Origin of the sequence: Streptococcus infantis, assembly GCF_000963255.1 — a bacterium.
Lineage (GTDB): Bacteria > Bacillota > Bacilli > Lactobacillales > Streptococcaceae > Streptococcus > Streptococcus nidrosiense.
In genome coordinates this window covers 57,672-115,342 of record NZ_JYOV01000005.1, presented here as the reverse complement: position 1 = coordinate 115,342, position 57,671 = coordinate 57,672, and the positions used below count along the sequence as shown (strand labels likewise).

Below are 57,671 nucleotides of genomic sequence, written 5' to 3'. Positions count from 1 at the left end.
GTTATTATACTGCTATGAAAATAAGTCGTCAAGAAAAAATGAATGATTTCAAAATATTTTTTCCTATAAGAATGAGACTAGTTTTTTGGTATAATAGAAGGTAGAAAAAACGAGGGAATATACATGATTTTTGATACACATACCCACTTGAATGTGGAAGAATTTTCAGGAAGAGAAGCAGAAGAAATAGCCTTAGCAGCTGAAATGGGTGTAACTCGGATGAATATTGTTGGATTTGATAAACCGACCATTGAGCGAGCCTTGGAATTGGTGGAAGAATATGACCAACTTTATGCGACGATTGGTTGGCATCCGACAGAAGCAGGGACCTATACAAGGGAAGTTGAGAATTACTTGCTGGAAAAACTAAAACATCCTAAAGTTGTTGCCCTGGGTGAGATTGGTTTGGACTATCACTGGATGACAGCCCCTAAAGAAGTGCAGGAGCAAGTTTTCCGTCGTCAGATTCAGCTATCTAAGGAATTGGACTTACCTTTTGTAGTTCACACCCGTGATGCGCTCGAATATACCTATGAGATTATCAAAAGTGAGGGAGTCGGTCCCCGTGGCGGCATCATGCACTCCTTCTCAGGTTCTCTGGAATGGGCTGAAAAGTTTGTGGAGTTAGGTATGACCATTTCCTTTTCTGGAGTGGTTACCTTTAAAAAAGCGACAGACATTCAGGAGGCTGCCAAAGAGTTACCTTTGGATAAGATTTTGGTGGAGACAGATGCGCCTTACTTGGCACCCGTTCCCAAGCGTGGTCGTGAAAACAAGACAGCTTACACGCGCTATGTAGTGGACTTTATTGCAGATTTGCGTGGCGTATCGACAGAAGAATTAGCTGCTGCGACAAGTGCAAATGCGGAACGAATTTTTGGACTGGAAAGTAAATTATGAAAAAGAAAATTTCCCAAGTCGTCGTAGTCGAAGGGCGTGATGATACGGCCAATCTCAAACGTTATTTTGATGTGGAGACCTATGAGACTCGTGGCTCTGCTATCAATGAGCAAGATCTTGAACGAATCCAACGTCTACATCAACGTCATGGGGTGATTGTCTTTACAGATCCTGACTTTAATGGGGAACGCATTCGCCGGATGATTATGACGGCTGTTCCAACAGTTCAACACGCTTTTCTCAAACGTGATGAGGCAGTGCCAAAGTCCAAGACCAAAGGACGTTCCCTAGGAATCGAACATGCCAGTTATGAAGACTTGAAAACAGCGCTGGAACAAGTCACAGAGCAATTTGAAGCAGAAAGCGACTTTGACATTAGCCGTAGTGACTTGATTCGTCTTGGTTTTCTAGCAGGCGCAGATAGCCGAAAACGCAGAGAATATCTAGGAGAAAGCCTTCGTATTGGTTATTCCAATGGGAAGCAACTTCTCAAGCGTTTGGAATTATTCGGCATCAGTTTAGCTGAAGTTGAAGATGCCATGAAGTCGTATGAGAATTGAGAAACCGTCCCAAAATGTAGGGGGAATATGATACAATAGAAGTAATCATATACGGTTTAATCAGGCTTGATAGCAAGCATTAGAAAAGTGCTCCACAGGATTAGCCTTGTATGGAGTTAGTGAGGAAAAGTTATGGGAATCTTTGATTTTTTAAAAAAGACAGAAACTGCAGAGGCAACTGAAATAAGTGAAGCACAGAAAGAAAGAGAAGAATCTAAAAACAATGCATGTATTGGTGTTCTAGATTTGTTCCCGATGAAGGAAACGAATCAATTATTGATTGTTGGAAGTCTAGAAGGTAGTATCAAGGTTGGGGATCAGTTGCAGTTTTGCAATCCTGACCAAGGAATGGATACTCTTGGTACTGTAGAGGTTAAAAAGCTTAGCAGTCAAAACAAAGATGCAGATAGTCTTACTGATGAAGTTCTCGCGCATCTAGTGGTTGATAGGCTTCCTTCTTTGGATAAATTGAAAAAAGGAAGTGTGCTCTTTAGTTCAGGTGTTGAGGAAGAGCAAAAATTATCAAGCTATTCAGATGCTCTGTATCGTGCTTTTGTAGCCATTCAAGAGGGTCAATTGACTAATGAAGACTATTTGGCAGCTAGCCTTGATGACAGTGTAGAGATTTTACGTCTCTTTTTATGGAAATGCCGTCAAAATCAGGAAACTGAAAGCGAAGAAAGCTATCAAGCCAACACTCGCAAGTTGGAACGTCTAGCGGAAATCGTCAAAGACAAGTTGTTAGCAGTAGATTCAGTTTATGCAGTTTATTCGGAAAAAACAGGCGAACCTTACCTTTTCTCAACGACCTATGACAGAGGTGAGGAAGGTTATCTGTGTACTGATCCCATGATTATGCTTTTGACCCCATCTTGGTATCGCCAATTTCAGGAAACCATTGATGGTCGACCAAACTCAGTGGTAAAACTGATTGAAAATACGGAAGATAAAAAAGGGATTGAGAATTTCCTTGGGACAGCCTTTTACTTAAATGGTGCCTTGGGAGCAATCTTTAATTCTAAGGAAGTCAGCATCAGCGCTCCTGCCTTGGTTCAAAAACCAGATTTTTCTGATTTACCAGAAATACAAGTTCCTGTAATGAATCCTGACCTAGTAAGATGGATGTTGTTGATGGGACAATTGGATAGCCCGACGACAGAAGATGAAGAAGTAATTTATAAGCTCTATTATAAGTTCTTTTCAGAAGCTATGCCGAAAGCTAAATTCCTAATTCCTCTAGATGCGGCTTCGGAATTTAAGGGCGATAGTCAGGAAGGAAATTCCTTCGTTTTAGAAAAAGATTCTAGTTTCAACATTCCAGTCAAAGAAGGAAAAGATGGCAGAAATTCTGTGCCGGTATTTACCGATTGGAAACGTCTGCGAATGGTCTTTGACGAAAAATGGAATGGCATGATTGAAGAAGCGGGAGGCATGATTGAAGTTTTTGACTATGCCATTAATCCAACGGAATACTATGAAGCGGGTGCCTATGTTAGTCTAACCGCTTTTAAAGAGATGCAAGAGCTCAGTGAGGAACTAGAAGGTAGAGCTAAAGATTAGAGAGTTTCTTTACATTGGGAAACTATATAGTTTTATCTACATCCTACTTGAACCACTAACCTTTTTCAAAGATTGTGAAAGAAAATGATATGGCAAATAGAACTTATATTTACTTAAAAAACGAAGATGAAGCCCGTATTCTAACAGAGGGAATTTACACAATACCCTATTTTTGGCAATTGTTTTGGGATGAAGAAGATTTAAAAGCTCCTATTGCTCTCTGGGAAACAGCAGAAAAACTGGAAGAAGATGAAGAGCAAGCAGAAAGATTTTACCAAGAGCAGAATGTAGATATCTTGCTTTCTATTGAAAAATTCCAGCAGAATGCCCTCAAAAACCGATCTTTTTTAGAAGAGAATGCCCCGCAATCCGTGCAACTATATGATGACTTTGTCCGTTATATTCTTGCAAATGTCAAAGACGGTGATGTACTCGGATTTGATCTTTTAGATGTTGTTTTTATGGACCAAGTGTCTGTTGTTTCTGATAAACTGTTAAAAAATATCCGGGCTATTCGGGAAAATCAACCCAAAGATTTAGATTTTTCTTTGACAGAAGAGAACTTAATTGGTCTTGCTATGGGCTTTCCTGATTATTATGCTTCAGAATTATTGCCAGAAGACAATATTCTAGATTCGGTTGCCTATCAGGATGAACTGAAGAAAATGAACCCCCAAGAAGATAAGAAAGTGCTTGATATGACTGGATCTGATTCAAAAGGGAACAAGCCTCGTGTTCTTTTAGTGTTTTGGATTTTGTTGGCACTAGGAATTATGTGGGTTTTATATATTATTTTTAGCTAATAAATAGAAAAGAGAATAAATGAGAATTGCAGATTATAGCGTGACCAAGGCAGTGCTGGAGCGTCACGGCTTTACTTTTAAAAAGTCCTTCGGACAAAATTTCTTGACCGATACCAATATCCTTCAAAAAATTGTTGATACGGCTGAAATTGATGGCCAGGTCAATGTCATTGAGATCGGGCCAGGGATTGGTGCCTTGACGGAATTTTTGGCTGAGCGTGCAGCTGAAGTTATGGCCTTTGAGATTGACCATCGCTTGGTACCAATTTTAGCTGATACCTTGCGTGATTTTGACAATGTAACCGTAGTTAACGAAGACATTCTCAAGGTTGATTTGGCGCAGCATATCCAGAATTTCAAAAATCCTGACTTACCCATCAAGGTAGTGGCAAACTTGCCTTATTACATCACGACCCCTATTCTCATGCACTTGATCGAAAGTGGGATTCCTTTTAGTGAGTTTGTGGTCATGATGCAAAGAGAGGTGGCGGATCGTATCTCTGCTCAACCAAATACCAAGGCTTACGGTAGCTTGTCGATTGCCGTTCAATATTACATGACAGCCAAGGTTGCCTTTATTGTACCTCGTACAGTATTTGTGCCAGCTCCGAATGTTGACTCAGCCATCTTGAAAATGGTGCGTCGTCCAGAACCGGCTGTAGCAGTAAAAGATGAGAACTTCTTCTTTAAGGTTTCCAAGGCTAGTTTTACCCATCGTCGCAAGACCTTGTGGAACAACTTGACAGGTTACTTTGGCAAGACTGAAGAAGTCAAGGATAAGTTGACTAGGGCTTTGGACCAGACCGGACTATCCCCAAGTGTACGCGGTGAAGCTCTTGGCTTAGAAGAATTTGCCAGTCTAGCAGATGCGCTTAAAGGACAAGGACTCTAAGATGCAGGGACAAATTATTAAAGCCTTGGCCGGCTTCTACTATGTGGAAAATGAGGGTCAGGTCTATCAGACACGCGCGCGTGGGAATTTCCGTAAAAAAGGTCACACGCCCTACGTTGGAGATTGGGTAGATTTTTCTGCGGAGGAAAATTCCGAAGGTTATATTCTCAAGATTCATGAACGGAAAAACAGTCTGGTTCGTCCACCAATTGTCAATATTGACCAAGCTGTGGTTATCATGTCGGTCAAAGAACCTGACTTTAATAGCAACTTGCTGGATCGCTTCTTGGTTCTTTTAGAGCACAAGGACATTCATCCTATCGTCTATATTTCCAAAATGGACTTACTGGAAGATGGGGGAGAACTGGATTTTTACCAGCAGACCTATCGTGCTATTGGTTACGATTTTGTGACGAGTAAAGAGGAACTCTTGCCCTTGTTGACAGATAAAGTTACGGTCTTTATGGGGCAGACGGGTGTTGGGAAGTCAACCCTCCTCAATAAAATCGCACCAGATCTCAATCTCGAAACAGGAGAAATCTCTGATAGTCTGGGTCGCGGTCGTCATACTACTCGAGCAGTTAGTTTTTACAATCTCAATGGTGGTAAGATTGCAGACACACCAGGTTTTTCATCGCTGGATTACGAAGTAACAACAGCAGAAGACCTTAATCTAGCCTTTCCAGAAATTGCTAGTGTCAGTCGAGACTGCAAGTTCCGTACATGTACTCATACCCATGAGCCATCTTGCGCAGTGAAACCAGCAGTAGAAGAGGGGATCATTGCTACCTTCCGTTTTGACAACTATTTGCAATTCCTCAGTGAGATTGAAAATCGTAGAGAAACTTATAAAAAAGTCAGCAAAAAAATTCCAAAATAAGGAGAAACCTATGTCTCAATACAAGATTGCTCCGTCAATTCTGGCAGCAGATTATGCCAACTTTGAACGTGAAATTAAACGCCTAGAAGCAACTGGGGCAGAATACGCCCATATCGATATCATGGATGGTCACTTTGTGCCACAAATCAGTTTTGGTGCAGGTGTGGTTGAAAGCCTTCGCCCTCATAGCAAGATGGTCTTTGACTGCCACTTGATGGTATCAAATCCCGAACATCATTTAGAAGATTTTGCGCGTGCGGGAGCAGATATTATCAGCATCCATGTCGAGGCAACACCTCATATCCATGGCGCTCTTCAAAAGATTCGTTCTCTCGGTGTTAAACCTTCGGTAGTCATCAATCCTGGTACGCCTGTTGAAGCTATCAAGCATGTTCTTCATTTGGTTGACCAAGTATTAGTTATGACGGTGAATCCTGGCTTTGGTGGGCAAGCATTTCTGCCAGAAACCATGGATAAGATACGTGAATTGGTTTCCCTTCGTGAGGAAAAAGATTTGAACTTTGAGATCGAAGTGGATGGTGGGATTGATGATAAAACCATTGCTCAAGCCAAAGAAGCTGGTGCAACAGTTTTTGTAGCAGGATCCTATGTCTTTAAGGGAGATGTCAATGAACGAGTGCAAGCTCTCAGAAAAGAACTGGACTAGAGTTGCAGTTTTTGCTGGTGGAGACCGTGGTCACTATCGAACAGATTTTGATTGCTATGTCGGTGTGGATCGAGGCTCACTTTGGGTATTGGAGGAAAAACTTCCTCTTGCTTTAGCCGTTGGGGATTTTGATTCTGTGACTGTAGAAGAACGTCAGTTGATTCAAAAACATGCCCAGCACTTTGTCCAAGCTCAGCCAGAAAAAGATGATACAGATCTAGAACTGGCGCTTCTAACGATTTTTGAAAAAAATCCGCAAGCTCAGGTAACCATTTTTGGTGCCCTAGGTAGTCGCATTGACCATATGTTGGCTAATGTCTTTCTGCCTAGCAATCCTAAATTGGCGCCCTATATGCGTCAAATAGAGATTGAGGATGGGCAAAATTTGATTCGTTACTGTCCAGAAGGGACCAGTCAACTTGAACCACGTTCGGACTATGATTATTTGGCCTTTATGCCTGTGAGGGATAGTCGTTTGACAATACTCGGTGCCAAGTATGAACTGATAGAGGAGAATTTTTTCTTTAAGAAAGTTTATGCTTCTAACGAATATATAGATAGGGAAGTGTCAGTGACTTGCCCAGATGGCTATGTGGTCGTCTTGCATAGCAAAGATAGGAGGTAGGATGGAAAGTTTACTTGTTGTTTTATTAGTTGCTAATCTGGTCGGCCTCTTTCTCATTTGGCAAAGGCAGGACAAGCAGGAAAAATATCTGACCAAGAGTTTGGAGGACCAAGCAGATAACCTATCAGACCAGCTAGATTATCGATTTGAACAAGCCAGACAAGCTAGTCAGCTAGATCAAAAAGACTTGGAAGTGGCTGTCAGCGACCGTTTGCAGGAGGTGCGTATTGAATTGCACCAGGGCTTAACTCAAGTTCGGCAGGAAATGAATGAGAACCTCCTTCAAACAAGAGATAAGACTGACCAACGACTACAGGCCTTGCAGGAATCAAATGAGCAACGCTTGGAACAGATGCGCCAAACGGTCGAGGAGAAATTAGAAAAGACCTTGCAGACACGCTTGCAGGCTTCATTTGAGACAGTTTCCAAACAACTGGAATCTGTCAATCGAGGCCTAGGTGAAATGCAGACGGTGGCGCGTGATGTCGGTGCGCTTAATAAAGTTCTTTCTGGAACCAAGACCCGAGGAATTCTGGGTGAATTACAACTGGGACAGATTATTGAAGATATCATGACACCTGCCCAGTATGAACGAGAATTTGCTACTGTTGAAAACTCTAGTGAACGTGTGGAATACGCCATCAAGTTACCTGGGCAAGGTGACCAGGAATATGTTTATCTACCGATTGATTCTAAGTTTCCCCTGGCGGATTATTACCGTCTGGAAGAAGCCTATGAAGCAGGTGATAAGGATGAAATCGAGCGCTGCCGTAAGTCTCTCCTAGCAAGCGTCAAGCGTTTTGCCAAGGATATCAAGAGTAAGTACCTGGCGCCACCTCGAACAACCAATTTTGGAGTCTTGTTTGTTCCGACAGAAGGTCTCTATTCAGAAATTGTTCGCAATCCAATTTTCTTTGATGATTTGAGACGGGAGGAGCAAATTATCGTTGCAGGTCCAAGTACCTTATCAGCCCTACTCAATTCTCTATCAGTTGGCTTCAAGACACTCAATATCCAAAAGAGTGCTGACCATATCAGTAAAACCCTAGCTAGTGTCAAAACAGAATTTGGCAAGTTTGGAGGTATTCTGGTCAAGGCACAAAAACATCTCCAACATGCCTCTGGCAATATTGATGATTTATTAAACCGTCGTACTACAGCTATCGAGCGAACGCTTCGTCACATTGAGTTATCAGAAGGTGAGCCTGCGCTTGATTTGCTCCAATTCCAAGAAGATGAGGAAGAATATGAAGATTAGTCACATGAAGAAAGATGAGCTTTTTGAAGGCTTTTACCTGATTAAGTCAGCTGACCTGAGACAGACACGTGCTGGGAAAAACTACCTAGCCTTCACCTTCCAAGATGATAGTGGAGAAATCGAAGGGAAGCTCTGGGATGCTCAACCCCACAATGTTGAAACCTTTACAGCAGGGAAAGTAGTTCATATGCAAGGTCGTCGTGAAGTGTACAACAATACGCCTCAGGTTAATCAAATCACCCTTCGCTTACCACAACCTGGCGAACCCAACGACCCAGCGGACTTCAAGGTTAAATCTCCAGTAGATGCCAAAGAGATTCGTGAATATATGGCGCAGATGATTTTTAAAATTGAAAATCCAATTTGGCAGCGAATTGTTCGAAATCTCTACACCAAGTATGACAAGGAATTCTACTCTTATCCAGCTGCTAAGACCAACCATCATGCTTTTGAAACAGGTCTTGCTTATCATACTGCCACTATGGTTCGTTTGGCAGAAGCAATTGCAGATATTTATCCTCAGCTCAATAAGAGCTTGCTCTATGCGGGAATTATGTTGCACGACCTTGCCAAGGTTATTGAGTTGACAGGTCCTGACCAGACAGAGTACACAGTAAGAGGAAACCTTATCGGTCATATCGCTCTGATTGATAGCGAAATTACTAAAGCGGTAATGGAACTTGGCATTGATGATACCAGAGAAGAAGTTGTACTTCTTCGCCATGTCATTCTCAGTCACCATGGTCTCCTTGAGTATGGTAGTCCAGTTCGTCCTCGAGTGATGGAAGCAGAAATTATTCATATGATTGATAATTTGGATGCCAGCATGATGATGATGACAACAGCTCTGGCCCTTGTTGATGAGGGAGAAATGACCAATAAAGTCTTTGCTATGGACAATCGTTCCTTCTACAAGCCGAAATTAGACTAGAAACTAAAAAAATGAACTTTATTTAGGCAATAAAGTTCGTTTTTTTTGCTTTAGTGTGATATAATGAGAAAAAGACTAAATAAAAAAGAATGGTAAAAATATAATGAAATTAAGAAGAAGTGATCGGATGGTTGTCATTTCCAATTACTTGATTAACAATCCATACAAATTAACCAGTCTCAACACCTTTGCGGAAAAGTATGAATCTGCCAAATCGTCTATTTCTGAAGATATCGTCATCATTAAGCGTGCTTTCGAAGAAATTGAAATCGGTCATATTCAAACGGTGACAGGTGCTGGTGGTGGTGTTATTTTTACACCATCGATCTCTACCCTTGAGTCTAAAGCGATTATCGAAGAGCTTCGTGATAAACTTTCAGAGAGTGACCGTATTCTTCCAGGTGGCTACATTTATTTATCTGACCTATTGAGCACTCCAGCTATTTTGAAAAACATCGGTCGCATTATTGCCAAGAGCTTTATGGATCAGAAGATTGATGCCGTTATGACTGTTGCGACCAAAGGGGTTCCGCTCGCAAATGCAGTGGCAAATGTCCTCAACGTACCATTTGTCATTGTCCGTCGCGACTTGAAAATCACTGAAGGTTCAACTGTTAGTGTCAACTATGTTTCAGGTTCTAGTGACCGTATCGAAAAGATGTTCCTTTCAAAACGTAGCCTTAAAGCAGGAAGTCGTGTCTTGATCGTTGATGACTTCTTGAAGGGTGGAGGAACCATTAACGGGATGATTAGCCTCTTGTCTGAGTTTGATTCAGAGTTGGCTGGTGTAGCTGTCTTTGCTGATAATGCACAGGAAGACCGTGAACAACAGTTCGACTACAAGTCACTCTTGAGAGTCACAAATATTGATGTGAAGAACCAACAAATTGCTGTTGAAGTTGGAAATATCTTCGATACAGAAAAATAAGAATTGACTTGAAATACAAAGGTTGGAACTTTCGTCCCAGCCTTTCTTTGATAATGAATATGAAGGAGTCCTATGAAAACACCATTTATTAAACGTGATGCCTTAGAAAAGATTGTTGAGGAGTTTCCAACCCCATTCCATCTTTACGATGAAAAAGGGATTCGTGAGAAAGCACGCGCAGTAAACAAGGCCTTTTCTTGGAATAAGGGCTTTAAAGAATACTTCGCAGTTAAAGCAACCCCAACTCCAGCTATCTTGAAGATTTTGCAAGAAGAAGGATGTGGAGTGGATTGTTCTAGTTATGTCGAACTCTTAATGAGTCACAAGCTTGGGTTTACAGGGGCGGATATGATGTTTTCATCTAATAACACCCCAGATAGAGAGTATGCTTATGCGCGAGAATTGGGGGCGACGATTAATTTAGATGCCTTTGAAGATATCGAGCATTTGGAACGTGCAGCAGGCATCCCAGAAATCATCTCTTGCCGTTACAATCCTGGTGGCGTATTTGAACTGGGTACGGACATTATGGATAATCCTGGTGAAGCTAAGTTCGGGATGACTAAGGAACAGCTTTTTGAAGCCTTTGCCATCTTGAAAGAAAAGGGAGCTAAAACCTTTGGGATTCATTCCTTCCTAGCGTCAAATACAGTGACCCATCTCTACTATCCAGAATTAGCACGTCAGCTTTTTGAATTGGCAGTAGAAATCAAGGAAAAGTTAGGTATTTCACTGGATTTTATCAATCTTTCAGGTGGTATCGGGGTTAACTATCGCCCAGATCAAGAGCCTAATGATATCGCTTTGATTGGTGAGGGAGTTCGTCAGGTTTATGAAGAAGTCCTCACACCAGCAGGACTTGGTCAGGTTAAGATCTTTACAGAACTAGGGCGCTTTATGTTGGCACCTCATGGAATTTTAGTCACAAAAGTAACTCATAAAAAGAAAACCTACCGTACCTATCTAGGAGTAGATGCCTCAGCTGTCAACCTGATGAGACCAGCTATGTATGGTGCCTATCACCACATCACCAATATGATGCATCCTGATGGTCAGACTGAAGTGGTTGATGTTGTTGGCTCTCTTTGTGAAAACAACGACAAGTTTGCAGTTAATCGTGAACTACCTCAAACAGAAATTGATGATTTGTTAGTCATTCATGATACAGGTGCGCATGGCTTCTCTATGGGTTACCAGTACAATGCCAAGCTTCGTTCGGCAGAAATTCTATATACAGAGGATGGTGGAGCACGCTTGATCCGCCGAGCAGAGCGACCAGAGGACTATTTTGCGACTCTCTATGGCTTTGATTTTGATAAGGATTAATAAATATTTTGAAAATCATGAAAGTTGAAAGTGAAAAACAGATTGTTTTCTAAAAAATAGGCAAAATCTGTGGTTTTTCTTTTCAGTCATGGTATAATAAAGACTATAAAACGTTTTCAAGGAAGGTAACGATATGTCTGAGGAAATAATTGACTATGGACAAGTGACAGGAATGGTGCATTCGACAGAGAGTTTTGGGGCGGTAGATGGCCCTGGGATTCGTTTTATTGTCTTTTTGCAAGGCTGTCAGATGCGTTGCCAATACTGCCATAACCCTGATACTTGGGCTATGGAAACCAATAAATCTCGTGTACGAACAGTAGATGATGTTCTAGAAGAAGCGCTTCGTTATCGTGGTTTCTGGGGAGACAAGGGAGGTATCACAGTCAGCGGAGGAGAAGCCCTCTTGCAGATTGATTTCTTGATTGCCCTTTTCACCAAGGCAAAAGAAAAGGGTATCCACTGTACCTTGGATACTTGTGCCCTTCCATTCCGTAACAAACCACGCTATCTAGAAAAGTTCAACAAGTTAATGGCCGTGACAGACTTGGTTCTCCTTGATATCAAGGAAATCAACGAAGCACAACACAAGATTGTAACCAGTCAAACCAATAAAAACATTCTGGCTTGTGCCCAGTACTTGTCAGAAATCGGTAAACCTGTTTGGATTCGTCACGTTCTTGTACCTGGATTGACAGACCGCGATGAAGATTTGATTGAACTTGGTAAGTTTGTAAAAACTCTCAAAAATGTTGATAAGTTTGAAATCTTGCCTTATCACACTATGGGTGAGTTCAAATGGCGTGAGCTTGGGATTCCATATTCCCTTGAAGGAGTTAAACCTCCAACAGCAGATCGCGTCAAGAATGCTAAGGAATTGATGGATACAGAAAGCTATCAAGATTACATGAAACGTGTACATGGATAAAATGAAAGAAGAGGTCGAGATTTTTTCTCGGCCTCTTTTTGACTATAGAAAAGGCTCAGCATTTAAGCTAAGCCTTTTATTTTTTATCTAGAATGTTGTTTTCCAGCATTGCGTTTTTTGTTTTTCTTCTTGTTAGAAGTTGTGATAGCTGTTGCTGGTTCAGGGGTTACATCTTTACGAGTACTTGAAGTTTTACTTGCTTTTGGTGGGTTCTTAGCAAATTCTTCACGTACTTTTTTACGAAGTTTTGGACGAACGATGTAGTTGATGATAAATTGTTGAAGAATCATCATGAAACCACCGACAACCCAGTAAAGTGTAACGCTGGCTGGTGAGAAGACAGAGAACACGACAATCATGAGAGGGCTCATATAGAGCATCTTCTTGATTTGTTCTCTTTGAGTTTCATCCTCAACTCCATGTAAAGAAAGGAGTGATTGAAGATAGTAAAGGATACCAGCAAAGGCAACCAAAATCATACTAGGTGAGCCTAGAGGAATTCCTAGGTAGCTTGCTTGGGCAACTCCTTCAGTATGTTGGGCAGCAAAGTAGATAGCAGAGAAGAAAGGCATTTGAATGAGGATAGGGAAACATCCCACGCCGCCAAACATGCTGATGCCGTGCTCTTTTTGAGCAGCAAAGAGAGCTTGTTGAGCTTCTAATTTTTCTTCTTGTGTCGTTGCTTCTTTCAGGCGAGTCTGATGTGGTTCAAGGACGTGCTTGAGAGCATTCATCTTCTCAGAGTGAAGGGTCGCCTTCCATGATTGGTAGATACCAAGTGGGAGGATAATCAAGCGAACGATAATGGTTACGATGATGATCCCAACACCGAAACCGAGACCTTGATCATTAGCGAAGTATTTGATAGCTTCTCCCATTGGAGCACCCAAGAAATCCCAAACGGGACCAGTTGGGAGTCCTGTTGATTTATCAACCTGGACACAACCTGTCAAGACTAATAGCATAGCCACTCCCATGACTGAGAGAGCGATTCGTTTAATTGATTTCACTGTTTTTATTCCTTCTTTAAAAATTATACCTTTCTATTCTACTGTTTTTTTGGAAAATATACAATAGTTCTAGAGACCTAATTTGCGACTTTGAAGTCTGAATAAGATGGAAAGTTACTCAATTGAACATCAAGATAGGTTACTTTAGAGAATGGGGTAGGGCCTTTTCGAATCTCTTGGATAAACTTGGCCATGATGGCTGAAGATTCTGCTTGAGCAAGAATTTCAACGGTTCCGTCATCGTTATTCCAGACACGACCCGTAATGCCACCTAGTTCTAGAGCTAGGGTATAGACACCCCAGCGAAAGCCCACTCCTTGGACGCGACCTTGGGCGATCATTTTAACCTTTTGCATACCAAACCTCCTTGATTGTGTTATAATATTTCTATGACTATTATAACCTCTAAAGCCAATTCTGTGGTAAAAAATGCCAAGAAATTACATCAAAAAAAATATCGGAAAACCTCTTATCTGATTGAGGGATGGCATCTGTTTGAAGAAGCTATTCAAGCAGGTGCAAAGATTGAGAAAATTTTTGCTCTCGCAGAGTATGGTGAAAAATTAGTAGACTATCCTCAGACTGTCCTTGTGACAGAAGAAATCTTGCTCGATTTAGCAGATTCTCAAACTCCTCAGGGTATTGTTGCCATTGTTCAAAAGGAGGATGAGCAGTTACCAGATTTGAGCCAAGGAAAGTATCTCTTTTTAGAAGATGTGCAGGATCCTGGAAATGTTGGGACCATGATTCGGACGGCAGATGCAGCAGGTTTTTCTGGAGTCATCGTTTCCAGCAAGTCAGCAGATATCTATAGCCTCAAAACGCTTCGCTCCATGCAAGGCAGTCATTTCCATTTGCCGATTTATCGTATGTCTGTCGAAGGGTTTGTGGAACAAGCTAAAAAGAGCGGTTTACCAATTCTGGCAACCACCTTATCACAAAACTCTAAAGATTATCGTGAATTGGCTCGGTTAGAAGATTTTGCCTTAGTCATGGGAAATGAGGGTCAAGGCATTAGTCCATTCATGACAGACCAGGCAGACCAATTGGTCCACATCAGCATGAAAGGGCAGGCAGAAAGCCTCAATGTCGCCATTGCTGCAGGTATACTCATGTTTTATTTGAGTTAAATGATTTAATTTTTGTTATAATCAGTAAAAAGATTTCATAAGGAGAAAAAGATATGAATCAAACAATTATTCAAGAACGTTCAGGTTTGAATCAATTTTATGCAAAAGTTTATGCTTTTGTAGGGATTGGGATCGCCTTATCTGCACTTGTTTCAGCCTTAATGCTAACAACCTTCCAAGACCTTCTTGTTCAGTTGATGTTTAACGCCCGCATATGGTTAATCGTAACAGGAGTAGTTGAAGTTGCTCTTGTAATTGCAGCAAGTAATATGGCTTATAAAAATAGCCCAGCAGCTCTTCCGATGTTTCTCATCTATTCAGTAGTGAACGGTTTTTCACTGAGTTTCATCGTATCACTCTATCTACCAGGAACGGTTCTAACGGCTTTCATTTCTAGCGCTGCCCTTTTCTTTGTCATGGCAATTGTCGGAGTTGTGATTAAAAAGGACTTGAGTGGTATCGGGCGTGCTTTGATTGCAGCCCTGATAGGTCTCATTTTAGCTATGATTGTCAATGTATTTTTAAACAGTGGCCTCTTCGACTACATTATCAGTATTGTCATGGTTCTTGTTTTTGCAGGTTTGATTGCTTGGGATAACCAAAAGATTCGCTATGTTTATGAAGAATCAAATGGTCAAGTCGCTACAGGTTGGGCAATTTCATTGGCGCTTAGCCTCTACCTCGACTTTATTAACCTCTTCCTCAGCTTCTTGCGTATCTTTGGAAGTGACGATTAATACTTTTAGAGCTCAAATGAGCTCTTTTTTTAATTTTTACTTTTATTTTTACTGGCAAAAGGGTATAATCATTTTATTATTCAAAAGGAGAGATGTATGAAGAAAAGTTTTATCCATCAACAGGAAGAAATTTCCTTTGTAAAAAATACTTTTACCCAGTATTTGAAAGATAAATTAGAAGTTGTGGAAGTGCAGGGGCCAATCTTGAGTAAGGTTGGGGACGGGATGCAGGACAACCTTTCAGGGATTGAACATCCAGTTTCTGTTAAGGTTTTGCAAATCCCAGATGAAACCTATGAAGTGGTGCATTCCCTTGCTAAGTGGAAACGCCATACCTTAGCACGTTTTGGTTTTGGTGAAGGAGAAGGTCTCTTTGTTCACATGAAGGCTCTTCGTCCAGACGAAGATTCACTAGATGCGACTCACTCAGTCTATGTAGACCAGTGGGACTGGGAAAAAGTTATTCCAAACGGACAGCGCAATCTTGCCTATCTTAAAGAAACGGTGGAAAAGATTTATAAGGCTATTCGTTTGACAGAGTTAGCAGTAGAAGCTCGCTACGATATTGAGTCAATCTTGCCTAAGCAAATTACCTTTATCCATACAGAAGAGTTGGTAGAACGCTACCCAGACTTGACACCTAAAGAACGTGAAAATGCTATCTGTAAGGAGTTCGGCGCTGTCTTCCTAATTGGTATCGGTGGAGAATTGTCAGATGGAAAACCTCATGACGGCCGTGCGCCAGACTATGATGACTGGACAACTGAGTCTGAAAATGGCTATCATGGCTTGAATGGAGACATCCTTGTTTGGAATGATAATTTGGGTGCAGCCTTTGAATTGTCTTCAATGGGCATTCGTGTCGATGAAGATACTCTTCGTCGCCAAGTAGCTATCACAGGAGACGAAGACCGCCTTTCTTTGGAGTGGCACAAAGCTCTCTTAAACGGCCTCTTCCCATTGACAATTGGTGGAGGAATTGGCCAATCTCGTATGGCTATGTTCCTGCTTCGTAAGAAGCATATCGGTGAAGTCCAAACCAGTGTTTGGCCACAAGAAGTGAGAGACACCTACGAAAATATTCTTTAATCAATCGAGCCGTAAGGTTCGATTTTCTTTTTTTGATAAGAATTTGGTATAATATACGGTATGAAAATCGTATCAGGAATCTACGGTGGACGTCCTTTAAAGACGCTGGACGGTAAAACAACTCGACCAACTTCAGATAAGGTAAGAGGAGCTATTTTTAATATGATTGGTCCCTACTTTGAAGGTGGGCGAGTGCTAGATCTTTATGCTGGCAGTGGTGGTCTATCCATCGAAGCAGTCTCAAGAGGGATGTCCAGTGCCGTTCTGGTTGAGAAGGATCGCCGAGCCCAGAATATAGTCGCAGAAAATATCCGAATGACTAAGGAAACCTCTAAGTTTCAATTGTTGAAAATGGAATCCAGTCGTGCATTAGAACAGGTTGATGGTGTCTTTGATCTTATTTTTTTAGATCCTCCCTATGCAAAAGAACAAATCGTGTCAGATATTGAAAAAATGGCAGAGAGAAATCTTTTTTCAGAGGATGTCATGGTGGTATGTGAGACCGATAAATCAGTAGAACTTCCAGAAGAAATCGCTTGTTTGGGCATCTGGAAGGAAAAAATATATGGGATTAGTAAGGTGACGGTTTATGTCAGATAAGATTGGGCTATTTACAGGTTCTTTTGATCCGATGACCAATGGACATTTGGATCTCATTGAGCGTGCAAGTAAGCTCTTTGATCAATTGTATGTGGGAATTTTTTATAATCCTCATAAAACAGGATTTTTGACGATAGAGAGCCGAAAGCAAACTGTTGAAAAAGCACTAGCACATCTCAAAAATGTCCAAGTCATAGCTTCTCACGATGAATTAGTCGTTGATGTTGCTAGAAGATTAGGTGCAGAGGTCTTGGTGCGTGGCTTGCGTAATGCAACAGATCTTCAGTATGAAGCTAGTTTTGATTTTTACAACCATCAACTAGCGGGAGAAATGGAGACAATCTATCTCCACAGTCGCCCAGAGCATGTATACATCAGCTCTTCGGCTGTGAGAGAACTATTAAAATTTGGTCAAGATATCAGTGCATATGTACCAAATGCTGTCCTAGAGGAGTTAAACAATGAAGAAAAAAACTAGATGGCCCTTATATCTCATTATTGGGCTCATTACCACTTTTATCGCTTTTACAGTGTCCCTGCCTTATTATATCGAGGTGCCAGGAACTTCTGAAGATATTCGAAAGGTTTTACAAGTTAATAACCAACCTGACCAAGAGGAAGGTTCCTACCAATTTGTGACGGTTGGAGTTAAGCACGCTAGACTGGTTGACTTAGTCTATGCCTGGCTAACACCTTTTACGGACATACATAGCGCCAAAGAAATGACTGGTGGTTCGTCAGATGCGGAATTTATGCGAATCAACCAGTTTTACATGGAAACTTCACAAAACATGGCCAAATATCAAGGCTTGAAAACGGCCGGTAAGGAAATTGAGCTTAAATACTTAGGTGTCTATGTTTTGACTGTAACAGATAACTCGACTTTCAAGGGAATTCTTAATATTGCTGACACCGTAACAGCTGTGAATGATAAAACTTTTGAGAGTTCAAAAGAGATGGTGGACTACGTTAATTCTCAAACTCTAGGTGATCAGGTTAAGGTTACTTATGAGGAGGATGGAAAAGTTAAGACTGCCGAAGGAAAGATCATTACTCTAGAAAATGGGAAGAATGGTATCGGAATCGGTTTGATTGACCGCACAGAAGTATCTAGTGATGTGCCAATCAAGTTTTCAACTGCAGGCATTGGTGGTCCTAGTGCTGGGATGATGTTTAGTTTATCCATCTACACGCAAATTGCAGATCCTACTCTTCGAAATGGACGGATTATTGCCGGTACAGGAAGTATCGATAGAGATGGTAACGTAGGTGACATTGGTGGAATTGATAAAAAGGTTGTGGCCGCAGCTAAGAAAGGAGCTACTGTATTCTTTGCTCCTAACAATCCAGTAACTGAAGAAGCTAAAAAGGCAAATCCAAATGCCAAGAGTAATTATGACACAGCTCTAGAAGCGGCTCAAATGATTAAAACAGACATGAAAATCGTTCCAGTCAAAACGCTTCAAGATGCGATTGACTATTTAAAAAACAATCCCTAAACAGTAGGCGAATCCCTAAACTAGCGTAGAAAAAAAGAAGATGGTATAATAGGCAAATGATTCAATTGTTTTTTACCCTTAGTAGTCATATGTTTTTTGTCTACCTAGTCTTTCAGCTCTTGAAAGATTTGGTTAGATGGGATCAAATTTTGAAGGTGACTAGGGATAATGCGAAGAAGGTTCGACTCTTGGTAGTATTGTGTAGTATCGGTTTAGGATATCTGATTAGTTCCTTTTTTCTGAACCTCTACCAACTTTGGCAAGAAGCAGTTAGAACGTTATTCTAAAATTGTAAGTGAAGGAAAATACTCTATGGAAAAAATTGTAGTTCAAGGTGGCGATAATCGTTTGGTTGGAAGTGTTACCATCGAGGGCGCAAAAAATGCAGTTTTGCCACTGCTTGCAGCAACTATTTTAGCAAGTGAAGGAAAAACAGTCTTAAAAAATGTTCCTATTTTATCGGATGTTTTTACCATGAATCAGGTGGTTCGTGGATTAAATGCGAAAGTAGACTTTGATCAAGAAGCACATATTGTTGAAGTTGATGCAACCGGTGACATCACCGAAGAAGCTCCCTATAAGTATGTCAGCAAGATGCGTGCTTCAATTGTAGTATTGGGGCCAATCTTGGCTCGTGTAGGACATGCTAAAGTTTCGATGCCAGGTGGTTGTACTATCGGTAGTCGCCCTATCGACCTTCACCTAAAGGGACTCGAAGCGATGGGTGCTCAAATTACTCAAACAGCAGGATATATCGAAGCTAAGGCAGAACGCTTGCACGGAGCTCACATTTACATGGACTTCCCAAGTGTAGGTGCTACTCAAAACTTGATGATGGCGGCAACTCTTGCTAACGGTGTGACAGTCATTGAAAATGCTGCGCGTGAACCTGAGATTGTCGACTTAGCTGTTCTCCTAAATAAAATGGGTGCCAAAGTCAAGGGGGCAGGAACTGAAACTGTGACCATTACTGGTGTTGAGCAACTACATGGTGCGACCCACAATGTTGTGCAAGACCGTATCGAAGCAGGGACCTTCATGGTAGCAGCTGCTATGACAGGTGGAGATGTCTTGATTCAAGATGCCATCTGGGAACACAATCGCCCCTTGATTGCTAAATTATTGGAGATGGGTGTTGAAGTCATTGATGAGGACGAAGGGATTCGTGTACGTTCTCAGAGGGATAAGCTAAAGGCAGTTCACGTTAAGACACTTCCACATCCAGGATTTCCGACAGATATGCAAGCGCAGTTCACTGCTTTAATGACCGTTGCTCAAGGTGAGTCAACTATGGTAGAGACTGTATTTGAGAATCGTTTCCAACATTTAGAAGAGATGCGTCGTATGGGCTTGCACTCTGAAATTATCCGTGATACAGCCCGTATCGTCGGAGGACAGCCTCTCCAAGGGGCAGAAGTTCTATCAACCGACTTACGTGCCAGTGCAGCCTTGATTTTGACAGGCTTGGTAGCTGAAGGCGAAACAGTTGTAGGAAAGCTTGTCCATTTAGATAGAGGTTACTACCGTTTTCATGAAAAATTAGCCCAGTTAGGAGCTAAGATTGAACGGGTAAGTGTGGAAGCTGATGAAGATGAATAAACAATCCAAAAATGTCTTACGTCGCTTTATCCTAGTAATTGTAGTATTACTACTAGGATTCTTAGCTCTTGCTATTGGTTTGATGATTGGCTATGGTATTCTAGGAAAAGGTCAAGATCCTTGGGCTATTTTAGCACCAGCAAAATGGCAAGAACTCATCGCAAAATTTACAGGAAAATAGGCTGGGAGACCAGCCTTTTTCTAGGAAGTGAATGTAATACTCAATGAAAATCAAAGAGCAAACTTGGAAGCTAGCCGCAGGTTGCTCAAAACACAGTTTTGAGGTTGTGGATAGAACTGACGAAGTCAGTAACACATATACGGCAAGGTGAAGCTGACGTGGTTTGAAGAGATTTTCGAAGAGTACAAGGAGAAAATATGAATAAAAAAACAAGACAGGCCCTAATTGGCCTCTTGCTCTTTTTGCTCTTGTCAGCAGGAAGCTACTATATTAAACAAATGCAGTCTTCCGATACTGCACCACAAACACAAGTAAAACAAAAATCACAGTCGTCTGATACTCCAAGTCAAGAACTGGCTGAAAGTGTCTTGACCGATTCAGTTAAAAAACAAATTAAGGGTACTCTAGAGTGGAATGGCGCAGGAGCCTTTATCGTCAATAACAATAAAACCAATCTGGATGCTAAGGTTTCAAGCAAACCCTATGCGGATAACAAGACAAAAACGGTAGGAGGAGAGACAGTTCCCACAGTAGCGAATGCAATCATGTCAAAAGCAACAAGACAGTACAAGGACCGTGAAGAAACTGGCAATGGTTCAACATCTTGGACGCCTGCGGGTTGGCATCAGGTTAAGAACCTAAAAGGAAGTTATAATCACGCAGTTGATAGAGGACACTTGTTAGGCTATGCCTTGATAGGTGGCTTAGATGGCTTTGATGCTTCTACCAGCAATCCTAAAAATATTGCCGTACAGACAGCTTGGGCCAACCAAGCGCGTGCAGAAGACTCCACAGGACAAAACTACTATGAAAGTCTGGTTCGAAAAGCCCTAGATCAAAACAAACGAGTTCGTTACCGCGTAACATTACTCTATGCTACTGAGCAAGATTTGGTACCGTCAGCTTCTCAGATTGAAGCTAAGTCCTCTGATGGAGAATTGGAGTTTAATGTCGTGATTCCAAATGTCCAAAAGGGAATTCAGTTAGATTACCGAACAGGTGAGGTCACAGTCACAAAAAATAACTAATTGATCAAGAGGTTGAGGGAAAATCCCAACCTCGTTTTTTATTAGTCATGAATTGTAGACACGATTGGTTGTTTTTTGCTCTTCTGATTTTAAAGAGCTTTTTTGAAAATTCACAAGGCTGGAACTAAAGCATCAAGACTAGGGGTTCAGCTCTTTGTTCCACGCCCCTTTATCATAGAAATTGAAAATTAATGTGTAGAAATTGGAAAATATGGTATAATAGTTTCAATTATACTTTTTAGGAGAAGGAAAATGGAAGACCCGAGCAGTCAGGATTTGTTACTGCAATTTGTTTTATTAGTTGTTTTGACCTTTTTAAATGCCTTTTTCTCTGCAACAGAAATGGCCATGGTTTCACTTAGTCGTTCACGTGTTGAGCAAAAAGCTGAGGAGGGGGATAAACGCTATATCCGTTTACTAAAGGTACTTGAAAACCCGAATCACTTTTTATCAACCATTCAAGTTGGTATCACCTTAATCACGATCTTGTCAGGGGCTAAACTAGCAGATTCACTAGGTGAATTAATCGCCTCTTGGATGGGAAATAGCGAGACTGCCTATGCGGTAGCTAGCTTCTTATCATTAGCTTTCTTGACCTATATTTCTATTGTTTTTGGCGAACTTTATCCTAAGCGAATTGCTCTAAATCTTAAGGATGCCTTGGCTATCAGAACAGTACCGTTTATTATTGCTCTGGGTAAGGTTGTGAGTCCCTTCGTTTGGATGCTCTCAGCATCAACTAATCTCTTGAGTCAATTGACACCGATGACATTTGACGATGCAGATGAAAAAATGACTCGTGATGAGATTGAGTACATGTTGTCTAAGAGTGAAGAAACCTTGGATGCTGATGAAATTGAAATGTTACAAGGGATTTTCTCGCTAGACGAGCTCATGGCACGTGAAGTCATGGTTCCTCGAACGGATGCCTTCATGGTTGATATTCAAGATGATACTCAAACCATTATCGAAAGCATCTTAAAACAAAACTTTTCTCGTATTCCTGTCTATGATGATGACAAGGATAACGTGATTGGTTTGATTCATACCAAGAATCTGCTAAAAGCAGGGTTTACCGATGGTTTTGACAATATCGTATTGAGAAAGATTTTGCAGGAACCGCTCTTTGTACCTGAAACTATTTTTGTGGATGATTTATTAAAAGAGTTGAGAAATTCACAAAGACAGATGGCTATTCTTCTCGATGAATATGGGGGAATGGCTGGTCTAGTTACGCTAGAGGATCTCCTTGAGGAGATTGTCGGTGAGATTGATGATGAAACTGACCGAGCTGAAGTCTATGTTCATACAATTGGCGAAGATACCTATATCGTCCAAGGGACAATGAATTTAAATGACTTTAATGACTACTTTGATGTTGAACTTGAAAGTGATGATGTAGATACGATCGCTGGTTACTATTTGACTGGCGTGGGAACTATTCCAACATCAGAAAAACTTAGCTATGAGTTAGAAAGTAGCAATAAGCATATCACTCTAACCAATGATAAGGTCAAAAATGGACGTGTAACCAAGCTTAAGGTTCAAATCCAAGAACTCGAATCAGAAGAAGAAACAGAATAAAACAAAAGCTTTATCAGAGCAGAACTGATAAAGCTTTTTAGTAGTTAAAAAGAAAAGACTCCTATAGGAGCCTTTGATAATATAGAGGCGGTAGACGGATTTGAACCGACGATCAAGCTTTTGCAGAGCCGTGCCTTACCACTTGGCTATACCGCCTTAACTTTTATTATTATACCTTTTAAATTAAATCTCGTCAATAGTTTCTTTTCTGAAAATGTAAGTTTTCCTGCTTATCAGATGGTATGCGACAAAATATTCTGAAAATTCGTTTACTTTTGAAAGGGAGTGTGGTATAATTAACAGTATCTCATTAATTTTAATAGAGGAGTTAACTAAACATGAAAAAAAGTCGGATTTTTGCGGTAGCAGGGGTTGCCCTACTTGCAACAGGCGTTCTCGCAGCTTGTGGTTCTTCAAAATCATCAAATGCTGAAGCACCAAAAGCATATGGTTATGTATACACTGCTGACCCAGAAACATTGGATTACCTTATCTCTGGGAAACAAAGTACAAAAGTTGCCACTTCAAACGGTATCGATGGACTCTTTACGAATGATAAGTATGGTAACCTTACTCCTGCAGTCGCTGAAGATTGGTCAGTATCTCAAGATGGTTTGACATACACGTATAAAATTCGTAAAGGTGTAAAATGGTTCACATCTGATGGTGAAGAATATGCAGAAGTAACTGCAAATGACTTTGTTACAGGTTTGAAACACGCAGCCGACAATAAATCAGCCGCTCTTTACCTAGCACAAAATTCTGTTAAAGGATTGGCTGACTACTTGTCAGGAAACAACACAGACTTCTCTGCCGTAGGTGTTAAAGCAGTCGATGATTACACTCTTCAATATACATTGAACCAACCAGAACCATACTGGAACTCTAAACTGTCTTACGGAATTTTCTGGCCTTTGAACGCAGAGTTTGAAAAATCAAAAGGTAAAGACTTTGGTAAGGCGACAGATCCAACATCGTTGCTTTACAATGGTCCTTTCTTGCTTAAAGGATTGACAGCTAAGTCTTCTATCGAGTTTGCGAAGAATGAACAGTATTGGGATAAAGACAATGTTCACATCGATACTGTAACGCTTGCTTATTATGATGGTTCGGATCAAGAATCAATCGAGCGTAACTTTACAAGTGGTGCATACAGCTATGCCCGTCTCTACCCTACTAGCTCAAACTATTCTAAAGTAGCAGAAACATATAAAGATAATATCTACTATACTCCACAAGGAGCCGGTATTGCTGGTTTGGGTGTCAATATTGACCGTCAAAGCTATAAGTATACTTCAAAAACAACTGACGAAGAAAAAACTTCTACTAAGAAAGCCCTTCTTAATAAAGATTTCCGTCAAGCTTTGAACTTTGCATTTGATCGCACTTCATATTCGGCTCAGATTAATGGTAAAGATGGAGCAGCACTTGCTGTTCGTAACCTTTTTGTAAAACCAGACTTCGTTTCTGCAGGTGAAAAAACATTTGGCGACTTAGTTACTGAGAAGGTCGTTTCTTATGGTGATGAATGGAAAGATGTAAACTTTGCAGATGCTCAAGATGGACTTTACAATGTAGATAAAGCGAAAGCAGAATTGGCTAAAGCTAAGAAGACATTGGAAGCAGACGGCGTGAAATTCCCAATTCATTTGGACATTCCGGTTGACCAAGCATCTAAAAACTATATTGCTCGTATCCAATCATTTAAACAATCTGTTGAGACTGCTTTGGGTACAGATAATGTAGTCATCGATATCCAACAAATCACTACAGATGAATTACAAAACGTCACATATTATGCAGCTAGTGCAGCAGCAGAAGATTGGGATCTTTCAGGTGCCGTTGGATGGAACCCAGACTATGAAGATCCGTCAACTTACCTTGATATCCTAAAATCTACTAACAGTGAAACAACTAAGACTTACATGGGCTATGATAATCCATCAAACCCAGCGGTCGCTCAAGTTGGCTTGAAAGACTATGACAAATTAGTTGATGATGCAGCTAGTGAAACAAGCGATCTTAACAAACGTTATGAGAAATATGCAGCAGCTCAAGCTTGGTTGACAGATAGCTCACTCTTCCTTCCAGCTATGTCTTCTACAGGAGCAGCACCAGTTATTTCTCGTGTAGTGCCATTCTCAGCATCTTACACTCAATCTGGTGATAAAGGCTCAGATATTTACTTCAAATATCTTCAATTGCAAGCAAACACTGTAACAACCAAAGAGTACAAAGAAGCTCGTGAAAAATGGCTCAAAGAAAAAGCTGAATCAAACGAAAAAGCTCAAAAAGAGTTAGCGAGTCATGTGAAATAAATAATGCTCATCAGAACTTTCTCTCCTAAAGGAGAAGGTTCTTTTGGGATTTAAAGGAAATAATATGAAAAAATATGTTTTTATGCGTATCTTGCGGTCGTTGGTTTCTATTTTCTTAGTAACGACCTTGATTTACACAATCATCTATACGATGGTTCCACGGAAGTTGATCTTCAAACAAGACACTAACTACAATAAAATTGCAACCACGGCTGATAAACGTGATAACTATGAAAATACCGTCTTTGAGCGTATGGGTTATATCGAATATTACGATACGAAAGAGTTGCAGGAAAAAGCTAGTAGCATTGACTCTTCTGTTACAGTAGATGCAAATGATACAAATAAAGCAATCTATGAAAAATATATCCAACAACTAGGGAATGGTTGGACTCTAGGTGAGTTTACAGAGAGTGGACAATTCTACGCTACACGTGAAATTCCTATTTTTGAGCGTGTATTCAAATTCTATGCAAACTTGCTTGATATTGACCATACAAACAAGATCCAAGACCCTGAGAATCCTAACTTAGAGCGTTATTTGCGCTTTGAGAATGACCCTGCTATCGGTTGGTCTCTTGTGGGTTCAGGTACTAAACACAAATACCTCTTGTACTTCAATAGTCAGTTCCCATTTGTTCACCAAAACTTTGTCAACTTGAACCTAGGAGATTCTTATCCAACTTATGCAAATACTCCTGTTCTTCAAGTTATTACACAAGGACAAGGACAAACGAAGACTTCTGAAGTTCAATTCCCAACTGGTAAGAAAACATCATCAGTTAACATTTACTCAAGAACTTATAAATCTCCGAGTCAAGCTGATGCTCGTGAAGTAGCCAACTACGGTAAAGATGATCCATATACAGCTACTGAAAGCAACTATCAGTACCCATCTATGATTGCAAGTTCTGCTATCACTGGTTTGATTGGTCTTGCGATTTCATATGCGATTGCAGTTCCTCTTGGTTCAGCAATGGCTCGTTTCAAGAATACTTGGATTGACAGCCTCTCTACAGGTACTTTGACCTTCTTGATGGCCCTTCCGACGATTGCTCTAGTTTATATTATTCGTTTGATTGGTTCTTCTATCGGATTCCCAGACTCATTCCCAATCTTGGGTGCTGGCGATTGGCGTTCTTATGTCCTTCCATCAGTCATTCTTGGTTTACTTGGAGCACCTGGTCTAGCTATCTGGATTCGTCGTTACATGATTGACTTACAATCTCAAGACTTTGTCCGTTTTGCTCGAGCTAAAGGTCTTTCTGAAAAAGAAATTTCTAACAAACACATCTTTAAAAACGCTATGGTACCACTCGTTTCTGGTATCCCAGGCTCAATTATTGGTGTTATTGGTGGAGCAACTCTTACTGAAACAGTCTTTGCCTTCCCAGGTATGGGTAAAATGTTGATTGACTCTGTTAAAGCGTCAAACAACAACATGGTAGTTGGTCTAGTCTTCATCTTTACATGTGTTTCAATTTTCTCTTACTTAATTGGAGATATTTGGATGACTATTATTGACCCACGTATTAAATTGACAGAGAAAGGAGGCAAATAATGTCTACGATTAGTAATGATAAATTTCAATTTGTAAAACGAGATGATTTTGCCTCTGAAGCAATTGATGCTCCTGCCTACTCATATTGGGGTTCTGTCTTTAGACAGTTTTTGAAGAAAAAATCAACAATTATCATGCTTGGTATTTTGATCTCCATCGTATTGATGAGTTTCATCTATCCAATGTTTTCTGATTTTGACTTCAATGATGTAAGTAAGGTAAATGATTTTAGCGCTCGTTACATTAAGCCAAATGCTGAACATTGGTTTGGTACAGATAGTAATGGTAAATCTCTCTTTGACGGTGTTTGGTTTGGAGCACGTAACTCTATCTTGATTTCCGTAATTGCGACCTTTATCAACGTTGTTATTGGTGTTATTGTCGGCGGAATCTGGGGTATTTCAAAATCAGTTGACCGTATCATGATGGAAGTTTATAACGTTATCAATAACATCCCTTCACTTTTGATCGTTATTGTTTTGACTTACTCTATCGGTGCAGGTTTCTGGAACTTGATTTTTGCCATGAGTGTAACTACTTGGATTGGTATTGCTTATATGATTCGTATCCAAATCATGCGTTACCGTGATTTGGAGTACAACCTTGCTTCTCGTACACTGGGAACACCAACCCATAAGATTGTTATTAAAAATATCATGCCTCAATTGGTTTCTGTTATTGTTACAACTACATCACAAATGCTTCCTGCATTTATCTCATATGAAGCCTTCCTGTCATTCTTTGGACTCGGCTTGCCAATCACAGTACCAAGTTTGGGACGTTTGATTTCGGATTATTCTCAGAACGTAACAACCAATGCTTACCTCTTCTGGATTCCATTGACAACTTTGGTCTTGGTATCCTTGTCACTGTTCGTAGTTGGTCAGAACCTAGCGGATGCTAGTGATCCACGTACACATAGATAGGAGTAGACATGATAAAAGGAAAAAATGTAATTTTGACTGCTCAAGATATTGTCGTGGAATTTGATGTTCGTGACAAGATTTTGACAGCTATTCGAGGTGTCTCCATCGATCTGATCGAGGGAGAGGTTCTCGCTTTAGTTGGAGAGTCAGGTTCAGGTAAATCAGTTTTGACAAAAACATTCACAGGAATGTTGGAAGGAAATGGTCGTATTGCACGAGGTAGTATTAATTACCGTGGCCAAGAATTGACCAGCCTTACATCTAATAAAGATTGGGAAAGTATTCGTGGTGCCAAGATTGCAACTATCTTCCAAGATCCAATGACCAGTCTAGACCCAATCAAGACAATCGGAAGTCAAATCACAGAAGTTATTGTTAAACACCAAGGCAAGACTGCTCAAGAAGCTAAAGAGATGGCTATCGACTATATGAATAAAGTTGGTATTCCAGATTCTGAGAAACGTTTTGACGAGTATCCTTTCCAATATTCTGGGGGAATGCGTCAACGTATCGTTATCGCGATTGCTCTTGCCTGTCGCCCAGACATTCTTATCTGTGATGAGCCGACAACAGCTCTTGACGTGACCATTCAGGCACAGATTATTGATTTGTTGAAGTCACTTCAACACGAATACCACTTTACAACAATCTTTATCACCCACGACCTAGGTGTCGTAGCAAGTATCGCTGATAAAGTTGCAGTTATGTATGCTGGTGAAATCGTTGAGTATGGTACTGTTGAAGAAATCTTCTACGACCCACGTCATCCATATACATGGAGCCTCTTGTCAAGCTTGCCTCAACTTGCGGATGACAAAGGTGAATTGTACTCAATCCCTGGAACACCTCCATCGCTTTATACTGAATTGAAGGGAGATGCTTTTGCTCTTCGTTCAGATTATGCTATGAAGATTGACTTCGAGGAAAAAGCACCTCAGTTTGCAGTATCTGATACTCATTGGGCTAAGACATGGTTGCTTCATGAACAAGCTCCAAAAGTTGAAAAACCATCGGTGATTGCAGATTTACACGACAAGATTCGTGAAAAGATGGGCTTTACACATCTTGAGGACTAGGAGGAAGGAAATGTCTGAAAAATTAGTAGAAATTAAAGACTTAGAAATTTCCTTCGGTGAAGGAAGCAAAAAGTTTGTCGCTGTTAAAAATGCGAACTTCTTTATCAACAAAGGAGAAACTTTCTCACTTGTTGGAGAGTCTGGTAGTGGTAAGACAACAATTGGTCGTGCTATCATCGGTCTTAATGATACCAGCAAAGGTGATATCATCTTTGAAGGTCAAAAAATTAATGGTAAAAAATCACGTGAACAAGCTTCGGAATTAATCCGTCGTATCCAAATGATTTTCCAGGACCCTGCTGCAAGTTTGAATGAACGTGCAACGGTTGACTATATCATTTCTGAAGGTCTTTATAACCACCATTTATTTAAAGATGAAGAAGAAAGAAAAGAAAAAGTTCAAAATATCATTCGTGAAGTGGGACTTTTGGCTGAACACTTGACACGTTACCCACATGAGTTTTCAGGTGGACAACGTCAACGTATCGGGATTGCCCGTGCCTTGGTTATGCAACCTGACTTCGTTATTGCGGATGAGCCGATTTCAGCCTTGGACGTTTCTGTACGTGCCCAAGTTTTGAACTTGCTCAAGAAATTCCAAAAGGAATTAGGATTGACTTATCTTTTTATCGCCCACGATTTGTCAGTAGTTCGTTTCATCTCTGATCGTATCGCGGTAATTTATAAGGGTGTCATTGTTGAAGTGGCTGAGACTGAAGAATTGTTTAACAATCCAGTTCATCCATACACGCAAGCACTTCTATCAGCTGTTCCTATTCCAGACCCAATCTTGGAACGTAAAAAAGTTTTGAAAGTCTATGATCCAGATCAACATGACTATGAAACTGATAAACCTTCTATGGTAGAAATTCGTCCAGGTCACTATGTTTGGGCAAACCAAGCAGAGTTGGAACGCTATAAAAAAGATTTGAAATAAGAAAGAGTTTTGTAATCTTGGTAGAATAATTCTATTAAGGTTATGAAACTTTTTTGTTTTTGCAAAAAAAACTAGTTTAAAGATAGACAACTATATACCCGAAAACATGCTAATACTCAATGAAAATCAAAGAGCAAACTAGGAAGCTAGCCGCAGGTTGCTGAAAGCACGGCTTTGAGGTTGCAGATAAAACTGACCTAGTTTGGATTTGAGTATAAGACTAGTCTTCAATGACTCTTGGAGGAGAGACCAAAGAAGCTGTTATTCTTTGAAAGTGTATTGAATTTATACAGAATGGAATGGATAAAACTACTTTCAGATAAGCTTTTATGAATCTTCAAAATTAAAATCACTTTCTATTTAAAATATCAGTCTTGCATTGCCTTCCTTTATGTGCTAGAGTTATGGTGACGGTTACAAAAAAAGGAGGGTTTTATGAGAAATCCAGCACTAATAGAAGAAATGAAAACTTACAGAGGGCGTGATGAAGTTCCGCAAGACTTTGACGATTTTTGGGATGGGGAAATAGAGAAGGTTTCAATCTTGCCAGATTACCAACTAGAGGAACGTGAATTTCGTATTCCAAACGTGAAGTGCTATGAACTCACCTTTAAGGGCACTCGGGAAGGCCTTGTTTATGCACGTGTGGTCTTACCAAAATCTGAACATAAAGTACCAGTTATTTTTCACTTCCATGGATATATGGGACGTTGTTGGGATTGGACAGATATGTTGGCCTTTACAGTCGCTGGTTATGGTGTCGTATCTATGGATGTCCGTGGTCAGTCTGGTTACTCACAAGATGGCTTGCGCTCGCCACTCGGAAATACAGTTAAGGGCCAAATCATTCGTGGTGCAGTAGAAGGAAAAGAGCAACTCTTCTATAAGGATGTTTATCTTGATATTTATCAATTAGTTGAGATTGTAGCTAGCTTCCCACAAGTGGATGAAGGCCAATTAGCAAGCTATGGAGCTTCTCAAGGAGGAGCGCTGGCTCTGGTGGCTGCGGGGTTGAATACACGTATCAAGCGTACAGTTGCTATTTATCCATTCTTATCAGACTTTAGACGAGTACTTGAGATTGGGAATACCAGCGAAGCCTATGATGAGCTCTTTCGTTACTTTAAGTTCCATGATCCATTCCATGAGACAGAAGAGCAGATTATGGAAACACTTAGCTATATCGATGTAAAAAATCTTGCCCATCGTATTAAGGGGGAAGTTCGGATGATTACTGGACTTGATGACGATGTCTGCTATCCAATCACTCAGTTTGCTATTTACAACCGTTTGACTTGTGAAAAGAGTTATCGTATCATGCCTGAATATGCTCATGAAGCCATGAATGTTCATGTCAATGATCAAGTTTACAATTGGTTGTGTGGTAGTGATATCCCCTTTACCTATGTAGGTCACTAAAAATTGAAAAAAGCTCTGTAGTTTCGAATGAACTACAGACTTTTCTTTATGTGCCCCAGATAATGAGAAAGTAGTTTCAGGTGGTTTGAAACTTCTAAATATCTTTGAAAGTAGAATCTATTATAGATTATAAAGTCTAAAATTTAGAATATTTATTATATAATATGGTTAAGATAAAAAATGAAAGGAGTCTAGCTGTTTGCTTATTCTTAACATAGAGTTTATAAAAGTGCAACAGCATTTCATTTACAAAGAATGGCAATTCCATTCAATAATACAGTTTCTTATTTGCAGCTAGTTTGAGTGGCTAAAAATTTTAAGCAAAAAAGAAAGCGCTTTATTTTTTTAAAAAATAACGGAAGGGAAAACATGAATCAGAGAGATTTTGATAGAAAACAGAGATATGGAATTCGGAAATTTGCAGTTGGAGCAGCTTCAGTAGTGATTGGAGCGGTTGTTTTTGGTGCTGCACCGGCTTTGGCTCAAGAGGCGCCATCAACGAATGGTGAAACAGCGGGGCAATCTTTGCCAGAATTGCCTAAGGAAGTAGAGACAGGAAATCTGACGAATCTCGATAAGGAACTCGCAGACAAATTGGCAACGGCAACGGATAAGGGAACAGAAGTGAGCCGTGAAGAATTGCAAGCAAACCCAGGGTCTGAAAAACCAACAGAAACAGTAGCATCAAACGAAACTCCAGCTACAGAGAGTGAAGACGAAGAAGTTGGAAACATTCCCCGTGACTTTTATGCCAGAGAGTTGGAAAATGCCAATACTGTTATAGAGAAAGAAGATGTTGAAACCAATCCTTCAAACGGTCAAAGAGTTGACATGAAGGAGGAGCTAGACAAGCTTAAAAAACTTCAAAATGCGACCATTCATATGGAGTTTAAGCCAGATGCATCTGCTCCACGTTTTTACAACCTCTTCTCAGTTTCTAGTGATACCAAAGTAAATGAGTATTTCACTATGGCCATCCTTGATAACACAGCTATCGTTGAAGGTCGTGATGCAAATGGAAATCAATTCTATGGTGATTATAAAACTGCTCCTTTGAAAATTAAGCCAGGTGAGTGGAACTCTGTAACCTTTACAGTTGAAAGACCAAATGCTGACCAACCAAAAGGTCAGGTTCGTGTCTATGTAAATGGTGTCTTGTCGCGCACAAGTCCTCAGTCTGGTCGCTTCATCCAAGACATGCCAGATGTCAACCATGTACAAATCGGTACAACAAAACGCACAGGCAAAAACTTCTGGGGCGCCAATCTTAAAGTCCGTAATCTAACGGTTTATGACCGTGCTCTTTCTCAAGAAGAAGTTAAAAAACGTAGCCAACTTTTTGAAAGAGGAGAGTTGGAGAAGAAACTTCCTGAAGGAGCAGAAGTTACTGATAAACTGGATGTTTTTGAAGGTGGTGAGAACCGCAAACCAAATAAAGATGGTATCGCAAGCTATCGTATTCCTGCCTTGCTGAAAACTGATAAGGGAACCTTAATTGCTGGTGCAGATGAGAGACGCTTGCATCACTCTGACTGGGGCGATATCGGTATGGTCGTTCGTCGTAGTGATGATAAGGGTAAAACATGGGGAGATAGAATTGTCATCTCAAATCCTCGGGACAATGAGAATGCAAGAAGAGCTCATGCGGGATCACCAGTTAACATCGACATGGCTTTAGTCCAAGATCCGAAAACTAAGCGAATCTTCTCTATTTTTGATATGTTCGTAGAAGGTGAAGCTGTCAGAGATTTACCAGGAAAAGCACCACAAGCCTATGAGCAAATTGGAGATAAGGTTTACCAAGTTCTGTACAAAAAAGGTGAAGCAGGACGTTATACAATCCGTGAAAATGGTGAAGTCTTTGACCCTGAAAATAGAAAGACAGAATACCGTGTTGTAGTTGATCCTAAGAAACCAGCCTATAGTGATAAGGGTGATTTGTATAAAGGTGAAGAACTGATTGGTAATGTCTACTTCGATTATAGCGACAAGAATATCTTTAGAGTTTCAAACACCAACTATCTCTGGATGTCTTATAGTGATGACGATGGTAAAACTTGGTCTGCACCAAAAGATATTACATACGGTATTCGTAAGGATTGGATGCATTTCTTAGGTACTGGACCTGGTACAGGTATTGCCTTGCACTCAGGACCTCATAAAGGGCGTCTGGTTATTCCTGCCTACACAACAAATAACGTATCCTACCTAAGTGGCTCCCAGTCTTCACGCGTCATTTACTCAGATGACCATGGTGAAACTTGGCACGCTGGTGAAGCGGTCAATGATAACCGTCCAGTAGGTAACCAAACAATTCACTCTTCAACTATGAATAATCCAGGTGCTCAAAATACTGAGTCAACAGTTGTTCAGTTGAATAATGGGGATCTCAAACTCTTCATGCGTGGATTGACAGGTGATCTTCAAGTGGCGACAAGTAAAGACGGTGGAGCAACTTGGGAAAAAGATGTAAAACGCTATTCAGATGTCAAAGATGTCTACGTTCAAATGTCTGCCATTCATACCGTACAAGATGGTAAGGAATATATCATCCTCAGTAATGCAGGTGGGCCAGGACGTTACAATGGTTTGGTACACTTAGCACGTGTGGAAGCTAATGGAGACCTAACTTGGCTAAAACATAATCCAATTCAAAGTGGTAAATTTGCTTATAACTCATTGCAAGATCTTGGAAATGGCGAATTTGGCTTGCTTTATGAGCATGCGACTGCCACTCAAAATGAATACACCTTGTCTTATAAGAAATTCAACTGGGATTTCTTAAGCAAGGATAGAATTGCTCCAACAAAAGCAACTGTAAAAAATGCTGTGGAGATGAGCAAAAATGTCATTGCTCTAGAATTTGATTCTGAAGTATTGGTGAATCAACCACCAGTTCTTAAATTGGCAAATGGGAACTTTGCGACTTTCTTGACGCAATACGATACAAAAACATTGCTTTTCGCAGTTAACAAGGAAGATATTGGTCAAGAAATTACAGAAATCATTGATGGTGCAATTGAGAGCATGCATAATTTGCCTGTAAGTCTTGAAGGTGCAGGAGTCCCTGGTGGGAAAAATGGTGCAAAAGCAGAAATCCATGAAGTTCCAGAATTTACAGGTGCAGTCAATGGTGAAGGTACAGTTCATGAGGATCCAGCCTTTGATGGTGGCGTCAACGGTGAGGAAGCAGCCGTTCATGATGTACCAGCCTTTGAAGGTGGTGTGAACGGCGAAGAAGCGGCTGTTCATGAAGTTCCAGAAATAGAGGTTGAAGAAAATCCACCAGGAACTATTCATGAAGTCCCAGAATTCGAAGGTGGCGTCAACGGTGAGGAGGCAGCCGTTCATGATGTGCCAGCCTTTGAAGGTGGTGTGAACGGCGAAGAAGCAGCGGTCCACGAAGTTCCAGAAGGTAGTTTAGTAGAAAGCTCAAAAGGGGAATCTGCCGTTCATGAAGTTCCAGTCTTCGAAGGTGGAGTCAATGGTGAGGAAGGAGTTAAGGCAGAAAGTACAGAGTTCGAAGGCGGTGTTAATGGAGTAGAATCCGCTAAGTTAGAAGTTCCAGAGTACGTAGGTAGCGTCAATGGTGTGGAAGCAGCTACATCAGAAACCCCAGAGTACACAGGCGGTGTCAATGGAGTAGAATCCGCTATATTAGAAACCCCAGAGTACACAGGTGGCGTCAATGCAGTAGAATCCGCTAAGTTAGAAGCGCCAGAATATACAGGTGGTGTCAATGCGGTAGAATCCGCTAAGTTAGAGGTTCCAGAATACACAGGTGGCGTCAATGGAGTAGAATCTGCTAAGTTAGAAGCGCCAGAATATACAGGTGGTGTCAATGCGGTAGAATCCGCTAAGTTAGAGGTTCCAGAATACACAGGTGGCGTCAATGGAGTAGAATCTGCTAAGTTAGAAGTTCCAGAGTACACAGGTGGCGTCAATGGAGTAGAATCTGCTAAGTTAGAAGTTCCAGAGTACACAGGTGGCGTCAATGGAGTAGAATCTGCTAAGTTAGAAATTCCAGAGTACACAGGTGGCGTTAATGGAGTAGAGGCCGCTAAGTTAGAGGTGCCAGAGTATACAGGTGGTGTTAATGGAGTAGAGGCCGCTAAGTTAGAGGTGCCAGAATATACAGGCGGTGTCAATGGGCTAGAAGCTGCGAGTACAGAAGTTCCAGCCTATGTAGGTGGTGTAAACAGTGCTGAAGCTGCTGTCCATGAGGTCTCAGAGTATAAGGGAGAACAGTCAATTGTGGTTCAGGCTATGGCAGAAGATAAAACTTATCAAGCCCCTGCTGCTCGTCAGCAGCTTCTTCCTGAAACAGGAAGTGAAGCTGTTGCTCCTCTCGCCTCTCTAGGACTTGTAGGCATGCTCCTAGGTATGTTTGCCATGGGCAAGAAAAAAGAAGATCAATGAAATAGTTAAAATCAACGAAATTCATAGAGAAATTTGATCTTATATTAGAAAGGGTCGTGACTAGAACTAGTTACGGCCTTTTTGATCTAGATAAATCAGGAGTCAAATAGTTAATACTCTTCGAAAATCAAATTCAAACCACGTCAGCTTCGCCTTACCGTATATGTGTTACTGACTTCGTCAGTTCTATCCACAACCTCAAAACGGTGTTTTGAGCAACCTGCGGCTAGCTTCCTAGTTTGCTCTTTGATTTTCATTGAGTATAAGTTTGAGATAAAGTTCAATAAAAAAACGATTCAACCGAATGAAGCAATTTTCTGTTTGAAAAAATCCAAAGTACCCGAAAGTAGTTTCAAATGTCTGAGTTTAGGTTTCAAAAATTGAAAGTGAAATCTGTTCTATATTCATCTATCTTAAAATAGGGAAATTTATTATATAATGAGAATAAGATGAAATTTGAAAGGAGTAGGAGACTCTAGTTAACGATGGGTCGTTAAGTGAGAGAAAATTTGAAAGAGCGAGTGTAACCATTCGTGAAAAAGTAATTTTTGTCATTTAGTCAGATGGCTAAAAATTTTAAGCAAAAAAGAAAGCGCTTTATTTTTGAAAATGAAAGGAAGAAAGATGAAGCATAATCAGTTGGAGAGAAAACAACGATACGGAATTCGCAAATTTACAGTAGGAGCCGCTTCAGTAGTGATTGGAGCAGTTGTTTTTGGTGCATCGCCAGTATTGGCACAAGAATCAACAACTACCAATAAGGAAACGACAGAACTAGGAGTAGAGAAGGATCAGGTAGAAAAAGCAGTAGATGCTGAAAAGACTGCGCCAGAGTCTAATGGGGTAGATACAGTCACACATGCATCTACAGAAGCACATACTGGAACAGAGACAACTGCAACGGCCGAAACAACTGCAACAGCAGAAACGACAGAAGCAACTAGAGAAACCGAAAAAGATCCAGCTGCGCTTCCACGTGATTACTATGCTAGAGAGTTGGAAAATGTCAATACTGTTCTTGAAAAGGAAGATGTAGAGACTAATGCTGCAAATAGCAATAGAATTGATCTGACAGAGCAATTGGGCAAACTGAAACAACTTCAAAATGCGACCGTTCATATGGAGTTCAAACCAGATGCTTCTGCGCCAGCATTTTACAACCTTTTCTCAGTCTCAAGTGATACGGTTCGAAATGAATATTTCACCATGGCTGTTTACAACAACGTTGCCTTGATTGAGGGCCGCGATCAAAACGGCGATCAATTTTATGATAGATACACAGACGCACCATTAACTGTCAAACCAGGTCAGTGGAACTCAGTAACCTTTACAGTTGAAAGACCAAGTGCAGATTCTCCAGATGGACAAGTTCGTCTCTATGTAAACGGAGTTTTGTCACGAACAAGTAAGAAATCGGGACGCTTTATCAAAGATATGCCTGATGTGAATCATATGCAAATTGGTTCCACAAATCGTGCAGGAAGTATGGTTTGGGGGGCAGGTTTACAAGTTCGTAATCTAACTGTTTACGATCGTGCCTTGAGTCCAGAAGAAGTTCAAAATCGTAGCTACCTATTTGAAAGATCCGAATTAGAGAAAAAGCTTCCAGAAGGAGCTGAGATAACAGATAAAAAGGATGTTTTTGAAGCTGGTAAAAATGGGCAGTCAAATCCAGATGGTATTAATAGCTATCGTATTCCAGCCCTCCTTAAGACTGACAAGGGAACTCTGATTGCTGGAGCTGACGAACGTCGATTGCACCACTATGACTGGGGCGATATCGGTATGGTCGTCAAACGAAGTGAGGATCAGGGTCAAACATGGGGCGATCGTATCACTCTTACGAATCTACGTGACAATCCAAAAGCTACTGATCCATCTGTTGGTTCACCAGTAAATATCGATATGGTTTTAGCCCAAGATACTGAAACCAAACGCATTTTTTCAGTCTATGATATGTTCCCAGAAGGAAAAGGTATCTTTGGGATGTCAGCTGAAAAAGAGGAAGCCTATAAAGAAATTGATGGGAAAACCTACCAAATTCTCTACCGTGAAGGAGAAAATGGGGCCTATACCATTCGTGAAAATGGTGTTGTCTACACACCAGATGGTCAGGCAACGGATTACCGTGTTGTTGTAAATCCAGTCAAGCCGGCTTATAGCGATAAAGGTGATCTTTATCAGGGTGAGCAACTGCTAGGAAATATCTATTTTACAAGCAATAAAACTTCTCCATTTAGAATTGCTAAAGACAGCTACCTATGGATGTCTTACAGTGATGATGACGGTAAGACTTGGTCTGCACCACAAGATATTACCCCAATGGTCAAAGCTGATTGGATGAAATTCTTAGGTGTGGGACCTGGAGTGGGCATTACCCTCCAGAATGGACCTCATAAAGGTCGTATTGTCGTCCCTGTCTATACGACGAATAGAACCAACCACCTCAACGGATCTCAATCATCTCGTATTATCTACTCAGATGACCATGGTAAGACTTGGCATATGGGTGGCGGTGTCAATGATAACCGTACACTTTATGATGGTACAGTAGTTGATTCAAGCAACATGAACAATTACTACGCTCAAAATACGGAATCTTCTGTTGTTCAGCTGAACAATGGTCAGTTGAAACTCTTTATGCGTGGTTTGACTGGTGATTTGCAGGTTGCGACAAGTAATGATGGTGGTATTACATGGGACAACTATGTAGCACGCTATGATGTACCAGATGTCTATGTTCAAATGGCAGCGACTCATACGGTTCAAGATGGTAAGGAATATATCCTTCTAGCAAATGCCAATGGCCCAGGTCGTAAGAATGGTTACATTCGAGTGGCTCGCGTAGAAGAAGATGGCGAGTTGACTTGGCTGCATCATCATTTGATTCAAGAAGGGGAATATGCCTATAACTCACTTCAACAGATTGGACCAAAAGAATTTGGTCTCTTGTATGAACATCATGAAACTGGTGGCAATCCTTATACTCTATCCTTCAAGAAATTCAACTGGGATTTCTTAACGAAGGAAAGAATTTCTCCTAAAGAAGCCAAAGTTAAAAATGTTATTGAAAAATGGCCAGGAATTCTTGCAGTAGAGTTTGATTCAGAAGTTTTGGTTAACAAAATCCCAACACTTCAATTGGCAAATGGTAAAAAAGTAAACTTCATGACCCAGTATGATACTAAGACTCTTCTATTTACAATAGACAAGTCAGATCTTGGTCAAGAAATAACTGGACTTGCTTCTGGAACAATCGAGAGTATGCACAATCTTCCAGTGAGTCTTGAAGGAGCAGGTATTCCTGGAGCTGCCAACGGTAGTGAAGCTGCTGTTAACGAAGTACCAGAATTCACAGGTGGTGTGAATGGTGTAGAAGCTGCGACTGCTGAAAATCCTGAATTTACTGGTGGAGTCAATGGTAGTGAAGCTGCTGTGCATGAAGTTCCAGAATTCACAGGTGGTGTGAATGGTGTAGAAGCAGCTGTGCATGAAGTCCCAGAATTCACAGGCGGAGTAAGCGCTGATAGTCCTGTAACTCCTGAAAGCCCAGGATTTGAGGGTGGTGTCAATGGTAGCGAAGCAGCTGTGCATGAAGTCCCAGCATTCACGGGCAGTGTGAAGAATGACGTCGCACCGACAGAAAACCAAGGATTTACAGCTGGCACCAAAGGTTCAGAAGGAGCAGGCCATAAAGATCCAGATCACAAAGGTCAGCAGTCTATTGTATCTCAGGCTATGGCACAAGATAAGACCTATCAAGCACCTGCAGTTCGTCAAGATGTTCTTCCTAAGACAGGAAGTGAAGATGCCTCTGCCCTTGCTTCTGTAGGGCTTGTGGGGATGCTCCTTGGTATGTTTGCTTTGGGAAAGAGAAAAGAAGATTAGTCAAATAGTTGAAAGTGATGGTTTCCTTAGTGAAACTAGATCTTAGTTAGAAAGGGTCGTAACGAAAATTTGTTACGGCCTTTTTTCTTTCATGTTTGCGAGAAAAAAGGGCTGGTTTCAAGATTTAAGAGGTGTTGGGATAGATTTTAGGTCCCTGAAACTACTTTCAGAAGAAACTGTTGCATAAAATTGTTTTGAAACTCCAATCTATTCTAGCACAAGTTATTGAAAGCGCTTTAATAATAAGCTATAATAGTCACATAAACACAAAGGAAAAGAAAAGGAGGAAAGTAGATGCCACAAATTAGTAAAGAAGCCTTGATTGAACAAATCAAAGATGGAATCATCGTTTCTTGTCAGGCACTTCCTCATGAACCGCTCTACACAGAAGCGGGAGGAGTTATCCCCTTGTTGGTAAAAGCAGCTGAACAAGGTGGTGCAGTCGGTATCCGAGCAAACAGTGTTCGAGATATCAAGGAAATTAAAGAGGTCACTAAACTTCCGATTATCGGAATTATTAAACGTGATTATCCACCACAGGAACCATTCATCACAGCGACTATGAGAGAGGTAGATGAACTAGCAGCTCTTGACATCGAAGTCATTGCTCTTGACTGTACCAAACGTGAACGTCATGATGGCTTGGAGATCCAAGAATTTATCCGTCAGATCAAAGAAAAATATCCAAATCAACTCTTGATGGCTGATACAAGTACCTTTGAGGAAGGTCTAACAGCAGTTGAAGCGGGAATTGACTTTGTCGGAACAACCTTGTCAGGTTACACTTCTTACAGTCCAAAAGTGGATGGCCCAGACTTTGAACTCATCAAGAAACTCTGTGATGCAGGGGTGGACGTCATCGCTGAAGGAAAAATTCACACACCAGAACAAGCTAAGCAAATCCTAGGTTACGGAGTGCGAGGTATCGTAGTTGGTGGCGCTATTACTAGACCAAAAGAGATTACGGAACGATTTGTTGCGGGTCTTAAATAACACAATATAAAAAACGAGGAGAGTGGTTGATTAGTAGGAAAAATGAAAACGTATACAAAGTCGACATTACTCATTATCCGATTCGGATACGCTTATCATCATTTAGGAGAATACAAATGAAATTTAAAAAACTAGCTTGTACAGTACTTGCAGGTGCTGCAGTTCTATCTCTTGCTGCTTGCGGCAAATCAGACGCTAAAAAAGATGCTGCAAGTGATTCAGGAAAAACAGAAATCACTTGGTGGGCATTCCCAGTCTTTACTCAAGAAAAAACTGGTGACGGTGTAGGAACTTATGAAAAATCTATCATCGAAGCTTTTGAAAAAGCAAATCCAGATATCAAAGTTAAACTAGAAACAATCGACTTCAAATCTGGTCCAGAAAAAATCACAACAGCAATCGAAGCAGGAACTGCGCCAGACGTTCTCTTTGACGCACCAGGACGTATCATCCAATACGGTAAAAATGGTAAATTGGCTGAGTTGAACGACCTCTTTACAGATGAATTTGTAAAAGATGTCAACAACGAAAACATCATCCAAGCAAGTAAAGCTGGTGATAAAGCTTACATGTATCCAATCAGTTCTGCACCATTCTACATGGCTATGAACAAGAAAATGTTGGAAGATGCAGGAGTTGCAAACCTTGTAAAAGAAGGTTGGACAACTGATGACTTTGAAAAAGTTTTGAAAGCGCTTAAAGATAAAGGATATACACCAGGTTCATTGTTCAGTTCAGGTCAAGGGGGAGACCAAGGAACACGTGCCTTCATCGCTAACCTTTATGGCGGTTCTGTAACTGATAAAGAAGTAACTAAATATACAACTGACGATCCTAAATTCGTTAAAGGTCTTGAAAAAGCATCTAGCTGGATCAAAGATGGTTTGTTGAACAATGGTTCACAATTTGACGGTGGAGCAGACATCCAAAACTTTGCGAACGGTCAAACTTCTTACACAATCCTTTGGGCACCAGCTCAAAATGGTATCCAAGCTAAACTTTTGGAAGCAAGTAAAGTTGAAGTGGTAGAAGTACCATTCCCATCTGATTCAGGTAAACCAGCTCTTGAATACCTTGTAAACGGATTTGCAGTATTTAACAACAAAGACGAAAAGAAAGTCGCAGCAGCTAAGAAATTCATCCAATTCATCGCAGATGACAAAGAATGGGGTCCTAAAGACGTAGTTCGTACAGGTGCATTCCCAGTTCGTACTTCATTTGGAAAACTTTATGATGACAAACGTATGGAAACAATCGGTAGCTGGACTCAATACTACTCACCATATTACAACACAATCGACGGATTTGCTGAAATGAGAACACTTTGGTTCCCAATGTTGCAAGCTGTATCAAATGGTGACGAACAACCTGCTGCAGCATTGAAAGCATTCACTGAAAAAGCGAATGAAACAATCAAAAAAGCAGCTAAATAATAAGCCCTAAATAAAAACTGAGTTCCCCCCTTTTCCCTGAGCATATCTGTGTATGAAAAGGGGGACTTTTGTTTGAAATAGAAGCAACTGACAGGTCAAAATTAAAATGAAGTTTTTACATTGACGAATCTTAGAAAAATTTCATTTTGATTTTAGATCAGGGTCAGATAACAGTCAAAAAAACAAAACTATGTGAAAGTGAGGTGCCGACTGTGAAAATCAATAAAATTCGCATGCGGGAAACTATTATTTCCTACGCATTCCTAGCACCAGTATTAATCTTCTTTACCGTCTTCGTTTTAGCTCCAATGATCATGGGCTTCATCACAAGTTTCTTCAACTATTCGATGACTAGCTTTGAGTTTGTGGGCTTGGACAACTACATCCGTATGTTTAAAGACCCTGTCTTTACAAAATCTTTGATTAATACCGTAATCTTGGTTATCGGGTCTGTACCAGTCGTTGTACTCTTCTCGCTCTTTGTAGCATCACAAACTTACCAACAAAATGCCATCGCTAGATCTTTCTACCGTTTCGTCTTCTTCCTTCCTGTTGTAACAGGTAGTGTTGCCGTAACAGTAGTATGGAAATGGATCTACGATCCACTATCAGGTATTTTGAACTTCGTGCTTAAGTCAAGCCACATCATCAGCCAAAACATTTCTTGGTTGGGAGATAAAAACTGGGCTTTGATGGCGATTATGATTATCCTTTTGACGACATCAGTTGGTCAACCAATCATTCTTTACATCGCTGCAATGGGTAATATTGATAACTCACTTGTAGAAGCAGCTCGTGTTGACGGTGCGACTGAGTTCCAAGTATTCTGGAAGATTAAATGGCCAAGCCTCCTTCCAACAACTCTCTATATTGCAATCATCACAACCATCAACTCATTCCAATGTTTCGCCTTGATTCAATTGTTGACATCTGGTGGTCCAAACTACTCAACAAGTACACTTATGTACTACCTTTACGAAAAAGCCTTCCAATTGACTGAATATGGCTATGCCAATACTATTGGTGTATTCTTGGCAGTTATGATTGCCCTTGTCAGCTTCGCTCAATTCAAGATCCTCGGAAACGATGTAGAATACTAAGGAAAGGAGACAGCTATGCAACCTACACAACAAAAGAAACCATTAACAGCCTTTACTGTTATTTCAACAATCATTTTGCTCTTGTTGACTGTACTGTTTATCTTCCCATTCTACTGGATCTTGACAGGTGCATTCAAATCACAACCAGATACCATTATGATTCCACCACAATGGTTCCCTAAAGCTCCAACCATGGAGAACTTCCAACAATTGATGGTGCAAAACCCAGCCTTGCAATGGATGTGGAACTCAGTGTTCATTTCCTTGGTAACCATGTTCTTGGTTTGTGCAACCTCTTCACTAGCAGGTTATGTATTGGCTAAGAAACGTTTCTATGGTCAACGCATTCTCTTTGCAATCTTTATCGCTGCCATGGCTCTTCCAAAACAAGTTGTCCTTGTACCATTGGTACGTATCGTCAACTTCATGGGAATCCATGACACTCTTTGGGCAGTTATCTTGCCTTTGATTGGATGGCCATTTGGGGTCTTCCTTATGAAACAGTTCAGTGAGAACATTCCGACAGAATTGCTCGAATCTGCTAAAATCGATGGATGCGGCGAGATTCGTACTTTCTGGAGCGTAGCTTTCCCTATTGTGAAACCAGGATTTGCAGCTCTTGCAATCTTTACCTTCATCAATACTTGGAATGACTACTTCATGCAATTGGTAATGTTGACTTCACGTCAAAACTTGACCATCTCACTCGGGGTTGCGACTATGCAGGCCGAGATGGCAACTAACTATGGTTTGATCATGGCAGGGGCTGCCCTTGCAGCTGTACCAATCGTAACAGTCTTTCTTGTCTTCCAAAAATCCTTCACTCAAGGGATTACTATGGGAGCAGTCAAAGGATAGTACTCTGCGAAAATTGAATATAGTACAATCTGTTTATCAGTATGCAGCAGTATAGTTGATAGACTAAGAGAATACAGGATATATAAGTGTCTACAAAATGGAGAGGAGTTGCTTACTTCATGAAGTTTTGTTAGACACTTATAAACTTACTGGCTAGACATCGTATGTCTGAAGGTAACAATCAGGTAAAGGAAATTACTATGATTTTTGATGATTTAAAAAACATTAGCTTTTACAAGGGAATTCATCCTAATCTGGACAAGGCCATTGATTATCTCTATGAGCATCGTAAAGATAGTTTTGAATTAGGCAAATACGAGATTGATGGAGATAAGGTTTTCTTAGTTGTACAGGAAAATGTTCTCAACCAAGAAGAAAATGATCGCTTTGAGCATCATAAAAACTATGCAGATTTGCATTTGTTAGTTGAAGGACATGAGTACTCTAGCTATGGTTCTCGCGTTAAAGATGAGGCTGTAGCCTTTGATGAAGCCAGTGATATTGGCTTTGTCCATTGTCATGAACAATACCCACTCTTGTTGGGATATCACAATTTTGCAGTCTTTTTCCCAGGTGAACCTCATCAGCCTAATGGCTATGCAGGTATGGAAGATAAAGTTCGCAAATACTTATTTAAAATTTTAATCGATTAGTCAGTTAGGAGGAGCAAACAATGGCACATAAAGGATCTGGATTGATAAAAGCGGCATTCGATACGGATAACTTTCTTATGCGATTTTGTGAGAAGGTTTTAGATATCGTGACGGTTAACCTACTCTTTGTTGTGTCTTGTTTGCCTATTGTGACAATCGGAGTAGCAAAAATCAGTCTCTATCAGACAATCTTCGAAGTTAAGGGTAGTCGTCGAGTTCCTGTTTTTAAAACGTATATGAGAGCCTTTAAGCAGAATTTGAAATTAGGTCTCCAGTTAGGTTTGTTGGAACTAGGAATTTTTCTAATTAGTGTAGTTGACTTGTCTCTATTCTGGGGGCAAACAGGCCTAGGCTTTCAGCTAATTAAGGCCATTTGCCTGGGAATTCTGATATTTTTAACCCTAGTGATGTTGGCTAGTTATCCAATTGCAGCACGCTATGACTTGACTTGGAAAGAAGTTCTTCAAAAGGGCTTGCTCTTAGTTAGCTTTAACTTCGTGTGGTTCTTCTTGATGCTTGCGATTATTTTATTAATCATTATGCTTCTCTATCTATCGGGCTTTACTCTAGTGCTCGGTGGATCAGCATTTCTACTCTTTGGCTTTGGTCTTCTTGCCTTTTGCCAAGCTGGATTAATGGAAAAATTGTTTGCTAAATATCAAGCAGATTGAAAATGATATGAAACTACTTTCAAACATGAAAAGCTATGGGAGATGAATAGAAATTAAAATCTAAGTGGCTTGGATGTATTGAAAGCGCTTTTCACAAGGTGTATACTAAAATAGTAAAAAATCATCTGTTCAGAGCAGATAATAAGAAATCTTAGGAGAAATCTATGTCAGATTTAAAAAAATATGAAGGCGTCATTCCTGCCTTCTACGCATGTTATGATGATGCGGGCGAAGTAAGCCCAGAACGTACTCGTGCCTTGGTGCAATACTTTATTGATAAAGGTGTTCAAGGACTTTATGTCAACGGTTCTTCAGGTGAATGTATCTACCAAAGTGTAGAAGATCGCAAATTGATCTTGGAAGAAGTCATGGCTGTTGCTAAAGGTAAATTGACAATCATTGCTCACGTGGCTTGCAACAATACTAAAGACAGTATCGAACTTGCTCGTCATGCAGAAAGCTTGGGTGTTGATGCTATCGCAACAATCCCACCAATTTACTTCCGTTTGCCTGAGTACTCAGTAGCAAAATACTGGAACGACATTAGTGCAGCAGCACCAAACACAGACTATGTTATCTATAACATTCCTCAATTGGCAGGTGTTGCTTTGACTCCAAGTCTTTACACAGAAATGTTGAAGAACCCACGTGTTATCGGTGTTAAAAATTCTTCAATGCCAGTTCAAGATATCCAAACTTTTGTTAGTCTTGGTGGTGATGATCATATCGTCTTTAATGGTCCAGATGAACAATTCCTCGGTGGTCGTCTCATGGGTGCTAAAGCTGGTATCGGTGGTACTTATGGTGCTATGCCAGAACTCTTCTTGAAACTCAACCAATTGATTGCGGATAAAGACCTAGAAACAGCGCGTGAATTGCAATATGCAATCAACGCTATCATTGGTAAATTGACTGCTGCACATGGAAACATGTACGGCGTTATCAAGGAAGTCTTGAAAATCAATGAAGGACTTAATATCGGATCAGTTCGTTCTCCACTTACACCAGTGACCGAAGAAGATCGTCCAGTTGTAGAAGCAGCTGCTCAATTGATTCGTGAAACTAAGGAGCGTTTCCTCTAATCAATAGGAGGCTTTATGACTAATTACGTTGCAATTGATATTGGTGGAACTAATATCAAATATGGTTTGATTGACCAAGATGGACAACTTGTTGAGTCTCACGAAGTAGCGACTGAGGCTCATAAGGGCGGTCCACATATCTTACAGAAAACAAAAGATATCGTAGCTAGCTATCTAGAAAAAGGACCAGTGGCTGGTGTGGCTATTTCCTCAGCGGGAATGGTTGATCCTGATAAGGGTGAGATTTTCTATGCTGGTCCACAGATCCCAAACTATGCAGGGACTCAATTTAAAAAAGAAATTGAAGAAAGTTTCCAAGTTCCTTGTGAAATTGAAAATGATGTCAACTGTGCAGGGCTAGCAGAAGCTGTTTCTGGTTCTGGAAAAGGTGCAGGAATAACGCTTTGTTTAACCATCGGAACAGGTATCGGCGGTTGCTTAATCATTGACGGCCAGATTTTCCATGGATTTAGTAATTCTGCCTGTGAAGTTGGCTATATGCATATGCAAGATGGAGCCTTCCAAGATTTAGCTTCTACAACTGCCTTGGTCGAGTATGTAGCTAAGGCTCATGGTGAAGAAGTAGCCCATTGGAATGGTCGTAGAATTTTCAAAGAAGCTACAGAAGGCAATAAACTCTGTATGGAGGGAATTGACCGTATGGTAGACTATCTTGGGAAAGGTCTTGCTAACATTTGTTATGTTGCCAATCCAGAGGTTGTTATACTAGGTGGTGGTATTATGGGGCAGGAAGCGATTTTGAAACCGAAAATTCGTACAGCTCTGAAAGATGCGCTTGTTCCAAGTTTAGCGGAAAAAACAAGATTAGAATTTGCGCGTCATCAAAATACTGCGGGTATGCTTGGAGCTTACTATCACTTCAAAACAAAACAATCCTAAGTTGGCCTTGCCAATTTAGGATTTTTTAGTCATAAACAGTAAAATAATCATTTAGTAAAAATCTAGTTAAAACTTTGAAAACCCTTGCATTTTTTAATATAACATAGTATATTTATAATAATGCGAAAACTCTAGAAAAATTCTTGCTAAAGGAAGCATTATTTTATTTTTTAGAAAATGTAAGCGATTTCTACAACCTTATATTTACTCAAAATAAATAGCTCAGAGAAAGAATTTTAAGCTAGGGAATCAAACAAAAAATGTCGCCAGCTAAAGCTGGGCTTGGGCAGTAGCTGACTGCTCTAGAAGATTAGGAGTATTTGATGAAACAATATTTTTTAGAAAAAGGTCGAATATTTAGTATTCGTAAACTGACTGTTGGTGTTGCTTCTGTAGCAGTCGGTCTTGCTTTTTTTGCATCTGGTAATGTTGCGGCTAGTGAACTTGTGACAGAACCAAAACTTGAAGTAGATAGTCAAGCAAAAGAAGTGGCAGATGTAGATCATGAAAAAGAAGAAGCAGTCAAAGAAGAAGTAACTGAAAAAACAGAACCTGCTGTCGAGAAGGTGGCAGAGGAAGGAAAAACTGCTGAAGTGGCTAGTGATTTACTCCCTGAAGAAATCCCTGATCGTGCTTATCCTGATACACCAGTGAAAAAAATGGATACTGCAGCTATTGTTTCAGAGAAAGAAAGTCCACAAGTAGAGACTAAGAGCATTTTGAAACCTACAGAAGCAGCTCCATCTGAAGCTGGAAAAGAAAATAGAGCCATTATCAATGGCGGACAAGACCTTAAGCATATCAATTATGACGGTCAACCAGCTACATCTGCTACTATGGTTTATTCAATCTTTAGCTCACCTTTGGCCAATGGCGGTAGTCAGCGATACCTTAACTCAGGTTCAGGTATCTTTGTTGCTCCAAATGTCATCTTGACAGTGGCCCACAACTTCTTAGTCAAGGATGCGGATACTAATGCGGGATCTATCCGTGGTGGTGATACGGCTAAGTTCTACTACAATGTAGGTTCAAATACTGCTAAGAATAATTCTTTGCCAAGCTCAGGAAATACTGTTTTGTTCAAGGAAAAGGATATTCATTTCTGGAATAAAGAAAAATTCGGTGAAGGCTATAAGAATGACCTAGCCTTGGTTGTAGCTCCAGTTCCACTTTCAATTGCAAGTCCAAATAAGGCAGCTACCTTTACTCCTTTAGCAGAACATCGAGAATACAAAGCTGGAGAACCTGTTAGCATCATCGGTTACCCTACAGATTCAACTTCTCCAGAATTGAAGGAACCAATTGTTCCAGGTCAATTGTATAAGGCGGACGGTGTTGTTAAAGGTACTGAAAAGTATGATGATAAGGGAACAGTTGGTGTCACTTATCGTTTGACTTCTGTATCAGGTCTTTCAGGTGGTGGAATTATCAACGGTGATGGTAAGGTCATTGGGATCCACCAACGTGGAACTGTCGATAATGCAAACATTGCTGAAAAAGATCGCTTTGGAGGAGGGCTTGTCCTCTCACCAGAACAATTAGCATGGGTCAAAGAAATCATTGACAAATACGGTGTTAAAGGTTGGTATCAAGGCGATAACGGCAATCGTTATTACTTCACTCCAGAGGGAGAAATGCTTCGAAATAAGACAGCTGTTATCGGTGAAAACAAATATTCCTTCGATGAAAGTGGTGTAGCGACTCTTCTTGAAGGTGTTGATTATGGACGAGTTGTTGTCGAACACCTAGACCAAAATGATAATCCAGTCAAAGAAAACGATACTTTTGTTGAAAAGACAGAAGTTGGAACTCAGTTCGACTATAACTATAAAACAGAAATTGAAAAGACTGACTTCTTCAAGAAGAATAAAGAAAAATATGAGATTGTATCGATTGACGGCAAAACTGTCAATAAGCAACTAAAAGACGCTTGGGAAGATGATTATAGTGTTGTGAGCAAGGCTCCTGCAGGAACTCGCGTTATCAAGGTTGTTTATAAGGTCAATAAAGGTTCCTTTGACGTTCATTATCGTTTGAAAGGTACCGACCAAGAATTAGCAACTGCGACTGTGGATAATAACGATGGTAAAGAATATGAAGTTTCCTTTGTTCACAGATTCCAAGCCAAAGAAATTGCAGGCTACCGTGCAGTCAAGGCAAGCCAAGAAGCAACAATCCAACATAAAGGAGTGAACCAAGTTATTTTTGAATACGAAAAAATTGAAGATCCAAAACCAGTAACTCCTGCAACTCCAGTAGTGGATCCAAAAGACGAAGAAACAGAAATTGGAAACTATGGACCACTACCAAGCAAGGCCCAATTGGACTACCATAAAGAAGAATTAGCTGCCTTCATCCACTATGGTATGAATACCTATACCAACTCTGAGTGGGGTAACGGTAGAGAAAATCCTCAAAACTTTAACCCAACTAACCTTGATACAGACCAGTGGATTAAGACTTTGAAGGATGCTGGATTCAAACGAACAATCATGGTTGTCAAACACCACGACGGTTTTGTGATTTATCCATCTAAATACACAGACCATACGGTAGCTGCAAGTCCATGGAAAGACGGTAAAGGTGACCTTCTCGAAGAAATCTCTAAATCAGCAACGAAATATGACATGAATATGGGTGTTTACCTATCACCATGGGATGCCAATAACCCTAAATATCATGTTTCAACTGAAAAAGAGTACAACGAATACTACCTCAACCAGCTCAAGGAAATCCTTGGCAATCCTAAATACGGAAATAATGGTAAATTTATCGAAGTCTGGATGGATGGAGCGCGTGGTAGCGGAGCTCAAAAAGTAACCTACACCTTTGACGAATGGTTCAAGTACATTAAGGAAGCTGAAGGAGATATCGCTATCTTCTCTGCTCAACCAACAAGTGTCCGTTGGATCGGTAATGAACGTGGTATCGCTGGAGATCCAGTTTGGCATAAGGTTAAGAAAGCTAAGATCACTGACGATGTGAAGAATGAATATCTCAACCATGGAGACCCAGAAGGAGATATGTACTCTGTCGGTGAAGCAGACGTTTCTATTCGTTCAGGTTGGTTCTACCATGACAATCAACAACCAAAATCAATCAAAGATTTGATGGATATCTACTTCAAGTCTGTTGGTCGTGGAACGCCACTTCTCCTCAATATTCCACCAAATAAAGAAGGTAAATTCGCAGACGCAGACGTCGCTCGCTTGCAAGAATTCCGAGCAACCTTGGATCAAATGTATGCGACTGACTTCGCCAAGGGAGGAACTGTCACTGCAAGCTCTACTCGTAAGAATCACTTGTATCAAGCAAGCAACCTAACAGATGGTAAGGATGATACTAGTTGGGCATTGTCAAATGATGCCAAGACAGGTGAATTTACTGTGGATCTCGGTCAAAAGAGACGCTTTGACGTAGTCGAACTCAAAGAAGATATTGCTAAAGGTCAACGCATCTCTGGATTTAAGGTTGAAGTTGAGCTCAATGGTCGCTGGGTTCCATATGGAGAAGGTTCGACTGTTGGTTATCGTCGTCTCGTCCAAGGTCAACCTGTGGAAGCACAAAAGATTCGTGTGACTATCACGAATTCACAAGCAACTCCTATTTTGACAAACTTCTCTGTTTATAAGACACCAAGTAGTATCGAAAAAACAGACGGCTATCCTCTAGGCTTGGATTACCATTCAAATACAACAGCTGATAAAGCAAATACAACCTGGTATGACGAATCTGAAGGTGTCCGTGGAACATCCATGTGGACCAATCAAAAAGATGCTAGCGTAACCTACCGTTTCAATGGAACTAAGGCTTATGTCGTATCTACAGTGGATCCAAATCACGGTGAAATGTCAGTTTATGTGGATGGTCAAAAGGTTGCAGACGTACAAACTAATAATGCGGCTCGTAAACGTAGCCAGATGGTTTATGAAACAGATGACTTGGCTCCAGGTGAACACACCATCAAACTCGTCAACAAAACTGGCAAAGCTATTGCAACTGAAGGTATCTACACGCTCAATAATGCTGGTAAAGGTATGTTTGAGTTGAAAGAAACTACCTATGAAGTTCAAAAAGGCCAACCAGTTACTGTAACCATTAAACGTGTTGGTGGTAGCAAAGGAGCTGCAACAGTCCATGTCGTGACTGAACCAGGAACAGGGGTTCACGGTAAGGTTTATAAGGATACAACAGCTGATTTGACCTTCCAAGAAGGTGAAACAGAAAAGACTTTGACAATTCCAACAATTGACTTTACGGAGCAAGCTGACTCTATCTTTGACTTCAAAGTGAAAATGACGAGTGCTTCAGATGAGGCTTTGCTTGGCTTTGCTTCAGAAGCGACGATTCGAGTGATGAAAGCTGAATTGCTTCAAAAAGATCAAGTCAGTCATGATGATCAGGCCAGTCAACTTGACTATAGCCCAGGTTGGCACCATGAAACCAATTCATCAGGTAAATACCAAAACACTGAGTCTTGGGCGTCATTTGGTCGTTTAACGGAAGAGCAAAAGAAAAATGCTAGTGTAACAGCCTACTTCTACGGTACAGGTTTAGAAATTAAAGGTTTTGTAGACCCAGGTCATGGTATCTACAAGGTGACGTTAGACGGTAGAAGAGTCGAGTATCAAGATGGTCTAGGTAATGCGTCTGAATACAACGGTAAGAAGTACTTCAGTGGTACAGCTGCCACACGTCAAGGTGATCAGACTCTCGTTCGTCTAACAGGACTTGAAGAGGGATGGCATGCTGTAACCTTGCAATTGGATCCAAAACGTAATGATACTACGAAAAATATTGGTATCCAAGTTGACCAGTTTATCACTCATGGAGAAGATAGTGCTCTTTATACCAAAGAAGAGTTGCTTCAAACTATGAAGAACTGGAAGGATGAATTGGATAAATTTGACCAAACAAGCTTGAAGAACACTCCAGAGGCACGTCAAGCTTTCAAGTCAAACTTGGACAAATTATCAGAGCAACTTTCAGCAAGTGATGCTAAACCACAAGAAGTTCTCAAAACAGCTACAGCCCTGCAAACGATCCTTGATAAGGAAGAAAACTACGGTGTCGAAGAAACACCAGCTCAACCAGAAGAGCCTAACTATGATAAGGCTATGGCAAGTCTAGCAGAGGCCATCCAAAACAAGACCAAAGAACTAGGTGATGATAAGGAAGCTAAGAAGAAACTAGTTGAGTTATCAGAGCAAGCTCTTACTGCTATCGAGGCAGCTAAGACTCAGGATGCGGTAGACAAAGCCTTGCAAGCAGCTCTAACTTCTATCAATCAGCTTCAAGCAACTCCGAAAGAGGAACCAAAACCAGAGCAACCAGCCCAACCAGAAGAGCCTAACTATGATAAGGCTATGGCAAGTCTGGCAGAGGCCATCCAAAACAAGAGCAAGGAACTAGGTGATGATAAGGAAGCCAAGAAGAAACTAGTTGAGTTATCAGAGCAAGCTCTTACTGCTATTGAGGCAGCTAAGACTCAGGATGCGGTAGACAAAGCCTTGCAAGCAGCTCTAACTTCTATCAACCAACTTCAAGCGACTCCAAAAGAGGAACCAAAACCAGAGCCACCAGCACAGCCGGAAGAGCCTAAGATTGACTATGATAAGGCTATGGCAAGTTTGGCAGAAGCCATTCAAAACAAGAGCAAGGAACTAGGCAGCGATAAAGAAGCTAAGAAGAAACTAGTTGAGTTGTCAGAAAAGGCTCTTACTGCTATCGAAGCAGCTAAAAGTCAGGATGCAGTTGATAAGGCCTTGCAAGCAGCTCTAACTTCTATCAACCAGCTTCAAGCAACTCCGAAAGAGGAAGAAAAACATTCAAATCTTCCGACTGAAGGTGTTAAAGAATTGAACTTTAGTCAACCAAGCCTTGAGGTAGTAGAAGAAGTTCTCAACTTCAAGACTGTTAAACGAGAAGATCCAACTCTTCCAGAAGGTGAAACTCGCGTAACTCAGGTAGGTCGCGCAGGCAAGGAACGTATCTTAACAGAAGTAGCACCAGATGGAAGCCGTACTAAAAAACTTAGCGAAGTTCTTGAAGCAGCACAAGATGAGATTGTGCTAGTCGGAACTAAGAAAGAAGAATCAGGCAAAACAGAGGCAGCTATCCATGAAGTGCCAGAGTTTACTGGTGGTGTAAATGGTTCAGAAGCAGCTATCCATGAAGTACCAGAGTTTACTGGTGGTGTAAATGGCTCTGAGGCAGCTATCCATGAAGCACCAGAGTTTACTGGTGGTGTGAATGGTTCAGAAGCAGCTATCCATGAAGTACCAGAGTTTACTGGTAGTGTGAATGGCTCTGAAGCAGCTGTCCACAGAGTTCCAAACTTTGAAGGAGGAGTTCCTGGTGGAGCAGCACCTATCCATCAAGTTCCAGGATTTACTGGTGGTGTAAATGGTTCAGAAGCAGCTATTCATGAAGTCGCTACACACAAGGATGAACAGTCGCAAGTGGCTCAGGCAATATCACCAGATAAGACTTATCAAGCACCTGCAAATCGTCAAAATATTCTCCCTGAAACAGGCGCTAAAGAAACTGCTACCCTTGCAAGCTTGGGAGCTGTAGGAGCACTTCTTGGTCTAGCTGCAATGGGAAAGAAAAAAGAAGACGAATAGAATCTATCAAACTCAAGCAATACTGTTGAGGAAGTATAGATTTTGTGGAAATTATTGCAGAATATTAAAGAAACTACTGTAATAACTGTCCAAACTTTAGAGATTGAAACCAATAACTAATCTCAATTATAAAAAGTGAGCAAAACGAGTTTTCTGAGAATCGGAATTCCGTCTTGCTCGCTTTTTTATATCAAGAATTAGGTGTAGAGTTCTATGTTCACAAGTCATCAGTTATAGGACTTGAGCAAACTAAAAACCAGCGACTTTAATCGCTGGTTGCTGATGTGATTGTTCACTTGATAGGGATGAAGGCTTATCTAGACCTTCTATTTCTACGATAGCCATTTAGTTTTTTATTTTCCCAATAACTGTTAAAGATTTTTTCTTTACTTTCACGATCAATTTCTAGGAAATAAGCATAGAGTAGATCGATTAAGATCAACATAGGAAGTTGGGCAGAAATACGTTGGATATAGGAAGCCTGACTCTGGCTTGCTACCAGTACAGTTTCTGTAAATGCCTGAGTTTCCTTGCTAGGCGTACTAGTAAAAAGAACAGTTTTAGCCCCCATATCTTGAGCGTCTAGTAGACTGTCAATGATGGATGGAGTTGTTCCTGAAAGGGAAAAGCCAAAGACCAAACATTTTTCATCGATGATACTGGTTGTCCAGGCGAAACCATCTGGATCTGTCAAAGCCTCACAAACGACTCCAAGTCTCATGAAACGCAATTTCATCTCACGTGCAACGAGGCCAGAACTTCCAGTCCCAAAAAAATAGACGCGTTCTGATTGATCAATCATTTGGGCAATGCGCTCCAGTTGGTCATCATCAATCAATTCTTGTGTCATTTCTCGGATGTTTGTATAGCTCCTCAAGACTCTTTGGGTCAAAGGATTCATATCCTGTTGTGGGACGGAAAGGGTATCCCTTTGTTGTTGGTATTTGAAAATAAATTCCCGATAACCCGTAAAGCCACATTTTTTGGCAAAACGGGTGAGAGCAGCCTGTGAAATATGAAGTTTTTGTGTGACCTGCTGAGAAGACAAGTCATCGTGAATGGTATCTGCCTGCAAAAAATAGCGGGCAATCTCTTGCTCTAAATCGGTCATTTCTTCAAAGTGAAGATCAATAATCGTAGAGATATCTTGCTTGTTCATGGGCCTCCCTTGTAGTTATTGGTTAAAATTTTTATCAATGAAATCTATAAAATAGCGCTTACTTTAATTATACCACAGTTGCTTTGTTTTTTGGATAAAAAGGAAAAGTCTTTTCTTTTTCCATAATTTTCTCTTCAAATTATGGTACAATGGAAATTGAGATTTTGATTAGAAATGAGACTGATTTGTATGAGAAAATTCAATAGCCATTCGATACCGATTCGGCTTAATTTATTGTTTGCAATCGTCATTTTGCTTTTCATGACCATTATTGGTCGCTTGCTCTATATGCAAGTTTTGAACAAGGATTTTTATGAAGCTAAGCTAGCATCTGCTAGCCAAACTAGGGTAACAACGGGCTCTGCTCGTGGAGAAATCTATGACGCGGCTGGAAAACCCTTGGTAGAAAATACCGTTAAACAAGTAGTAGCTTTCACACGAAGCAATAAGATGACAGCTACTGATTTAAAGGATATTTCCACTAAACTCTTAACGTATGTAACAGTTACCTCGCCAGATTTGACAGAACGTCAAATGGCTGATTATTATCTAGCAGATCCAGCTGTCTATAAAAAAACGGTAGAGGCCCTTCCTAAGGATAAACGTTTTGATTCTGATGGAAATCAGTTGTCTGAAGCTCAACTTTATAACAATGCTGCTGAGAGTATCACTTCTGATCAACTGAACTATTCAGAGGATGAAAAGAAGGTTATCTACCTCTTTAACCAGCTCAATGCAGTTGGTAATTTTGCGACAGGGAATATTCAAACCGATCCATTAAGTGACACACAGGTGGCCATCATTGCTTCAGCTTCCAAGGAATTACCTGGTATTAGCATTTCAACTTCGTGGGATAGAAAGGTTTTAGAAACCTCGCTTTCATCTATCGTTGGAAGTGTCTCTAGTGAGAAATCAGGTCTTCCAGCTGAGGATGTGGATGCTTATTTGCAAAAAGGCTATTCACTTAATGACCGTGTTGGAACTTCTTATCTGGAGAAACAATACGAAGAGGTTTTACAAGGGAAGCGCACAGTAAAAGAAATCCATCTCGATAAATATGGTGATATGGAGAGTGTGGAAAATGTCGAAGAAGGTAGCAAGGGCAAAAACATTAAATTGACCATTGATTTGACCTTCCAAGACAGTGTGGATAATCTTCTGAAAAGTTACTTCAGTTCGGAACTTTCAAATGGTGGAGCAAAATATTCTGAAGGTGTCTATGCAGTAGCGCTCAATCCTAAGACTGGTGCTGTGTTAGCTATGTCAGGGATTAAACATAATCTGGAAACGGGTGACTTAACCTCAGACTCGCTGGGGACTGTGACCAATGTCTTTGTTCCAGGTTCTGTCGTTAAAGCGGCTACCATCAGCTCGGGATGGGAAAATGGTGTTCTTAAGGGGAACCAGACCTTGACAGACCAACCAATCGTTTTCCAAGGATCCCCAGCTATCAATTCTTGGTATACTCTTGCTTACGGTTCCTTCCCGATTACAGCAGTCGAGGCTTTGGAATACTCATCCAATACCTATATGATTCAAACTGCCCTAGGAATGATGGGGCAAACCTATCAACCGGATATGACAGTTAAGACCGACCAACTAGAATCTGCCATGAGAAAACTACGCGCAACTTTTGGTGAGTATGGTTTGGGTGCTGCTACAGGGATTGATTTGCCAGAGGAATCAACAGGATTTATTCCTAAAAAATTTGACTTGGCTAATTATCTGTATAATGCTTTCGGACAGTTTGATAACTACACACCAATGCAGTTGGCCCAGTATGTGGCAACAATTGCTAATAATGGTGTTCGCTTGGCTCCTCATATCGTAGAAGGAGTCTATGATAATAATGAGCAAGGTGGTCTAGGAAATTTGATTCAGCAAACAACTAGCACTGAAATGAATAAAATCAATATTTCTGAGTCAGATATGGCCATCCTACAAAAAGGATTTTACCAAGTGTCGCACGGAACAAGTGCCCTTACGACAGGTCGTCCTCTTTTAAATGGGGCAACTGTCTCTATCAGTGGTAAGACGGGTACAGCCGAAAGTTATGTAGCCGATGGTCAAAAAGCCACCAATACCAATGCGGTTGCCTATGCTCCATCGGATAACCCTCAGATTGCAGTTGCAGTTGTCTTCCCGCATAATACCAATCTCAGCAATACGATCGGACCTTCGATTGCTCGAGATATTATCAATTTGTACAACCAACACCATCCAATGAACTAGAAAGGAAGCCATGCTTTACCCAACACCTATTGCTAAGTTGATTGACAGCTATTCTAAACTTCCAGGTATCGGGATTAAGACAGCGACCCGACTGGCCTTTTACACCATTGGGATGTCTGATGACGACGTCAATGAATTTGCAAAAAATCTCCTTGCAGCTAAACGAGAACTGACCTATTGTTCAATCTGCGGACGTTTGACGGATGATGATCCTTGTTCCATCTGTACCGATCCTAGTCGAGATCAGTCAACGATTCTGGTTCTGGAGGATAGCCGCGATGTCGCTGCTATGGAAAATATCCAAGAATACCACGGACTATATCATGTCTTGCACGGTTTGATTTCCCCTATGAATGGGATTAGCCCAGATGACATCAATCTTAAAAGTCTCATGACTCGTCTTATGGATAGCGAGGTTTCAGAGGTCATTGTAGCCACCAATGCCACTGCTGATGGTGAGGCGACTTCCATGTATATCTCTCGACTTCTTAAACCTGCAGGGATCAAGGTTACTCGTCTAGCGCGAGGTCTAGCAGTGGGAGCTGATATCGAGTATGCAGATGAAGTAACACTCTTAAGAGCCATCGAAAATCGTACCGAACTCTAGTCTGTAAGGTTAAGGATAGATGCAATGAACTAGCAGATAATCATTTAAAAGTATAAAGAGACTGAATCTCATTTTGATTTGGTCTCTTTTCTTGTTTT

Annotated in this window: 46 protein-coding genes and 1 tRNA gene; 43 read left to right on the top strand and 4 right to left on the bottom strand. The window is 40.7% G+C overall.

Annotated elements, in window-relative coordinates:
* The first annotated feature begins 123 nt into the window (after window positions 1-123).
* From TZ96_RS02190 to pflA, 13 genes are all read left to right on the top strand, one after another.
* Complete coding sequence (locus TZ96_RS02190) at window positions 124-900, top strand: TatD family hydrolase (protein WP_045762713.1); 777 nt, start codon at window positions 124-126, stop codon at window positions 898-900.
* Window positions 897-1,460 (top strand): ribonuclease M5, encoded by a 564-nt coding sequence (rnmV, locus tag TZ96_RS02185; RefSeq protein ID WP_045762712.1) that lies wholly within the window; start codon window positions 897-899, stop codon window positions 1,458-1,460. Before TZ96_RS02190 ends, rnmV begins: the two co-directional genes overlap by 4 nt.
* A 132-nt stretch (window positions 1,461-1,592) precedes the next feature.
* On the top strand, window positions 1,593-3,020 hold the full coding sequence (locus tag TZ96_RS02180) for an SseB family protein (protein WP_045762711.1): 1,428 nt from the start codon (window positions 1,593-1,595) through the stop codon (window positions 3,018-3,020).
* Between the two features lie 89 nt (window positions 3,021-3,109).
* On the top strand, window positions 3,110-3,823 hold the full coding sequence (locus TZ96_RS02175) for a hypothetical protein (protein ID WP_045762710.1): 714 nt from the start codon (window positions 3,110-3,112) through the stop codon (window positions 3,821-3,823).
* Window positions 3,824-3,842: 19 nt separating this feature from the next.
* Entirely contained in the window at window positions 3,843-4,715 is an 873-nt protein-coding gene (rsmA, locus tag TZ96_RS02170; RefSeq protein ID WP_045762709.1) for a 16S rRNA (adenine(1518)-N(6)/adenine(1519)-N(6))-dimethyltransferase RsmA, read from the top strand.
* Window position 4,716: 1 nt separating this feature from the next.
* Window positions 4,717-5,595: a ribosome small subunit-dependent GTPase A gene (rsgA, locus tag TZ96_RS02165; RefSeq protein WP_045762708.1), complete on the top strand. Its 879-nt coding sequence runs from the start codon at window positions 4,717-4,719 to the stop codon at window positions 5,593-5,595.
* Window positions 5,596-5,605: 10 nt separating this feature from the next.
* Window positions 5,606-6,262 (top strand): ribulose-phosphate 3-epimerase, encoded by a 657-nt coding sequence (gene rpe / locus TZ96_RS02160; RefSeq protein WP_045762707.1) that lies wholly within the window; start codon window positions 5,606-5,608, stop codon window positions 6,260-6,262.
* Window positions 6,225-6,887 carry a thiamine diphosphokinase gene (locus TZ96_RS02155; RefSeq protein ID WP_045762706.1) on the top strand — a complete coding sequence of 221 codons (663 nt, stop codon included), beginning with the start codon at window positions 6,225-6,227 and terminating at the stop codon, window positions 6,885-6,887. Before rpe ends, TZ96_RS02155 begins: the two co-directional genes overlap by 38 nt.
* Window position 6,888: 1 nt before the next feature.
* Window positions 6,889-8,145: a DNA recombination protein RmuC gene (rmuC, locus tag TZ96_RS02150; protein ID WP_045762705.1), complete on the top strand. Its 1,257-nt coding sequence runs from the start codon at window positions 6,889-6,891 to the stop codon at window positions 8,143-8,145.
* Window positions 8,135-9,076 carry a 3'-5' exoribonuclease YhaM family protein gene (locus TZ96_RS02145; protein ID WP_000703215.1) on the top strand — a complete coding sequence of 314 codons (942 nt, stop codon included), beginning with the start codon at window positions 8,135-8,137 and terminating at the stop codon, window positions 9,074-9,076. Before rmuC ends, TZ96_RS02145 begins: the two co-directional genes overlap by 11 nt.
* Window positions 9,077-9,179: 103 nt before the next feature.
* A complete protein-coding gene (gene purR, locus TZ96_RS02140; protein ID WP_045762704.1) occupies window positions 9,180-10,004 on the top strand; it encodes a pur operon repressor in 825 nt (274 codons plus the stop codon).
* Window positions 10,005-10,076: 72 nt separating this feature from the next.
* Window positions 10,077-11,330: a diaminopimelate decarboxylase gene (locus TZ96_RS02135; protein ID WP_045762703.1), complete on the top strand. Its 1,254-nt coding sequence runs from the start codon at window positions 10,077-10,079 to the stop codon at window positions 11,328-11,330.
* Between the two features lie 133 nt (window positions 11,331-11,463).
* Window positions 11,464-12,258 carry a pyruvate formate-lyase-activating protein gene (gene pflA / locus TZ96_RS02130; RefSeq protein ID WP_001287990.1) on the top strand — a complete coding sequence of 265 codons (795 nt, stop codon included), beginning with the start codon at window positions 11,464-11,466 and terminating at the stop codon, window positions 12,256-12,258.
* An 83-nt stretch (window positions 12,259-12,341) separates the two neighbouring features.
* On the opposite strand, the gene yidC is transcribed toward pflA, so the two are convergent.
* Together yidC and TZ96_RS02120 are read right to left on the bottom strand one after the other, a co-directional pair.
* Window positions 12,342-13,268 carry a membrane protein insertase YidC gene (gene yidC / locus TZ96_RS02125; RefSeq protein ID WP_045762702.1) on the bottom strand — a complete coding sequence of 309 codons (927 nt, stop codon included), beginning with the start codon at window positions 13,266-13,268 and terminating at the stop codon, window positions 12,342-12,344.
* 77 nt (window positions 13,269-13,345) lie between these two features.
* Window positions 13,346-13,624, bottom strand: coding sequence for an acylphosphatase (locus TZ96_RS02120; protein WP_001174501.1), 279 nt, complete (start codon window positions 13,622-13,624; stop codon window positions 13,346-13,348).
* Between the two features lie 33 nt (window positions 13,625-13,657).
* On the opposite strand from TZ96_RS02120, the gene TZ96_RS02115 reads away from it, so the two are divergent.
* The 11 genes from TZ96_RS02115 to TZ96_RS02065 all read left to right on the top strand — a co-directional run bounded on the left by TZ96_RS02115 (window position 13,658) and on the right by TZ96_RS02065 (window position 22,715).
* A complete protein-coding gene (locus tag TZ96_RS02115; RefSeq protein ID WP_045762701.1) occupies window positions 13,658-14,398 on the top strand; it encodes a TrmH family RNA methyltransferase in 741 nt (246 codons plus the stop codon).
* Between the two features lie 53 nt (window positions 14,399-14,451).
* Window positions 14,452-15,135, top strand: a complete 684-nt coding sequence (locus tag TZ96_RS02110; protein ID WP_045762700.1) for a Bax inhibitor-1/YccA family protein — start codon at window positions 14,452-14,454, stop codon at window positions 15,133-15,135.
* Window positions 15,136-15,231: 96 nt separating this feature from the next.
* Entirely contained in the window at window positions 15,232-16,224 is a 993-nt protein-coding gene (gene asnA / locus TZ96_RS02105) for an aspartate--ammonia ligase (RefSeq protein WP_045762699.1), read from the top strand.
* A gap of 60 nt (window positions 16,225-16,284) precedes the next feature.
* Complete coding sequence (rsmD, locus tag TZ96_RS02100; RefSeq protein WP_045762698.1) at window positions 16,285-16,824, top strand: 16S rRNA (guanine(966)-N(2))-methyltransferase RsmD; 540 nt, start codon at window positions 16,285-16,287, stop codon at window positions 16,822-16,824.
* Entirely contained in the window at window positions 16,814-17,302 is a 489-nt protein-coding gene (coaD, locus tag TZ96_RS02095) for a pantetheine-phosphate adenylyltransferase (protein WP_045762697.1), read from the top strand. Before rsmD ends, coaD begins: the two co-directional genes overlap by 11 nt.
* Complete coding sequence (locus TZ96_RS02090) at window positions 17,286-18,323, top strand: SepM family pheromone-processing serine protease (protein WP_045762696.1); 1,038 nt, start codon at window positions 17,286-17,288, stop codon at window positions 18,321-18,323. The genes coaD and TZ96_RS02090 overlap by 17 nt, the downstream gene beginning before the upstream one ends.
* A gap of 56 nt (window positions 18,324-18,379) precedes the next feature.
* Window positions 18,380-18,610, top strand: a complete 231-nt coding sequence (locus TZ96_RS02085) for a DUF1146 family protein (protein ID WP_045762695.1) — start codon at window positions 18,380-18,382, stop codon at window positions 18,608-18,610.
* A 25-nt stretch (window positions 18,611-18,635) separates the two neighbouring features.
* The gene (gene murA / locus TZ96_RS02080; RefSeq protein ID WP_045762694.1) at window positions 18,636-19,922 is read left to right on the top strand and encodes a UDP-N-acetylglucosamine 1-carboxyvinyltransferase; all 1,287 of its coding nucleotides are present in this window, start codon (window positions 18,636-18,638) and stop codon (window positions 19,920-19,922) included.
* Entirely contained in the window at window positions 19,909-20,103 is a 195-nt protein-coding gene (locus TZ96_RS02075) for a DNA-directed RNA polymerase subunit beta (protein ID WP_075230447.1), read from the top strand. The genes murA and TZ96_RS02075 overlap by 14 nt, the downstream gene beginning before the upstream one ends.
* Window positions 20,104-20,300: 197 nt before the next feature.
* Window positions 20,301-21,131, top strand: coding sequence for a DNA/RNA non-specific endonuclease (locus tag TZ96_RS02070; protein WP_045762693.1), 831 nt, complete (start codon window positions 20,301-20,303; stop codon window positions 21,129-21,131).
* Window positions 21,132-21,383: 252 nt separating this feature from the next.
* Window positions 21,384-22,715, top strand: coding sequence for a hemolysin family protein (locus tag TZ96_RS02065; protein WP_045762692.1), 1,332 nt, complete (start codon window positions 21,384-21,386; stop codon window positions 22,713-22,715).
* 85 nt (window positions 22,716-22,800) lie between these two features.
* Here TZ96_RS02065 and TZ96_RS02060 read toward each other — a convergent pair.
* Window positions 22,801-22,871, bottom strand: a tRNA-Cys gene (locus tag TZ96_RS02060).
* 182 nt (window positions 22,872-23,053) lie between these two features.
* On the opposite strand from TZ96_RS02060, the gene TZ96_RS02055 reads away from it, so the two are divergent.
* The 17 genes from TZ96_RS02055 to TZ96_RS01970 all read left to right on the top strand — a co-directional run bounded on the left by TZ96_RS02055 (window position 23,054) and on the right by TZ96_RS01970 (window position 53,575).
* Window positions 23,054-25,033: a peptide ABC transporter substrate-binding protein gene (locus TZ96_RS02055; RefSeq protein WP_045762691.1), complete on the top strand. Its 1,980-nt coding sequence runs from the start codon at window positions 23,054-23,056 to the stop codon at window positions 25,031-25,033.
* Window positions 25,034-25,097: 64 nt separating this feature from the next.
* Window positions 25,098-26,594: an ABC transporter permease gene (locus TZ96_RS02050; protein ID WP_000761009.1), complete on the top strand. Its 1,497-nt coding sequence runs from the start codon at window positions 25,098-25,100 to the stop codon at window positions 26,592-26,594.
* Window positions 26,594-27,520, top strand: coding sequence for an oligopeptide ABC transporter permease OppC (gene oppC, locus TZ96_RS02045; RefSeq protein WP_000104373.1), 927 nt, complete (start codon window positions 26,594-26,596; stop codon window positions 27,518-27,520). Before TZ96_RS02050 ends, oppC begins: the two co-directional genes overlap by 1 nt.
* Window positions 27,521-27,528: 8 nt before the next feature.
* Window positions 27,529-28,596, top strand: a complete 1,068-nt coding sequence (locus TZ96_RS02040; RefSeq protein WP_045762690.1) for an ABC transporter ATP-binding protein — start codon at window positions 27,529-27,531, stop codon at window positions 28,594-28,596.
* Between the two features lie 10 nt (window positions 28,597-28,606).
* Entirely contained in the window at window positions 28,607-29,533 is a 927-nt protein-coding gene (locus TZ96_RS02035) for an ATP-binding cassette domain-containing protein (RefSeq protein WP_001291283.1), read from the top strand.
* A 435-nt stretch (window positions 29,534-29,968) separates the two neighbouring features.
* Window positions 29,969-30,952: an acetylxylan esterase gene (locus tag TZ96_RS02030; protein WP_045762689.1), complete on the top strand. Its 984-nt coding sequence runs from the start codon at window positions 29,969-29,971 to the stop codon at window positions 30,950-30,952.
* A 369-nt stretch (window positions 30,953-31,321) separates the two neighbouring features.
* Window positions 31,322-35,371 carry an SIALI-17 repeat-containing surface protein gene (locus tag TZ96_RS02025; protein ID WP_045762688.1) on the top strand — a complete coding sequence of 1,350 codons (4,050 nt, stop codon included), beginning with the start codon at window positions 31,322-31,324 and terminating at the stop codon, window positions 35,369-35,371.
* Between the two features lie 624 nt (window positions 35,372-35,995).
* Window positions 35,996-39,259 (top strand): SIALI-17 repeat-containing surface protein, encoded by a 3,264-nt coding sequence (locus TZ96_RS02015; RefSeq protein WP_045762686.1) that lies wholly within the window; start codon window positions 35,996-35,998, stop codon window positions 39,257-39,259.
* Between the two features lie 294 nt (window positions 39,260-39,553).
* Window positions 39,554-40,252: an N-acetylmannosamine-6-phosphate 2-epimerase gene (locus TZ96_RS02010; RefSeq protein WP_001135656.1), complete on the top strand. Its 699-nt coding sequence runs from the start codon at window positions 39,554-39,556 to the stop codon at window positions 40,250-40,252.
* A 116-nt stretch (window positions 40,253-40,368) separates the two neighbouring features.
* Window positions 40,369-41,685: an ABC transporter substrate-binding protein gene (locus TZ96_RS02005; RefSeq protein WP_045762685.1), complete on the top strand. Its 1,317-nt coding sequence runs from the start codon at window positions 40,369-40,371 to the stop codon at window positions 41,683-41,685.
* Between the two features lie 233 nt (window positions 41,686-41,918).
* Window positions 41,919-42,785: a carbohydrate ABC transporter permease gene (locus TZ96_RS02000; protein ID WP_075227343.1), complete on the top strand. Its 867-nt coding sequence runs from the start codon at window positions 41,919-41,921 to the stop codon at window positions 42,783-42,785.
* 15 nt (window positions 42,786-42,800) lie between these two features.
* Window positions 42,801-43,643: a carbohydrate ABC transporter permease gene (locus TZ96_RS01995; RefSeq protein ID WP_001183246.1), complete on the top strand. Its 843-nt coding sequence runs from the start codon at window positions 42,801-42,803 to the stop codon at window positions 43,641-43,643.
* Between the two features lie 200 nt (window positions 43,644-43,843).
* On the top strand, window positions 43,844-44,296 hold the full coding sequence (locus tag TZ96_RS01990; protein WP_045762684.1) for a YhcH/YjgK/YiaL family protein: 453 nt from the start codon (window positions 43,844-43,846) through the stop codon (window positions 44,294-44,296).
* A 20-nt stretch (window positions 44,297-44,316) separates the two neighbouring features.
* Window positions 44,317-44,967 carry a YesL family protein gene (locus TZ96_RS01985; protein ID WP_045762683.1) on the top strand — a complete coding sequence of 217 codons (651 nt, stop codon included), beginning with the start codon at window positions 44,317-44,319 and terminating at the stop codon, window positions 44,965-44,967.
* Between the two features lie 164 nt (window positions 44,968-45,131).
* Entirely contained in the window at window positions 45,132-46,049 is a 918-nt protein-coding gene (locus TZ96_RS01980) for a dihydrodipicolinate synthase family protein (protein WP_016466210.1), read from the top strand.
* Between the two features lie 15 nt (window positions 46,050-46,064).
* Window positions 46,065-46,949 carry an ROK family protein gene (locus TZ96_RS01975; RefSeq protein ID WP_045762682.1) on the top strand — a complete coding sequence of 295 codons (885 nt, stop codon included), beginning with the start codon at window positions 46,065-46,067 and terminating at the stop codon, window positions 46,947-46,949.
* Between the two features lie 323 nt (window positions 46,950-47,272).
* Window positions 47,273-53,575 (top strand): SIALI-17 repeat-containing surface protein, encoded by a 6,303-nt coding sequence (locus tag TZ96_RS01970; protein WP_052696533.1) that lies wholly within the window; start codon window positions 47,273-47,275, stop codon window positions 53,573-53,575.
* Window positions 53,576-53,888: 313 nt separating this feature from the next.
* Here the strand turns inward: TZ96_RS01970 and TZ96_RS01965 are convergent, their stop codons facing one another.
* Entirely contained in the window at window positions 53,889-54,734 is an 846-nt protein-coding gene (locus TZ96_RS01965) for a MurR/RpiR family transcriptional regulator (RefSeq protein ID WP_045762681.1), read from the bottom strand.
* A 189-nt stretch (window positions 54,735-54,923) separates the two neighbouring features.
* Between TZ96_RS01965 and pbp2b the strand changes: the two genes are divergently transcribed.
* Together pbp2b and recR are read left to right on the top strand one after the other, a co-directional pair.
* The gene (pbp2b, locus tag TZ96_RS01960; protein ID WP_045762680.1) at window positions 54,924-56,966 is read left to right on the top strand and encodes a penicillin-binding protein PBP2B; all 2,043 of its coding nucleotides are present in this window, start codon (window positions 54,924-54,926) and stop codon (window positions 56,964-56,966) included.
* 10 nt (window positions 56,967-56,976) lie between these two features.
* Entirely contained in the window at window positions 56,977-57,573 is a 597-nt protein-coding gene (gene recR / locus TZ96_RS01955) for a recombination mediator RecR (protein ID WP_000966747.1), read from the top strand.
* Window positions 57,574-57,671 lie beyond the last annotated feature (98 nt).

Coding starts and splice junctions, on each gene's coding strand:
- TZ96_RS02030 (WP_045762689.1), top strand. CDS start 29,969: ATGAGAAATCCAGCACTAATAGAAGAAATGAAAACTTACAGAGGGCGT.
- TZ96_RS01990 (WP_045762684.1), top strand. CDS start 43,844: ATGATTTTTGATGATTTAAAAAACATTAGCTTTTACAAGGGAATTCAT.
- TZ96_RS02190 (WP_045762713.1), top strand. CDS start 124: ATGATTTTTGATACACATACCCACTTGAATGTGGAAGAATTTTCAGGA.
- rsgA (WP_045762708.1), top strand. CDS start 4,717: ATGCAGGGACAAATTATTAAAGCCTTGGCCGGCTTCTACTATGTGGAA.
- rnmV (WP_045762712.1), top strand. CDS start 897: ATGAAAAAGAAAATTTCCCAAGTCGTCGTAGTCGAAGGGCGTGATGAT.
- TZ96_RS02040 (WP_045762690.1), top strand. CDS start 27,529: ATGATAAAAGGAAAAAATGTAATTTTGACTGCTCAAGATATTGTCGTG.
- rsmD (WP_045762698.1), top strand. CDS start 16,285: ATGAAAATCGTATCAGGAATCTACGGTGGACGTCCTTTAAAGACGCTG.
- TZ96_RS01975 (WP_045762682.1), top strand. CDS start 46,065: ATGACTAATTACGTTGCAATTGATATTGGTGGAACTAATATCAAATAT.
- TZ96_RS02070 (WP_045762693.1), top strand. CDS start 20,301: ATGAATAAAAAAACAAGACAGGCCCTAATTGGCCTCTTGCTCTTTTTG.
- TZ96_RS02025 (WP_045762688.1), top strand. CDS start 31,322: ATGAATCAGAGAGATTTTGATAGAAAACAGAGATATGGAATTCGGAAA.
- TZ96_RS02110 (WP_045762700.1), top strand. CDS start 14,452: ATGAATCAAACAATTATTCAAGAACGTTCAGGTTTGAATCAATTTTAT.
- rmuC (WP_045762705.1), top strand. CDS start 6,889: ATGGAAAGTTTACTTGTTGTTTTATTAGTTGCTAATCTGGTCGGCCTC.
- TZ96_RS02035 (WP_001291283.1), top strand. CDS start 28,607: ATGTCTGAAAAATTAGTAGAAATTAAAGACTTAGAAATTTCCTTCGGT.
- rpe (WP_045762707.1), top strand. CDS start 5,606: ATGTCTCAATACAAGATTGCTCCGTCAATTCTGGCAGCAGATTATGCC.
- TZ96_RS02180 (WP_045762711.1), top strand. CDS start 1,593: ATGGGAATCTTTGATTTTTTAAAAAAGACAGAAACTGCAGAGGCAACT.
- purR (WP_045762704.1), top strand. CDS start 9,180: ATGAAATTAAGAAGAAGTGATCGGATGGTTGTCATTTCCAATTACTTG.
- TZ96_RS01965 (WP_045762681.1), bottom strand. CDS start 54,734: ATGAACAAGCAAGATATCTCTACGATTATTGATCTTCACTTTGAAGAA.
- TZ96_RS02135 (WP_045762703.1), top strand. CDS start 10,077: ATGAAAACACCATTTATTAAACGTGATGCCTTAGAAAAGATTGTTGAG.
- TZ96_RS02090 (WP_045762696.1), top strand. CDS start 17,286: ATGAAGAAAAAAACTAGATGGCCCTTATATCTCATTATTGGGCTCATT.
- asnA (WP_045762699.1), top strand. CDS start 15,232: ATGAAGAAAAGTTTTATCCATCAACAGGAAGAAATTTCCTTTGTAAAA.
- TZ96_RS02075 (WP_075230447.1), top strand. CDS start 19,909: ATGAAGATGAATAAACAATCCAAAAATGTCTTACGTCGCTTTATCCTA.
- TZ96_RS02065 (WP_045762692.1), top strand. CDS start 21,384: ATGGAAGACCCGAGCAGTCAGGATTTGTTACTGCAATTTGTTTTATTA.
- TZ96_RS02085 (WP_045762695.1), top strand. CDS start 18,380: ATGATTCAATTGTTTTTTACCCTTAGTAGTCATATGTTTTTTGTCTAC.
- rsmA (WP_045762709.1), top strand. CDS start 3,843: ATGAGAATTGCAGATTATAGCGTGACCAAGGCAGTGCTGGAGCGTCAC.
- TZ96_RS02015 (WP_045762686.1), top strand. CDS start 35,996: ATGAAGCATAATCAGTTGGAGAGAAAACAACGATACGGAATTCGCAAA.
- oppC (WP_000104373.1), top strand. CDS start 26,594: ATGTCTACGATTAGTAATGATAAATTTCAATTTGTAAAACGAGATGAT.
- TZ96_RS02175 (WP_045762710.1), top strand. CDS start 3,110: ATGGCAAATAGAACTTATATTTACTTAAAAAACGAAGATGAAGCCCGT.
- coaD (WP_045762697.1), top strand. CDS start 16,814: ATGTCAGATAAGATTGGGCTATTTACAGGTTCTTTTGATCCGATGACC.
- recR (WP_000966747.1), top strand. CDS start 56,977: ATGCTTTACCCAACACCTATTGCTAAGTTGATTGACAGCTATTCTAAA.
- murA (WP_045762694.1), top strand. CDS start 18,636: ATGGAAAAAATTGTAGTTCAAGGTGGCGATAATCGTTTGGTTGGAAGT.
- pflA (WP_001287990.1), top strand. CDS start 11,464: ATGTCTGAGGAAATAATTGACTATGGACAAGTGACAGGAATGGTGCAT.
- TZ96_RS02000 (WP_075227343.1), top strand. CDS start 41,919: ATGCGGGAAACTATTATTTCCTACGCATTCCTAGCACCAGTATTAATC.
- TZ96_RS01985 (WP_045762683.1), top strand. CDS start 44,317: ATGGCACATAAAGGATCTGGATTGATAAAAGCGGCATTCGATACGGAT.
- TZ96_RS02120 (WP_001174501.1), bottom strand. CDS start 13,624: ATGCAAAAGGTTAAAATGATCGCCCAAGGTCGCGTCCAAGGAGTGGGC.
- TZ96_RS01970 (WP_052696533.1), top strand. CDS start 47,273: ATGAAACAATATTTTTTAGAAAAAGGTCGAATATTTAGTATTCGTAAA.
- pbp2b (WP_045762680.1), top strand. CDS start 54,924: ATGAGAAAATTCAATAGCCATTCGATACCGATTCGGCTTAATTTATTG.
- TZ96_RS02155 (WP_045762706.1), top strand. CDS start 6,225: ATGAACGAGTGCAAGCTCTCAGAAAAGAACTGGACTAGAGTTGCAGTT.
- TZ96_RS02115 (WP_045762701.1), top strand. CDS start 13,658: ATGACTATTATAACCTCTAAAGCCAATTCTGTGGTAAAAAATGCCAAG.
- TZ96_RS01980 (WP_016466210.1), top strand. CDS start 45,132: ATGTCAGATTTAAAAAAATATGAAGGCGTCATTCCTGCCTTCTACGCA.
- TZ96_RS02010 (WP_001135656.1), top strand. CDS start 39,554: ATGCCACAAATTAGTAAAGAAGCCTTGATTGAACAAATCAAAGATGGA.
- TZ96_RS02005 (WP_045762685.1), top strand. CDS start 40,369: ATGAAATTTAAAAAACTAGCTTGTACAGTACTTGCAGGTGCTGCAGTT.
- TZ96_RS02145 (WP_000703215.1), top strand. CDS start 8,135: ATGAAGATTAGTCACATGAAGAAAGATGAGCTTTTTGAAGGCTTTTAC.
- TZ96_RS01995 (WP_001183246.1), top strand. CDS start 42,801: ATGCAACCTACACAACAAAAGAAACCATTAACAGCCTTTACTGTTATT.
- TZ96_RS02055 (WP_045762691.1), top strand. CDS start 23,054: ATGAAAAAAAGTCGGATTTTTGCGGTAGCAGGGGTTGCCCTACTTGCA.
- TZ96_RS02050 (WP_000761009.1), top strand. CDS start 25,098: ATGAAAAAATATGTTTTTATGCGTATCTTGCGGTCGTTGGTTTCTATT.